The organism is Chlorogloeopsis fritschii PCC 6912, from assembly GCF_000317285.1.
GTDB lineage: Bacteria > Cyanobacteriota > Cyanobacteriia > Cyanobacteriales > Nostocaceae > Chlorogloeopsis > Chlorogloeopsis fritschii.
In genome coordinates this window covers 1-57671 of sequence record NZ_AJLN01000120.1, presented here as the reverse complement: position 1 = coordinate 57671, position 57671 = coordinate 1, and the positions used below count along the sequence as shown (strand labels likewise).

At 42.8% G+C, this 57671-nt stretch carries 57 protein-coding genes and 1 riboswitch (1 of these 58 running past the window's edge); of the genes, 26 read left to right on the top strand and 31 right to left on the bottom strand.

The window, feature by feature from the left end; translation table 11 throughout:
• On the top strand, positions 1-785 hold the 3' portion of the coding sequence (locus UYC_RS0128075; RefSeq protein ID WP_016878249.1) for an alpha-amylase family glycosyl hydrolase. 730 nt of this gene lie to the left of the window's left edge; the window shows 785 of its 1515 coding nt (coding positions 731-1515); its start codon lies off the left edge, out of view; it ends in the stop codon at positions 783-785.
• A gap of 59 nt (positions 786-844) precedes the next feature.
• Here UYC_RS0128075 and UYC_RS0128070 read toward each other — a convergent pair whose 3' ends face one another.
• The 3 genes from UYC_RS0128070 to UYC_RS0128060 all read right to left on the bottom strand — a co-directional run bounded on the left by UYC_RS0128070 (position 845) and on the right by UYC_RS0128060 (position 3920).
• Positions 845-1660 (bottom strand): ion transporter, encoded by an 816-nt coding sequence (locus tag UYC_RS0128070; RefSeq protein ID WP_016878250.1) that lies wholly within the window; start codon positions 1658-1660, stop codon positions 845-847.
• Between the two features lie 2 nt (positions 1661-1662).
• Positions 1663-2946 carry a TIGR00341 family protein gene (locus tag UYC_RS0128065; RefSeq protein ID WP_016878251.1) on the bottom strand — a complete coding sequence of 428 codons (1284 nt, stop codon included), beginning with the start codon at positions 2944-2946 and terminating at the stop codon, positions 1663-1665.
• A 164-nt stretch (positions 2947-3110) separates the two neighbouring features.
• Positions 3111-3920, bottom strand: coding sequence for a DUF3386 domain-containing protein (locus UYC_RS0128060; RefSeq protein ID WP_016878252.1), 810 nt, complete (start codon positions 3918-3920; stop codon positions 3111-3113).
• A gap of 265 nt (positions 3921-4185) precedes the next feature.
• Between UYC_RS0128060 and UYC_RS0128055 the strand changes: the two genes are divergently transcribed.
• Positions 4186-10239, top strand: a complete 6054-nt coding sequence (locus UYC_RS0128055) for a hybrid sensor histidine kinase/response regulator (protein ID WP_016878253.1) — start codon at positions 4186-4188, stop codon at positions 10237-10239.
• Between the two features lie 9 nt (positions 10240-10248).
• Entirely contained in the window at positions 10249-12222 is a 1974-nt protein-coding gene (locus tag UYC_RS0128050) for an ATP-binding response regulator (protein WP_016878254.1), read from the top strand.
• 50 nt (positions 12223-12272) lie between these two features.
• Here the strand turns inward: UYC_RS0128050 and UYC_RS0128045 are convergent, their stop codons facing one another.
• Positions 12273-12908, bottom strand: a complete 636-nt coding sequence (locus tag UYC_RS0128045) for a hypothetical protein (RefSeq protein WP_016878255.1) — start codon at positions 12906-12908, stop codon at positions 12273-12275.
• Positions 12909-12996: 88 nt separating this feature from the next.
• Between UYC_RS0128045 and UYC_RS38260 the strand changes: the two genes are divergently transcribed.
• The 4 genes from UYC_RS38260 (at position 12997) to UYC_RS0128030 (ending at position 17105) form a co-directional block, all read left to right on the top strand.
• Positions 12997-13185, top strand: a complete 189-nt coding sequence (locus UYC_RS38260; protein WP_127011397.1) for a hypothetical protein — start codon at positions 12997-12999, stop codon at positions 13183-13185.
• Entirely contained in the window at positions 13169-13894 is a 726-nt protein-coding gene (locus tag UYC_RS0128040; RefSeq protein WP_016878256.1) for a hypothetical protein, read from the top strand. Before UYC_RS38260 ends, UYC_RS0128040 begins: the two co-directional genes overlap by 17 nt.
• Positions 13895-14316: 422 nt before the next feature.
• Positions 14317-16491 carry an AAA family ATPase gene (locus tag UYC_RS0128035; protein ID WP_016878257.1) on the top strand — a complete coding sequence of 725 codons (2175 nt, stop codon included), beginning with the start codon at positions 14317-14319 and terminating at the stop codon, positions 16489-16491.
• Positions 16488-17105 carry a YkgJ family cysteine cluster protein gene (locus UYC_RS0128030; RefSeq protein ID WP_016878258.1) on the top strand — a complete coding sequence of 206 codons (618 nt, stop codon included), beginning with the start codon at positions 16488-16490 and terminating at the stop codon, positions 17103-17105. The genes UYC_RS0128035 and UYC_RS0128030 overlap by 4 nt, the downstream gene beginning before the upstream one ends.
• A 142-nt stretch (positions 17106-17247) precedes the next feature.
• Here UYC_RS0128030 and UYC_RS0128020 read toward each other — a convergent pair whose 3' ends face one another.
• Complete coding sequence (locus UYC_RS0128020) at positions 17248-17820, bottom strand: transposase (RefSeq protein WP_016878260.1); 573 nt, start codon at positions 17818-17820, stop codon at positions 17248-17250.
• Positions 17821-18093: 273 nt separating this feature from the next.
• Here UYC_RS0128020 and UYC_RS0128015 point away from each other — a divergent pair, with 273 nt between their 5' ends.
• The 6 genes from UYC_RS0128015 to bioF all read left to right on the top strand — a co-directional run bounded on the left by UYC_RS0128015 (position 18094) and on the right by bioF (position 24027).
• A complete protein-coding gene (locus UYC_RS0128015) occupies positions 18094-19749 on the top strand; it encodes a B12-binding domain-containing radical SAM protein (RefSeq protein ID WP_016878261.1) in 1656 nt (551 codons plus the stop codon).
• A gap of 7 nt (positions 19750-19756) precedes the next feature.
• Positions 19757-20377 carry a CDP-alcohol phosphatidyltransferase family protein gene (locus tag UYC_RS0128010; protein WP_016878262.1) on the top strand — a complete coding sequence of 207 codons (621 nt, stop codon included), beginning with the start codon at positions 19757-19759 and terminating at the stop codon, positions 20375-20377.
• Positions 20378-20511: 134 nt separating this feature from the next.
• Positions 20512-21174, top strand: coding sequence for a Coq4 family protein (locus UYC_RS0128005; RefSeq protein ID WP_016878263.1), 663 nt, complete (start codon positions 20512-20514; stop codon positions 21172-21174).
• 175 nt (positions 21175-21349) lie between these two features.
• Positions 21350-22096 carry a sucrose-phosphate phosphatase gene (locus UYC_RS0128000; RefSeq protein WP_026087710.1) on the top strand — a complete coding sequence of 249 codons (747 nt, stop codon included), beginning with the start codon at positions 21350-21352 and terminating at the stop codon, positions 22094-22096.
• Entirely contained in the window at positions 22093-22731 is a 639-nt protein-coding gene (ruvA, locus tag UYC_RS0127995) for a Holliday junction branch migration protein RuvA (RefSeq protein WP_016878265.1), read from the top strand. The genes UYC_RS0128000 and ruvA overlap by 4 nt, the downstream gene beginning before the upstream one ends.
• A gap of 120 nt (positions 22732-22851) precedes the next feature.
• Positions 22852-24027, top strand: coding sequence for an 8-amino-7-oxononanoate synthase (gene bioF / locus UYC_RS0127990; RefSeq protein WP_016878266.1), 1176 nt, complete (start codon positions 22852-22854; stop codon positions 24025-24027).
• 119 nt (positions 24028-24146) lie between these two features.
• On the opposite strand, the gene UYC_RS0127985 is transcribed toward bioF, so the two are convergent.
• Positions 24147-24626, bottom strand: coding sequence for a BON domain-containing protein (locus tag UYC_RS0127985; RefSeq protein ID WP_016879748.1), 480 nt, complete (start codon positions 24624-24626; stop codon positions 24147-24149).
• A gap of 144 nt (positions 24627-24770) precedes the next feature.
• Positions 24771-25454 carry a general stress protein gene (locus tag UYC_RS0127980; protein ID WP_026087711.1) on the bottom strand — a complete coding sequence of 228 codons (684 nt, stop codon included), beginning with the start codon at positions 25452-25454 and terminating at the stop codon, positions 24771-24773.
• 166 nt (positions 25455-25620) lie between these two features.
• On the opposite strand from UYC_RS0127980, the gene UYC_RS0127975 reads away from it, so the two are divergent.
• From UYC_RS0127975 to UYC_RS0127955, 5 genes are all read left to right on the top strand, one after another.
• Positions 25621-26409 carry an RNA methyltransferase gene (locus UYC_RS0127975; protein ID WP_016878275.1) on the top strand — a complete coding sequence of 263 codons (789 nt, stop codon included), beginning with the start codon at positions 25621-25623 and terminating at the stop codon, positions 26407-26409.
• Positions 26410-26792: 383 nt separating this feature from the next.
• Positions 26793-28337, top strand: a complete 1545-nt coding sequence (locus UYC_RS0127970) for a serine hydrolase (RefSeq protein ID WP_016878283.1) — start codon at positions 26793-26795, stop codon at positions 28335-28337.
• Between the two features lie 164 nt (positions 28338-28501).
• Positions 28502-28876, top strand: a complete 375-nt coding sequence (psb28, locus tag UYC_RS0127965; protein WP_016878289.1) for a photosystem II reaction center protein Psb28 — start codon at positions 28502-28504, stop codon at positions 28874-28876.
• Positions 28877-28995: 119 nt separating this feature from the next.
• Complete coding sequence (locus tag UYC_RS0127960) at positions 28996-30090, top strand: hypothetical protein (RefSeq protein ID WP_235083158.1); 1095 nt, start codon at positions 28996-28998, stop codon at positions 30088-30090.
• Between the two features lie 395 nt (positions 30091-30485).
• Entirely contained in the window at positions 30486-31073 is a 588-nt protein-coding gene (locus UYC_RS0127955; protein ID WP_235083159.1) for a hypothetical protein, read from the top strand.
• Positions 31074-31503: 430 nt separating this feature from the next.
• On the opposite strand, the gene dprA is transcribed toward UYC_RS0127955, so the two are convergent.
• Complete coding sequence (gene dprA, locus UYC_RS0127950) at positions 31504-32622, bottom strand: DNA-processing protein DprA (RefSeq protein WP_016878295.1); 1119 nt, start codon at positions 32620-32622, stop codon at positions 31504-31506.
• 155 nt (positions 32623-32777) lie between these two features.
• Here dprA and UYC_RS0127945 point away from each other — a divergent pair, with 155 nt between their 5' ends.
• Positions 32778-33380: an alpha/beta hydrolase gene (locus tag UYC_RS0127945; RefSeq protein WP_016878297.1), complete on the top strand. Its 603-nt coding sequence runs from the start codon at positions 32778-32780 to the stop codon at positions 33378-33380.
• Between the two features lie 9 nt (positions 33381-33389).
• On the opposite strand, the gene UYC_RS0127940 is transcribed toward UYC_RS0127945, so the two are convergent.
• The 3 genes from UYC_RS0127940 to UYC_RS0127930 all read right to left on the bottom strand — a co-directional run bounded on the left by UYC_RS0127940 (position 33390) and on the right by UYC_RS0127930 (position 35671).
• Complete coding sequence (locus UYC_RS0127940) at positions 33390-34082, bottom strand: YdcF family protein (RefSeq protein ID WP_016878298.1); 693 nt, start codon at positions 34080-34082, stop codon at positions 33390-33392.
• Positions 34082-34738, bottom strand: a complete 657-nt coding sequence (locus UYC_RS0127935) for a DUF2301 domain-containing membrane protein (RefSeq protein WP_016878299.1) — start codon at positions 34736-34738, stop codon at positions 34082-34084. Before UYC_RS0127935 ends, UYC_RS0127940 begins: the two co-directional genes overlap by 1 nt.
• 306 nt (positions 34739-35044) lie before the next feature.
• Positions 35045-35671, bottom strand: coding sequence for a Uma2 family endonuclease (locus tag UYC_RS0127930; protein ID WP_016878300.1), 627 nt, complete (start codon positions 35669-35671; stop codon positions 35045-35047).
• Between the two features lie 184 nt (positions 35672-35855).
• Here UYC_RS0127930 and UYC_RS38675 point away from each other — a divergent pair, with 184 nt between their 5' ends.
• On the top strand, positions 35856-35996 hold the full coding sequence (locus UYC_RS38675; protein WP_162139015.1) for a hypothetical protein: 141 nt from the start codon (positions 35856-35858) through the stop codon (positions 35994-35996).
• An 87-nt stretch (positions 35997-36083) separates the two neighbouring features.
• Here the strand turns inward: UYC_RS38675 and UYC_RS0127920 are convergent, their stop codons facing one another.
• From UYC_RS0127920 to UYC_RS0127905, 5 genes are all read right to left on the bottom strand, one after another.
• Positions 36084-36470, bottom strand: coding sequence for a YybH family protein (locus UYC_RS0127920; protein WP_016878302.1), 387 nt, complete (start codon positions 36468-36470; stop codon positions 36084-36086).
• A gap of 266 nt (positions 36471-36736) precedes the next feature.
• The gene (locus tag UYC_RS36885; RefSeq protein WP_071588487.1) at positions 36737-36994 is read right to left on the bottom strand and encodes a hypothetical protein; all 258 of its coding nucleotides are present in this window, start codon (positions 36992-36994) and stop codon (positions 36737-36739) included.
• A complete protein-coding gene (locus tag UYC_RS0127915) occupies positions 36957-37193 on the bottom strand; it encodes a hypothetical protein (protein ID WP_016878303.1) in 237 nt (78 codons plus the stop codon). Before UYC_RS0127915 ends, UYC_RS36885 begins: the two co-directional genes overlap by 38 nt.
• Positions 37194-37343: 150 nt before the next feature.
• Entirely contained in the window at positions 37344-37952 is a 609-nt protein-coding gene (locus UYC_RS0127910) for a DUF1326 domain-containing protein (protein ID WP_016878304.1), read from the bottom strand.
• 93 nt (positions 37953-38045) lie between these two features.
• Complete coding sequence (locus UYC_RS0127905; protein ID WP_016878306.1) at positions 38046-38828, bottom strand: DUF2182 domain-containing protein; 783 nt, start codon at positions 38826-38828, stop codon at positions 38046-38048.
• A 344-nt stretch (positions 38829-39172) separates the two neighbouring features.
• Between UYC_RS0127905 and UYC_RS0127900 the strand changes: the two genes are divergently transcribed.
• Together UYC_RS0127900 and UYC_RS38245 are read left to right on the top strand one after the other, a co-directional pair.
• Positions 39173-39496 carry a helix-turn-helix domain-containing protein gene (locus UYC_RS0127900; protein WP_016878308.1) on the top strand — a complete coding sequence of 108 codons (324 nt, stop codon included), beginning with the start codon at positions 39173-39175 and terminating at the stop codon, positions 39494-39496.
• A gap of 84 nt (positions 39497-39580) precedes the next feature.
• Positions 39581-39724, top strand: a complete 144-nt coding sequence (locus UYC_RS38245) for a hypothetical protein (RefSeq protein ID WP_157171285.1) — start codon at positions 39581-39583, stop codon at positions 39722-39724.
• A 6-nt stretch (positions 39725-39730) separates the two neighbouring features.
• Here UYC_RS38245 and UYC_RS0127895 read toward each other — a convergent pair whose 3' ends face one another.
• On the bottom strand, positions 39731-40144 hold the full coding sequence (locus tag UYC_RS0127895; RefSeq protein ID WP_016878310.1) for a type II toxin-antitoxin system VapC family toxin: 414 nt from the start codon (positions 40142-40144) through the stop codon (positions 39731-39733).
• On the bottom strand, positions 40141-40425 hold the full coding sequence (locus UYC_RS0127890; RefSeq protein WP_016878311.1) for a hypothetical protein: 285 nt from the start codon (positions 40423-40425) through the stop codon (positions 40141-40143). The genes UYC_RS0127895 and UYC_RS0127890 overlap by 4 nt, the downstream gene beginning before the upstream one ends.
• A gap of 82 nt (positions 40426-40507) precedes the next feature.
• Between UYC_RS0127890 and UYC_RS40445 the strand changes: the two genes are divergently transcribed.
• Positions 40508-40861 carry a hypothetical protein gene (locus tag UYC_RS40445; RefSeq protein ID WP_422678751.1) on the top strand — a complete coding sequence of 118 codons (354 nt, stop codon included), beginning with the start codon at positions 40508-40510 and terminating at the stop codon, positions 40859-40861.
• 165 nt (positions 40862-41026) lie between these two features.
• Here UYC_RS40445 and UYC_RS0127880 read toward each other — a convergent pair whose 3' ends face one another.
• Positions 41027-41824 (bottom strand): SAM hydrolase/SAM-dependent halogenase family protein, encoded by a 798-nt coding sequence (locus tag UYC_RS0127880; RefSeq protein WP_016878319.1) that lies wholly within the window; start codon positions 41822-41824, stop codon positions 41027-41029.
• A gap of 112 nt (positions 41825-41936) precedes the next feature.
• Here UYC_RS0127880 and pirA point away from each other — a divergent pair, with 112 nt between their 5' ends.
• On the top strand, positions 41937-42092 hold the full coding sequence (pirA, locus tag UYC_RS39120; RefSeq protein ID WP_016879747.1) for an arginine synthesis PII-interacting regulator PirA: 156 nt from the start codon (positions 41937-41939) through the stop codon (positions 42090-42092).
• Between the two features lie 134 nt (positions 42093-42226).
• Here the strand turns inward: pirA and UYC_RS0127870 are convergent, their stop codons facing one another.
• Entirely contained in the window at positions 42227-43522 is a 1296-nt protein-coding gene (locus tag UYC_RS0127870; protein WP_016878324.1) for a hypothetical protein, read from the bottom strand.
• A gap of 198 nt (positions 43523-43720) precedes the next feature.
• Here UYC_RS0127870 and UYC_RS0127865 point away from each other — a divergent pair, with 198 nt between their 5' ends.
• Entirely contained in the window at positions 43721-44164 is a 444-nt protein-coding gene (locus UYC_RS0127865; RefSeq protein ID WP_016878326.1) for a DUF3574 domain-containing protein, read from the top strand.
• 272 nt (positions 44165-44436) lie between these two features.
• Positions 44437-46464, top strand: a complete 2028-nt coding sequence (locus UYC_RS0127860) for a glycoside hydrolase family 10-like protein (protein WP_016878327.1) — start codon at positions 44437-44439, stop codon at positions 46462-46464.
• 48 nt (positions 46465-46512) lie between these two features.
• Here UYC_RS0127860 and sipA read toward each other — a convergent pair whose 3' ends face one another.
• From sipA to UYC_RS38240, 11 genes are all read right to left on the bottom strand, one after another.
• On the bottom strand, positions 46513-46740 hold the full coding sequence (gene sipA / locus UYC_RS0127855) for a regulatory protein SipA (protein WP_016878329.1): 228 nt from the start codon (positions 46738-46740) through the stop codon (positions 46513-46515).
• A 91-nt stretch (positions 46741-46831) separates the two neighbouring features.
• Entirely contained in the window at positions 46832-47863 is a 1032-nt protein-coding gene (locus tag UYC_RS0127850; RefSeq protein ID WP_016878331.1) for a sirohydrochlorin chelatase, read from the bottom strand.
• 38 nt (positions 47864-47901) lie between these two features.
• A riboswitch (cobalamin riboswitch) is annotated at positions 47902-48066 on the bottom strand.
• A 303-nt stretch (positions 48067-48369) separates the two neighbouring features.
• A complete protein-coding gene (locus UYC_RS0127845; RefSeq protein WP_016878333.1) occupies positions 48370-49431 on the bottom strand; it encodes a hypothetical protein in 1062 nt (353 codons plus the stop codon).
• Positions 49428-50192, bottom strand: a complete 765-nt coding sequence (locus tag UYC_RS0127840) for a hypothetical protein (RefSeq protein ID WP_016878335.1) — start codon at positions 50190-50192, stop codon at positions 49428-49430. The genes UYC_RS0127845 and UYC_RS0127840 overlap by 4 nt, the downstream gene beginning before the upstream one ends.
• A gap of 30 nt (positions 50193-50222) precedes the next feature.
• A complete protein-coding gene (locus tag UYC_RS0127835) occupies positions 50223-52451 on the bottom strand; it encodes a phage tail protein (protein ID WP_016878337.1) in 2229 nt (742 codons plus the stop codon).
• A gap of 3 nt (positions 52452-52454) precedes the next feature.
• Positions 52455-53543, bottom strand: coding sequence for a hypothetical protein (locus tag UYC_RS0127830; protein WP_016878339.1), 1089 nt, complete (start codon positions 53541-53543; stop codon positions 52455-52457).
• On the bottom strand, positions 53530-54462 hold the full coding sequence (locus tag UYC_RS0127825) for a hypothetical protein (protein ID WP_016878340.1): 933 nt from the start codon (positions 54460-54462) through the stop codon (positions 53530-53532). The genes UYC_RS0127830 and UYC_RS0127825 overlap by 14 nt, the downstream gene beginning before the upstream one ends.
• Positions 54463-54510: 48 nt before the next feature.
• Complete coding sequence (locus UYC_RS39115; RefSeq protein WP_016878342.1) at positions 54511-54795, bottom strand: hypothetical protein; 285 nt, start codon at positions 54793-54795, stop codon at positions 54511-54513.
• Entirely contained in the window at positions 54776-56500 is a 1725-nt protein-coding gene (locus UYC_RS0127815) for a baseplate J/gp47 family protein (RefSeq protein ID WP_026087712.1), read from the bottom strand. The genes UYC_RS39115 and UYC_RS0127815 overlap by 20 nt, the downstream gene beginning before the upstream one ends.
• A 29-nt stretch (positions 56501-56529) precedes the next feature.
• Entirely contained in the window at positions 56530-57348 is an 819-nt protein-coding gene (locus tag UYC_RS0127810) for a putative baseplate assembly protein (RefSeq protein WP_235083160.1), read from the bottom strand.
• Between the two features lie 37 nt (positions 57349-57385).
• On the bottom strand, positions 57386-57553 hold the full coding sequence (locus tag UYC_RS38240) for a hypothetical protein (protein WP_157171284.1): 168 nt from the start codon (positions 57551-57553) through the stop codon (positions 57386-57388).
• Positions 57554-57671: the final 118 nt, after the last annotated feature.

The window sequence follows — 57671 nt, the reverse complement described above, 5'->3', positions numbered from 1 at the left end:
CCATCCCCAAAGTACGGCAGTATCATCTCGGCTTCGTCTTCATGGCTGAAGTATATTGGGATTTGGAATGGACTCTGCAACAACAAGGTTTTGACTACACCTACGACAAACGCCTCTACGATCGCCTGCGCGAACAACACGCCCAACCCGTGCGCGAACATTTTTGGGCAGACTCAGACTATCAAAACAAGTCAGCTCGATTCTTGGAAAATCACGATGAACCTCGTGCTGCCAACACCTTTCCACCCGATGTGCATCGCGCTGCTGCCATCCTTACCTTTCTCAGCCCAGGTTTGCGCTTCCTGCACCAGGGACAACTAGACGGCTTCAAATGCAAGATTTCTGTACATCTCCAACGAGGACCTGACGAACTCATGGACGAAGAATTGCACACCTTCTACCGCAAACTGCTGGCCTGTCTGCGGCTGCCAATTTTACGAGTAGGCTCTTGGCGATTACTTCACTGCACCCCCGCCTGGGATGGTAACTGGACATGGAATAACTTTATCAGTTTTACTTGGGAAGATTCCGAAGGACAACGGTTGCTGGTAATTGTGAATTACGCACCCTATCAGAGCCAGTGTTATGTTACCCTGCTTGACGACGATTTAGCAGGCAAACTCTATCAACTCAAGGATTTGATGAATCCCATTGTTTATGAGCGCCCTGGCGACAGCCTAGTTTCTGGTCTCTATTTTGATCTGCTGCCATGGGGCTACCACGTGTTTGACGTGCAACCTGTGGGTTTGACTGCACACCCCCTAGAAAGTTTGGTAACAGCCTGATGAGTTAATCAGTTCAAAATGTACTTACTGCTCGTTCTCGGTTGGGTGAGTGCCCCGTGTTAATTTTTACCATCCCGCTCTAACAATTGCTGAATCTCTGTCCGTAAGGCGGCAATTTCATCATGAAGCGCTGTAATAGATTTTGCCCCTGCTACCTCCGCTTCGTCATCGTCTGCATCCCGACCAATAAAAAACGTGGCTAAAGTTGCTGTTACATAGCCAAAGACAGCAAAGGCATACAAGGACAGAAGAAAGCACAACACCCTACCTTCTGGTGTTTTCGGCCAGTATTCCGAACCCATGGTTGTCATCAGCATCGCCGTCCACCACAGAGCGGTGCCGTAATTATTCAAGCCAGAACCATCGGGCAGCTGATTTTCAAATGCATACATCCCCGCAGATCCAACTAGCGTCACAATGATCGTTAAAACTACCACATAGCCAAACCCGCGACGGTTAAAACTAGCACTTAGTGCCCGCATCCCTCTATTGGTACTTGTCATTACCCGCAGCAATCGCAATCCTTGCACTGCTCTGACTGTTTGTAGCGTCCGCAGCACCTTAACTATACGGAAAATACGTAAAGCAGGTAGAAACAAAGAAACAACAGTTATCCAATTACGTTTGAGATAAGAAAGCTTGCGGGGTGATAATGTTAGTTCCAACAAAAAATCAAGAATAAAAATTATCCAAATCGTGTTGCTAAACACTTCCAGTAAAGGATTTAGTCCCCAGATTAACTCCATCACAAATAGTGCCAGCCATACAAAGGCAAGCACTAACATTGGAATTTCCAGCCATTCTTCTAGTTGCTGGAGGATTTCATGACGCTCTTTTTCTAAAGCTTGTTTGTGAGATGGAATGAGGCTACTCATAGTTACTTGCTTGCGGGCGGCTCAAGTACGATCGCATCTACCAGAGGTATAACATCAAAGTTTTGTTGCTGGAGACGGTTTTGAATAGCCTGGGTAAGGCGAGAGCGAATTTCCTCAGCAGAGATACTCACACCCTGGCGACGTTGGACGTAAACTGTAGTCAGTAAAGTATTTTGCCCTGGGATTTGAGAACGGGTAAAGCGAGCATTTGTCTCAACCAAATTAACTAAAGGGTTTTGACTGACTACCTCTTGAATTTGGGCATCAGCTCGTTGAGCAAGGGTAGAGCGCTGTAAATCTGGAGGACTGTTAAATTGCCAAGTTAGCAAGAGTGCTAACCCTAACAAAGTCAATCCTAATGTGACAGGAAACAACCAGCCTTTGCCGCGTGTATAGCGTACTCCCCGTGCAGACAAGCCAAAAAACCGAAACAACAATCCAGCTGTCAAATTAATTCCTACCAGTTGCAGCAGCAGCAGGAATAAACCACTAATTACTAAATCCCATCGACCGATCGCACTACCCATACCGACAATACCCGCTGGAGGAGCCAAAGAAGCAGCCACAAGCATACCAGTAGCTGCACCAGATACCAAGCTACTGCGCTCAGATTGTACTAAATTCAGCGCCCCCGCTGCTCCGGCGGCTAGGGGTAATAACACTGCCACAGAGGAAATTTGACTGCGCTCAATCATTAAGCTAGTGGCAATCTTTTGCTGTAAAATTAAGCTGAGGATACCTGCGACTAAAATTGTCACTGTCAGTGCTGCAAAATAACGCACAATACTACGCCACAGTAGTTGGCGATCGCCTCTAGCTGTCGCAATTGCCAAATTCATTGCCGGGCCTGCAAATGGGGCAATTAGCATTGCTGCCGTTAGTAGGTAAATGGTATCAGTGTACAAACCAATCCAGACGACAAAACCCGCCATTGCTGCATATCCGAGAAAGCCCCGCCAAGAGCCAACACTCTGCAAACCACTTAGAAATATCTCAATTGGGCTGCGCTCTTCTACATTTGTGACTTGCTGCGGAGCTTCTGAGGCTGGAGGGTGCAGAGGCATAACGCCAGTAGGTAACAACGTGAAGTTTACTTGCGGTAGTTCTTCTAGTTTTGCCACCAGCTTTTCTACTTGGCGATTGGAAACGTAAGCCAGCACTACGTCAATTGGTTCATCGTTGTTTGTTGCCTCAAATTTAGCCAGATTTGCCCCGTTGAGAGACTTAGCAATATCAAGAACTTTTTTTCCTTCTCCTTGGGGAACTTGAATAATTAATTGCCGCATATTACCCTCCTGTCGGTAACCATCTCGTATTGCAGGAGAGTTGCGTCTCTAGCTAGAGGTAGATTTGACGATGCTATTGTTGCAATCTAAGCACCAAAAGAATTGAACTTATAGTGTTGGAAACAGAGCGGCGATCGCTACAATCAAACTTCTTTTGTTGAGTATTATGGTGTGTTACTTGTCGATTTTGGTAATAACTGAATATTATTGAATTCTATCAAAGTACTAGTCTGCTGACCTTTTTGAAAGTCGCGAATCACCTGACGCTTTAGTAGATAATAATCACCAATTTGCTGGTAGGTATCTTCAGATTCTTGTTCTCCCAACACTTCTTTAGTTTGAGGCTGTCGAAAGATAGTTCTGTAACGGGTTGCCAGATAGCCTTTCGGGGTAACTAAGGAATCCAATAAATTAACGGTAACGGATGTATCTCCTAAAGTACGATTAACTTGAGTAATCTGTTTTTTAGACACCTTGTAATGAGCGTCTGTTGACTCTCCTTTTTCAAAAATCTCTACAACGCCTGTATTATCTGTTTTACCCAGTTCATAAGTATGGTTTTTGTGTGCCACCTCAAAAGGAATCCGACGACGGTGAATTGCAACCATACGTAATTGCCCTTCAACTGCCTGACGTGCTTGTTCAGAATTAATACCAGTCACTTCCACACTTAAGTCTGGTTTAACACGAATGGAACCGTTGTGCTCTTCATTGCCTTGTTTGATTTTTACTCCAGCCGTATAACCGGGAAATTTCTCATCCCAGGTGTAGCGATTTAGATAGGCAGCCCGAAATATTTCGCGAGCTGAAACAGTTGGAGCTTGGGTTGAGGTGTTTTTATCGGCGAGGAGGCGAATACTTCTGGGTGGCAGATTTTGAGCGATCGCTTCTTGGGTTAGTTGGGTTAGCGCCAACAGAGTCAGAACTAAACTCAAAGCACACCACTGAGTAAGTTGTTTTTGTGATTGTTTCATCTCTCAAACTCCGAACAACTGCTAAAAGTAATTTCGCTTGATCGTACCTTGTCCTCATACGTCTAATTCGTATATCTAATTGCGATCGCGTTTCTCTTAATTTTAATTACATAGTTTTACATTCCGTTAAACATTTAGTTTACACCCAAAATATAAGTCAACAATTAGTGATATTCCCCAAGCACTACAGAGGCAGAGCTTGATAATTAACATAGGAACTAACTACTTGACTGTCTATTAACCTCACACCAATCAAAATATAAAAATGAGTATTATTATTGCCGATTACAACCTCATTGAAGTTATATATGAGGGTACGACTACCTGTGTTTATCGTGGTTTGAGGAAGTCAGATCAAACATCAGTAATCATTAAAACATTGAAAGCCGAGTATCCCACCATAGAACAGCTTGCTCAATTAAGACATGAATATAAAATACTTCAATCATTGGAGATAGAAGGAATTGTCAAACCCCTAGCTTTAGAAAGCTATCAAAATGGTCTGGCATTAATTTTGTCAGATTTTGACGCAGAGTCTTTGAAAACTTTTATCACTAATCAAAAATTAGAATTAAGGCAATTTTTGCAAATTGCTATTCAATTGTCTAAAACACTTGATCAACTACATAAAAATAATATTATTCATAAAGATATTAAGCCTCATAATATTTTAATCGCTCCGCAAACAGGTGAAGTCAAAATTATAGATTTTAGTATTTCATCGTGTCTATCCAGGGAAAATTTAACTGTCAGCAATCCAAATTTACTTGAAGGCACCCTTGCCTATATGTCACCAGAGCAAACTGGAAGGATGAACCGCTCGATTGACTATCGAACTGACTTTTATTCTCTAGGTGTCACCTTTTATGAAATGTTAACGGGGCAGTTACCTTTTCAAACTACTGATCCCTTAGAATTAACTCACTGCCATATTGCAAAAATACCTGTATCACCTCAAGAACTCAATCCAGAGATTCCTCAAGCAGTTTCTGCTATTGTAATGAAATTATTAGCTAAGACTGCTGAGGAAAGATATCAAAGTGCTTTAGGAATAAAAGCTGATTTAGAAGTATGTCTCAAAAAACTGCAAGCAACGGAGAAAATTGAAGATTTTATTGTTGGGCAGTTAGATTTATACAGTCAATTTCTGATCCCACAAAAACTTTATGGCCGCGAGCAAGAAGTTGCAACTTTAATGGATGCCTTTGAGCGAGTTAGCCTTGGTGCAACTGAAATAATGTTAGTGAGTGGTTATTCAGGAATTGGTAAATCCTCCTTAGTGAATGAAGTACATAAACCCATAGTACGCCAACGAGGATATTTTATTTCTGGTAAGTTTGACCAATTCAAGCGCAATATTCCTTATGCATCTTTAATTCAAGCTTTCCAAGAATTAATCCGGCAGTTATTAACAGAAAGTTATGAAAAAATAGCAATTTGGAAAGCAAAAATTTTAGAAGCTCTTGGTGCTAACGGTCAGATTATTATTGATGTTATTCCCGAAGTCAAATTGATTATTGGGCATCAGCCAGTTGTTCCTCAATTGGGACTAACCGAATCCCAAAACCGATTTAATCGGGTGTTTAAACAATTCATTCATGTATTTTGTCAAAAAGAACATCCATTGGTAATATTTTTAGATGACTTACAGTGGACAGACTCTGCTTCTTTAAAGTTCATCCCACTGCTACTAAATGACCCAATTAGCCAATATTTATTATTAATTGGAGCCTATAGAGATAATGAGGTTAATGCAACACATCCATTGAGAATAACTTTAGAAGAAATTCAAAAGACTGGTGTGGTTATTAACAATATTGTCCTCCAACCTTTGCAATTTTCTGATGTCAATAAATTAGTTAGTGATACTCTCCGTAATAATCATAAAAATTCACAACCACTAGCTGAGTTAGTGTTTACAAAAACTCAGGGCAATCCTTTCTTCTTAACTCAACTACTCAAATCTCTTTATCAAGACAACCTGTTAACATTTAATTTTAGTAAAGGGTGCTGGCAGTGGGATACTGAACTTCTTCAAGATATTGATATCACTGATAATGTCATTGAATTGATGGTAAATCAAATTCAAAAGCTAGCACCAACAACACAGAATGTTTTAAAATTAGCTGCTTGTATCGGGGATAAATTTACCTTAGATGTTCTGAGTATTGTTAATCAAAAATCTTTGTCAGAAACAGCAAAAAATTTGTGGGAATCTCTACAGACGGGGTTAGTTATGCCCTTAAGTCAGTCTTACAAAATTCCTCTGGTGATTACTAGTCAGCAAAGCGATATACTGTCAACCGAGCAAGAACAAATAACCATTGCCTACAAGTTTTTACATGACCGAGTACAGCAAGCAGCTTATTCTCTGATCGTAGATTCACAAAAAAAAGAAACTCATCTCAAAATTGGTAAATTACTACTACAAAATACCACGTTTGAAGAACGACAAGAAAAGATTTTTGCTTTAGTTAACCAATTGAATTATGGTGTTGACTTACTTTCTTCTGAGTCAGAAAAGTATGAACTGGCTGAACTGAATCTCATTGCAGCCAAGAAAGCGAATAAAGCAACAGCGTATGAGTCTGCCATGCGCTATATAAAGCTTGGTTTGAGGTTATTGGCAGTAAACAGTTGGCAGAATAGGTACGAGTTAACCTTGGCACTGTATGAGTCAGCAGTAGAAACCGCGTACCTGATCGGCGATTTTGAGCAGATGGAGAACTGGGCTACGGTTGTCTTGCAACAGGCAAAAACCCCAATTGACAAAATGAAAGTCTATGAGGTGAAAATTCAAGCCTGCATGGCGCAAGTCAGACAACTCGACGCGATCGCAATTGGATTGCAAGCGCTGGCACAGCTGGGGGTGAGGTTCCCAGAGTCGCCTAGTGCCTCAGATATCCAGCAAACACTAAACCAAACAGCTGCAAATTTGGCTGGGAAGAATATAGAAGGCTTAATTGATCTCCCATTAATGACACAGGAAGATAAATTGGCAGCCATACGGATGCTAACGAGTATGGGTTCTCCTACCTATCAAGCTGCACCTGTGCTGTTTCCGTTAGTTATATGCGAACAGGTAAATTTATCTGTCAAATATGGAAATTCTCCTTTCTCAGCTTATGGTTATGTTTGTTACGGCGTGATTTTAAACGGGATAGTTCAAGATATTGAATCGGCTTATAAATTTGGCAAGTTGGCTTTAAGTATAGTGGAACGGTTCAACGCCTTAGAATTGAAGACAAGTGTATGTTTTGTTGCAGGGGCATGTACAATTCACAGCAAAGTTCATGCTAAAGAAACTTTACCACTTTTACAGGATGGTTACTCTTATGGAATAGAAAACGGACATTTTGAATATGGTGGCTATGCCGCCATGCAAAAATGCCAATATTCTTATTACATAGGTCAGGAACTGACAAAACTTGAAAAAGAAATGGCAACAATTAGTAATGCCCTGGCTCAACTCAAGCAAGAAAACGCCTTGATTTGGAATCAGATATTTCAACAGTCAGTTCTAAACTTACTGCAACCTTCTGAAAATGGCTGCTGTTTACTCGGTGAAGTATACAACGAAGAGAAATCTTTACCGCTGCTAAAGGAAGCTAATGACAGAACTGGGCTTCACTACTTTTATTTAAATAAATTAATTCTTTGTTATCTATTTGGAGAGTACGATCGCGCATCAGAAAATGGAGTTCAAGCAGAACAGTATTTAGATGGGGTGAAAGCATTTTTTGCGGTACCAGTATTCCATTTCTACGATTCTCTAGCACAACTTGCAATCTATCCATCAGCGTCACTTTCACTTTCACAACAAGAATATCTCTTCAGTAGAGTCATTAGTAATCAGGAAAAAATGCAAATTTGGGCTTCCCATGCCCCAATGAATTTTCAGCATAAATATGACTTGGTAGAGGCAGAAAAAGCACGGATTTTAGGACAAGCTGATCGCGCGATCGCACTTTACGATCAAGCCATTGCTGGGGCTAGGGAGCAAGGATACATTCAGGAAGAAGCACTTGCAAATGAACTGGCAGCAAAGTTTTATTTTGAGCGTGGTAGAGAAAAAGTAGCTCAGACTTATTTAACTGATGCTTACTACGGATATATTCGCTGGGGAGCAACAGCAAAAGTTAGATATTTGGAAGCAAAATATCCTCAAATTTTCTCTCGCATCTGGGAGCGAAAAACTCAAGGCTCAGAGATGAATCTAACAATCGGCTCTACAACTACAGATATTCCTGTAGTTTTTGATTTAGCCGCAGTAATGAAAGCCTCACAAGCTCTTTCTGGTGAAATTGTTTTAGAAAAGTTGCTGACTAAATTAATGCAAATTGTGATGGAAAATGCTGGTGCTGAAATAGGATTTCTAATCTTAGAAAAGGCAGATATATTACTTATAGAAGCATCAGCAAGTGTCCGGCAAAATGAAATAAAAGTGCAAGAATCAATACCTGTAGATTCAAGTCAGCAGCTACCAATAGCTGTTCTCAATTACGTGCGCCGTACTCATGAGAATGTTGTATTGAATGATGCCACTCATGAAGGGGTATTTACAACAGATAGTTATATTCTTAACCACAAGCCAAAATCTATTTTATGCACGCCCATTGTTAATCAAGGTAAGTTGATTGGCATTCTTTATTTAGAAAATAAATTGACTGCTGGAGCTTTTACGCCAGAAAGATTGGAAGTTTTGCAACTTTTATCCTCGCAAGCAGCAATATCAATTGAAAATGCCCGTCTTTATAACGATTTGGAGGAATATAATCGGACGCTAGAAGCAAAAGTACAACAGCGCACCCTAGAGTTGCAAGATAAGAATTTACAACTACAACAAGAAATTCGCGATCGCCAACGAGCAGAAGAAGCTGCCGCAGCCGCTAATCGTGCTAAAAGCGAATTCCTGGCTAACATGAGTCATGAACTTCGTACCCCACTCAATGGTATTTTGGGCTATGCTCAAATCCTTCAAAAAGACAAAAATTTAACAGAACGGCAAAAGAACGGAGTAAATATTATTTATCAATGTGGTGAGCACTTACTCACACTTATTAACGATATTTTAGACATTTCTAAAATTGAAGCTCGGAAAATGGAACTTTATCCAAAAGAGTTCCATTTTTCGGAGTTTCTGGAGAGCATAATTGAAATTTGTCGCATCAATGCCGAAAAAAAAGGAGTTTCTTTAGTTTACAAAGCGCTATCTCCACTACCAAGAATAATTCGAGCCGATGAAAAACGATTGCGCCAAGTTTTGATTAATTTACTTAGCAATGCAGTCAAATTTACAGAAAAAGGTAGTATAACTTTCAAAGTGGATGTCATTTTTCAACAGTTGAGTGATTCTACACAAAGGACAAATATCCATAAAATTCGATTTCAAGTAGAAGATACAGGAATTGGCATTGCACCCGAACAATTAGAAGAGATTTTTTTGCCATTTCAGCAGGTGGGTGAGGATATTCGTAAGACTGAAGGCACAGGATTGGGATTGGCAATTAGCCGTCAATTAGTTCAAATAATGGGTGGCGAACTGAAGGTGGAAAGTACTTTGGGTAAAGGGAGCGTTTTTTGGCTGGATTTAGATTTACCAGAAATTGTACAAAATACTGATATAAAGAGCATTGATGAAAATAAGATTATTAGTTTTGTTGGTTCTAAACGTAAAGTTTTAGTAGTAGACGATAAATGGGCAAATCGCTCTATTTTGGTCAATATACTACAGCCTTTAGGGTTTGATGTTATAGAAGCAACAGACGGCTTAGATTGTCTAAAAAAAGTGCTTGAATTTAAGCCTGATGTGATTTTTATGGATTTGGTAATGGGTGGAATGGATGGATTTGAAGCCACTCGCCGTCTCAGAAAGTTACCAGAACTAAAAGAAGTGGTAGTGATTGCCGTCTCAGCAAGCGTTTTTGATTTTGATCAAACGCAGAGTCGAGAAGTCGGTTGTGATGATTTTCTCGCTAAACCGATTCGGGTAGGAGATTTGTTAGAAAAATTACGGGTTCACTTGGGGTTGGAATGGATTTATGAAGAACAAAACCAAGCCAGAATGATAAAAAATGAAAATAATAATCTAATTCATTCTGTTGATTTGACGCCTCAGACTCTGATTGTAGCTCCACCAGCCCAAGAGCTTCAGATTTTGCTAGATTTAGCAATGAGAGGTGACTTGAGGGGCATTGCCCAACAAGCTGCAAAATTAGAGGAATTGAATGAAAAATTGATTCCTTTTGCTACTCATTTGCGTCAACTTGCTAAAGCTTTTAAAGGGAAACAAATTTTAGAGTTTCTCAAAAAATTTTAATGAGGTTTTATGAATATTGATTTAAATAAAAAAGGCGTCATCTTAATTGTCGATGACATTCCTAGTAATTTAGAAATTCTATTTGATTTGTTAGCCGATGCTGGATTTACAGTCTTAATTGCTGAAGATGGTGAAAGTGCGATCGCTAGAGCAGAATACGCTCCACCCGACTTGATTTTATTAGACGTACTCATGCCGGAAATAGACGGTTTTGAAACGTGCCGTCGTTTGAAGGCTAATGAACGAACAAAAGATATTCCGATCATTTTTATGACTGCACTTGCCGAAACAGTCGATAAGGTGAAAGGCTTGAGTCTAGGTGCAGTAGATTACATTACCAAACCACTTCAACACGAGGAAGTTTTAGCCAGGATCGAACTTCATCTCAAACTGCGGAATCTGACAAAGACACTCCAGGAGCAAAATCTGCAAATCAAAGAACAAGCTGCTTTGCTTGATATCACCACAGATGCCATTGTCGTTCAAGACTTAGACAACCAAATTTATTTTTGGAACAAAGGGGCTGAAAGTCTGTATGGATGGAAGTCTCAAGAAGCAGTTGGCAAGAAGGTGAATCAGCTTGTGTATCGAGCGGAAACAACATCTCAACTCCAAAATATCTACAAAAGTCTAGCCGAAAATGGTTCGTGGCAAGGTGAATTGCAACAAGTCACAAAACAAGGGCAAGGGATTATTGTTGCCAGTCGTTGGACTTTGATGCGCGATCAAGATGGGAAACCAAAATCAATTTTAACGGTTAATACCGACATCACAGAGAAAAAACAACTCGAAAACCAATTTCTTCGCGCTCAACGACTGGAGAGTATTGGCACGCTTGCTGGTGGTATTGCCCATGACTTAAACAATATCCTGACTCCAATTCTGACAGCAGCGCAATTATTGCAGCTCAAACTCCCCAATACCGATGAACGAACTCAGCAGATGATGAGGACAATAGAAGCTAACGCTAAACGGGGAGCCGCTTTGGTTAAACAAGTGCTGCAATTTGCACGCGGAGTTGAAGGTAAGCGGATGATTGTGCAAGTTGGGCACCTGTTCTCAGAAATTAAGCAGATCGTCGAAGAGACATTTCCGAAATCGATTGAACTTTTTACAGATATTAAGCCAGAATTGTGGGCTGTAATTGGAGATGCTACGCACTTGCATCAGGTGTTGATGAATTTAGTAGTCAACGCTCGCGATGCCATGCCCAATGGTGGCACTCTCAGTATTTATGCTGAGAATATATATATAGATGAACACTATGCTCGCATGAATTTAGATGCAAGTGTCGGGCCTCATATTCAGATTACAATCGCAGATACGGGAGTGGGGATGCCTCCAGAAATAGTGGATAGAATATTCGAGCCATTTTTTACTACAAAAGAAGTTGGCAAAGGTACAGGGTTGGGACTTTCAACTGTTAGGGGTATTATTAAAAGCCACGGTGGATTTGTCAACGTACATAGCAAGGTTGGTAAAGGAACTGAATTTAAAATCTTCTTGCCAGCAGTTGAGGCAACAGCAACGCTCTTCAGAGAAGACTTAGAAATATTCAAAGGCAACGGAGAATTGATTTTAGTTGTAGATGACGAAGCTAGAATTCTAGAAACTACAAAAATTTCGTTAGAAACTTACAATTACAAGGTGCTGACAGCCAGTGATGGAATTGAGGCGATCGCTCTGTATGCCCAATACCTAGATGAAATTAGCGTGGTTTTGGTAGATATGATGATGCCCTCGATGGATGGTGCAACTACCATTCGCGCCTTACAAAAAATTAACGGGCTTGTCAAAATTATTGCTGTTAGCGGTTTAGCACCCAGCGATAAACTTGCAGGGTTTGCAGCCATTAAATCATTTATTGCCAAACCTTACACAACTAAAGAATTATTACAAAATTTACACAACATTCTTTGTCAGGAATCGAAAAGCTTAGAGAATGAAACAAAATGGGACAGATGGAATAGTGTAAGGATGTGAGGAAAATTCACCCCCACATCCTATGAAAAGTGAAAACTTAATGTATTTTTTTACAAAAAACCTTCTCTTTCAGCAAACTTACGCAAGCGTGGCAGACATTGACGCTGATAAAAACTGCTTAAAGTCGAAATGGACAAACCAAATTCTGCCGATAACTCCTTCCAACTTACCTCTGGTGGTAAACGTTTCAAAATTAACACTTGACAATTTACTTCTGGATGTCCTTGAATGTGGGTGCTACCCAGTTCTCCATCAATATCTTCTTCCACCCAAAGCTTTACAGTTTCTAAAATTGGAGGTAGATCTGGTGGAGCAGCCAAGTTTTCTTCCAGATGATAAATTTGAGTGCGATCGCCAAAAATGAATTGATTGACATTGAGAAATGCTTTTTTAGTCTTTTCCTCCTGCTGCTGACGGTAAAAGTCTTGCAATCTCCATCTGAGATAAGTATTTAGCCAGGTGATTACAGAACCACGTGTAGCGTCATATGCTCCACAAATATTTGAGCAAAAATACAACCAAGTTTGTTGCAGTGCATCTTGATAGTATGGAGTGTTTTCCTTCCAGAGTTTGTTTGCAGCCAAACGAATGATTTGGGTGAGCCGCTTCTGACGCTGTGGATTTCCGGCTGGATATTCACAAGCCTCTTTCACTAAGCGGCGTAATTGTTCCTCCAAGTGATGCATAACAGTTTTAGCAAACAAAGCAAGCTTTTCTCAGTATTGCGTAGAATTGCTCGCTAAGAAAGAACTCTGAATTGAGTTTTGGGGATCGGTGACTGGGGATAGAGCCAGAGGCTCCACTTATCGTTACCAGGTTGAACCCGGTAACGAGGGCACGAAGATTTCGACGCTCCAATCCACTCCTCTACTCTGTGCGATCGCATTTGCCAAAATGGAGATGAAAATTGTTGCTGCCCACCTACTATGTGGTTATCAGTGGCTCTATGAAACCTCAACTTAACATCAATTGGCCTGAAGGAGCCTTCCAACGCTTTGAGCAGGCTAAATATTTTTTTGATCACAAAATTAATTCTGTAACTGATTCAGCACAGCAAATAGGCGAGTCTTGGAAACAAACAGCAACACAAACAACCGATCGCGCAATTAATACAGTTACTACTAATTTGGAGCAAACTAAAAATTCGTTAGAGCAAGCATGGCAAACTGCCGAACAAATTCCCAACTCAACATCGTCAGCTATTCAAACTGCAATTTCTGCTTCTTTGGGTGATTGGCTCAGAGAACACCCTGCTATTCTCCGACTGTTAGAAATCTTGAGTTGGGCAACTAATCACCCAGTTGTTAGTTTAATTATTCTGCTGTTTGCTATATCGATAATTTGGAGTATTATTAGAGCAATTGTACGCTTGATTGAAACAGCTAGTTGGTCAATCTTGCAAGTTCCTTTCAAATTACTTTTGGTTGCAATTAAACTTAGCTTTTTATCATTTACTAAAATTGGCAGTTTTACTATTCAAAAAATAACAAGCGATCGCACAACTGATAAATTACCGATATTACCACCAGGCGATGCTCAATTGCTTCACATTAATAAACAGCAAAGATTGGTAGAAATTCAAGAGCGATTAGCTCAAATTCAACAAGAACAACATGAGCTTTTGCAAGAAGCAGCAGAACTTTTATCGCAAGACAGAATTGATGTTAGTTAATATAAGCCTTCAGATTAGAAGTCTGAGGCTAAACAGGCAAAGCCTGCGAAGGCAGGCTATATTGAGCAATTTTTGTAGAGTGGACACTGCTTAACTCTCCTCAAACCTTTATTTTAAAATGGTGGACAGTGCCCACCTTAGGGTTATTGAGAATTGCCAAAGCGACACATTTCAGAGTAAAAACTACATTGTGAGTGGGGAACTTATGGGAAACTAGAACATTTCTATACAGATGGCAGTAAAGACTTTCGCTCTAGCCACCTGTTAAGAAAGACATAACTTGGATAGAAGCAGTTCTGTGAGAAAATTGGATTGCAAGAAACCGAGAAGAAAGACTGGGAGTTAACCCCTGAAAGCTTAAATTTTATTCGGTTAAGGATAGAAACAGCTTATCTAATCCCCAACTATCATCCTGAGCACATATGGTGATTCGACTAGTGCCAGAAGCTAGCAATTTAAGTCTTGGCGATCTACTTTATGCTTTGAGGAGACTAGATCTTCTCATTGCGCAAGCAGTAGCTACAGCGCCAACTGTTTATGGAGTAGAGGCGGCAACTGATGCTTATCGAGGCCTTTATATTAGTCGAGAAGAGGTGGAGCGTCTTTTAGATCGCGAACCAGGAATTCCCACACTGCAAGTTGGGGAAAAAGCATTAAAGCAAGTTTCTCTCAAATCAATTAGCAATAGCAGTCGCTTGGGTTGGTTGAAAGATACTTTTAGCCTTTCAGAATTCGATATCGATTTAATTTTCATCGCCTTAGCGCCTGAAGTCGATCTGCGCTACGAGCGTCTCTATGCCTATCTTCAAGATGATGTTACCCGTAAACGTCCTAGTGTAGACCTAGCGCTGAATTTACTCTGTTCGTCAGCAGAAGCCAAGCTGTTGCATCGCGCTCATTTTGTCTCTAATGCACCGTTAATTCGTCACAGACTGATTCATTTGATTCCTGATACCAACCAAAGTCAACCACCGCTCCTCGCTCACTACCTCAAGCTAGATGAGCAGATTGTTCGTCTTTTACTAGAACAGGAAGGTTTAGATCTGCGTCTTTTGCCCTACTGCCAAATGGTTAAGCCTTCAGTATCCCTAGATGAGCTACCCTTAAATACCACAATCAAACAAGCACTGCGATCGCTAACTTTGCAAAGCTGGCAGACACAACAACCATTACGACTTTATTTTCAGGGGACTGACGATATCTATCAAAATCTGACTGCTCAAGCACTAGCCTCGGAAGTCGGAGCCAAGTTAGTCAGTGCAAATATGACTCAGCTCGTAGCGATTAAAGAAGATTTTGAGCAAATCGTGCTGCTTTTAGTGCGAGAAGCTTGTTTGCAAAGAGCGATTTTGTATCTGCAAGGAATGGATGCGTTATGCAGTGATGAAAAGATTTTTTCTTACCAGAATTTACTAGATGAGCTAAGTCATTATGCAGGAATTGTTGTCCTTGCAGGTACCCAGCCCTGGATATCCTCTGGGCAAGATCCGAACGGAGTTATTGCTGTTCCATTTACTATTCCTAACTTTTCTGAGCGACTGGCTTGTTGGCAGACTCATTTACATCAAGCCGATATCCTACTACCAGAAGTTGCTCTCAATACCTTAGCCGATCGCTTTCGTTTGATGCCAGGACAAATTGCCGCTGCCGTCGTTGATGCTAGCAATCGATCGCGTTGGCGAACAGCAATTTCAAACTCCGATGCTAGCAAGTCTTCGATGCTGCTTGGCGATTTATTCTCAGCAGCGCGATCGCAATCAGGACATGACTTAGCAGGATTAGCACACAAAATCGAGCCACTCTACACTTGGGATGATATCATTTTGTCCGACGATGCTCGGACTCAGCTACAGGAAATGTATCAATGGGTTGTCCATCGCCATCAAGTTTTGCAGGAATGGGGATTTGGACGCAAGCTTGCTTATGATCGTGGTGTGAGCGCTCTGTTTGCTGGCCCTTCGGGTACGGGTAAAACCATGTCTGCGGAGATCATTGCCAAGGCTCTGGGGCTGGATCTCTATAAGATTAATCTATCTAGCGTAGTCAGCAAGTATATCGGCGAAACGGAAAAAAACTTAGAACGGATTTTTACGGCGGCAGAGAATGCTAATGCAATTCTGTTTTTTGATGAGGCAGACGCGCTATTTGGAAAACGATCTGAAGTGCGCGACGCTCACGATCGCTATGCCAATATTGAAATTGCTTATCTTTTGCAGCGAATGGAGCAGTATGAAGGCATTACGATTCTGGCAACCAACCTGCGCCAAAATATCGATGATGCCTTTATGCGACGCTTGCAGTTTATCATTGAGTTTCCCTTTCCCGATGAGGAGCGACGGCGGCAAATTTGGGAAATTCTGATCCCAAAAGAAGCGCCACAAGACGAAGGAATTGATTACGAGTTTTTAGCAAGACAGTTTCGGTTCTCTGGCGGAAACATTAAGAATATTGTACTAAAAGCAGCATTTTTGGCTGCTGCCGAAGGCGGATGTATTACAATGAAGTATTTAGTACGAGCAACTTGGCGAGAATCTCAAAAAATAGGGCAAGCGATCGGCAAAAACGACTTTGGGAAGTATGCTGAAATGTTGCCATGAATAATGATGAGTGCGATCGCGCCGAGTTTCGTCAAGAAATTGCAGAAGGTCTTCGCTATACTCACTTTCGGGCTGATGCCAACACGGGTAAGCTGTTGGAGATTGCCTCGTTTCTCTACGCAGCGATCGACCTATTGAGCGAAAAAGGTTTATTAGATATTGCCGAGTTAGACGAACGCAAAAAGCAAGCGGCAGCTAACTTAAAGGAAAAGTTTAGCGATCGCGGTATGGGCGTAGTCTACCAAAAGCCAGAGGCAGACAAATATGCCTTTACAGATGGAGTGGCGATTGACTGCGAAAATCGCCTTCATCTGTGTCATGCGGCTTGTTGTAAGCTTCCCTTTGCCCTCTCTCGGCAAGATGTGGAAGAGGGTATTGTGTGTTGGGAGTTTTCTGCTCCTTATTTAATAGCTCACGGCAAAGATGGGTATTGCCAGCATTTAGATCGCGAGAAAAAATGCTGTTCGGTATATACTCATCGTCCCTTGCCTTGCCGGGGCTACGATTGCCGAAACGATCAAAGGATTTGGCTGGATTTTGAGAATGGGGTTATCAATCCCAAAATTAACGCTCCAGATTGGCCTCAGTGTCTGGAGGAAGAACAGAATGACTAGAACTGTTGCAAACAAACAATCTCAGAGTAAAGAGCGGGAACAGAATACTAAAGAGCGATCGCCCCAACAGGAGCAACAAACCAATCCTTACAGTGTTTAACAAGAATATGAAGCCCTTCCAGAAAGAACTGGTTGATAACCATCAGACGATCGTCATAGAAAGTAACCTACGACTGATGGCCCTGGCATTGAAACAGGACAAGACACCGGTAGTAGTGCATAGTAATGATAAAATCAGGTAGTGTCGTTCAATATAGAAGCTATGCACTGCCCTAAATGCAACTCGAACAACATAGTCAAAAATGGACACACTCAAATGGCGTTTACGCCCGTGAATCTGTTTACCTGCATCATAACCGACATCAATAGATATCATCGTTGCGGCTTCGACTGATTGGCTATCAACTGCTGCTTCGCAGGGGCTGGGTTCACGTCCTGCTGCTACCCGCACCCACTGGTAAAGTTTGTCATGTACCATAAGCCAAGTATCATCCTTCTGCCATCTGCGAAAATAGCCATAGACTGTTGACCATGCTGGAAAATCCCCCGGTAATCCTCTCCATGTACATCCCTGGCAAAGTACATACACAATCGCATTCATGATTGCATAAATCGATACACTGCGAGGACGACCACCTGGTTTGGCTTCTGGAAATAGATGTGCAATCAGTTCCCACTGCTCCCACGTCAAATTGCTAGGATATGCTTTAGTCATTTGCTCACAAGCTGCTGATTCTTCTACAAATTTCAGCTTAAGCCTTGTGAGTTTTCTTACAACAGCCCCCCACTTTTAAAACATCCTCTGAGTAAGCTGAAATTCCCCAACGGGGATTCTGTCTAAGAAGCGATCGCCTAATCTTAAAAATTGTGCAGAAAATCGCTAAAAACTTCCACCTTCTGAAACCTCACCTAAGCTAGTTGAAATTACGATTGAGTTCTGCTAATAGATAGTCTCATTAGCTGCTCAGTCTTCTGGGGTAATTTTGGGATGACTGTGAATCTGAAGTCTGTAGACAACCAAATTCCCGTAGCGATAGATTCAAAAACCGCTCCTACCGCCAATAAAACCCGCTACGTTCCCTCGCATCATCGACGCATACTTTGCATATTTCCCAAGTACAGCCCCTCTTTTGGCACTTTTCATCACGCTTATCCCTTGATGGGTAAAGTTCGGGCTTTTATGCCCCCACAAGGTATTTTGGTAGTAGCTTCCTACTTACCCCAAGAGTGGGAGGTTAGATTTATTGATGAAAATGTCCAAACAGCCAAAAAAACTGACTATGAGTGGGCTGATGCGGTGATTGTGAGCGGGATGCACATCCAACGCCCACAAATCAATGAGATTAATGCAATTGCTCATGCAGAAGGTAAAATAACTGTTTTAGGCGGCCCTTCTGTATCTGGTTGCCCAGAATATTATCCTGATTTTGATATTTTACATTTAGGCGAGCTAGGAGATGCAACTGATCGCCTGATTGAATACTTAGATCGTCACACCCAACGTCCCCTACAGCAAATTCGCTTTGAAACGAAAGAACGTTTACCCCTAAGCGAATTTCCCACCCCAGCTTACCACCTACTCAATCTCAATCAATACTTCCTAGCAAATATCCAGTTTTCTAGTGGTTGCCCCTATCGTTGTGAGTTTTGCGATATTCCCGAACTCTACGGGCGCAATCCCCGCATGAAAACCCCAGAACAGGTGATCGCCGAACTCGATACAATGCTCCAATGTGGTAATCCGGGATCGGTTTATTTTGTCGATGATAACTTTGTTGGCGATCGCCGTGCCCTGATGAAATTACTCCCGCACCTGATTGATTGGCAAAAACGCAACGGCTATCCCATCCAATTTGCCTGTGAAGCCACATTAAATTTGGCTCAAAGTCCCAAAATTCTAGAAATGATGCGCGAAGCCTATTTCTGTACCGTCTTCTGCGGCATTGAAACCCCAGAACCAGAAGCTCTCCATGCTATTTCTAAAACTCAGAATTTAAGTATGCCGATTCTAGAAGCAGTGAAAGTATTAAATAGCTATGGCATGGAGGTTGTATCGGGAATTATCATCGGTTTTGATACAGATACACCACAAACCGCCGAGCGAATTCTCGAATTTATTCGTCTATCTCAAATTCCAGTATTGACAATTAATCTTTTGTATGCATTACCTAAAACACCTTTGTGGCGTAGGTTAGAGCAAGAAGGGCGACTGGTGTTTGATAGCGATCGCGAATCGAATATTAAGTTTTTAATGCCTTACGAACAAGTAGTAGAAATGTGGCGTCGTTGTATAACCACTGCTTACGAACCGGAATTTTTATATCAGCGATTCGCCCACAATATGAAACACACTTACCCCAATCGAATTAAGCTTCCCAATAGCCCGGCTCGTACTTCTGGGGCGAATATCCGTAAAGGGTTAACTTATATGGTAAATATTCTACTGCGGGTAGGTTTGTTTGGTAATTATCGCTCTTACTTCTGGAGCATGGCAAAACCAGCACTAAAAGCAGGTGATATCGAAAGTGTAATTCATGTTGGGCTAGTGGGACACCATTTAATTAAGTTTGCTCAAGAGTGTGCCAAAAATAAAGAATCCGCTTCGTTTTATTCTCAAAAAATACGTAATGTCGCTCATACCTAATACATCTATGACAACAAAGCCCTGGGATGCCCGACTTGCTGGCTGGTTAGTTAGTCCCCTCAAAGACAGTTGGGTAACACCCAATCATCTCACTACAGTTAGACTGGTGACTGGGGTGTTGGCAACAGCAGCACTAGCAGTTGGTAGTTATGACTGGGCAAATATTGGAGCTGGGTTGTTTGTCTTGTCGAACTTTTTGGATCACACAGACGGTGAATTAGCTCGACTGAGTGGCAAGAGCAGTAAATGGGGACATCAGTACGACCTTGTCAGTGACGCCATCATCCATATACTCTTGTTTGTAGGTATTGGTTATGGTCTCATCAATAGCCAACTCGGTGTGTGGGCATTGGTGATGGGTATAGTCTCCGGTGTTTCTGTTGCTGCTATTTTCCACTTGCGAAACGTGATGGAACAGCAACATGGTAAAGACGCAACGCGACAACCAAATTTTGCTGGTTTCGATATCGAAGATATTTTATATTTATTTCCTGTTGTCACTTTGCTAGGCGGATTAGAGCAGTTGCTGATTGCGGCTACTATTGGTGCGCCAACCTTTGCAATATGGGTAATTTGGCAATTTCGCTCCATGCCCCATCCTGGAAAAGACGCAGAAAAGTCGCTATAGAATTTCCTTTTGACGGGTTTTCATGCTTTCGCCGTGTCGGTAAATGCGATAAATCATTCCATAAATTGTGCTCAATCAAAAATGTTATTAGCGTGTCAAACTAAAAGACAAAGTTTTAATAAAGGTTTTTTAGGATGCATTCTTGCAATCAACTAGAGCAAATTTGGCAGGATAACGCACTTGAGAGCATTATAAATATAGTCAAAGCACCTGATGGGGATTTTGAGAGTATTGGCAAACTCGCAAATGCCCTCAACGATCTGGATGGCTTGCAGAAAGTAATTGAATTTCTCTCTAACACCCCACAAGGGAAACAAGCATTTCAAAAGCGTCTCAGGCTGGGTGATGTCGATCTGCAAAAACTCTATCGTTTGCCAGCCAACACATTAGGATACGCCTATGCTAAACATATGCTTGAAAACAATTTGAAACCTTTACAGGCAGGGCAAGTAGAGAATGATTGCCAATTTTTAGGAGCGCATATTACCGAAACCCATGACATTTGGCATATCGTCACTGGGTGCGATACGAATATTTTGGGAGAAATCCAATTAGAAGCTTTCTATGTTGCCCAACTATACTTTACGCGTTTCTGGTTGGCATTATTAGCTAAAAATCTTGTCAAAGCTGTTATTTATGATATTGATGTTTCGACAAAATACATGGATGCGATCGCCAAAGGATGGCTGATGGGAAAACAGGCTAAACCTCTGTTTGGCATTGAATGGAATCTGTTGTGGGAAAAGCCACTGGAGAATGTCCGTACTTCGTTAAACATCATTCTTCCTGAAACTTAAAAGCTCGGTTTTACAAAGAAAGGCAAAGGAGCAAGGGCAGAAGGCAGTCGTGATCAAACTTGTCTCATCGCAACTGTCTTCTACTTCTGTGTTCGATTTATTCACTAAAAACAGATGAGATCAGCGCCATTACAGCATAAACTTTTGGATGGTAAAGCTGACAAAAGAGGTTGCTGTGACTAAATTTCTATTTGTAACCGATTTAGATAACACTCTCGTAGGCGATGACAAGGCTCTATTGGAATTAAACGATCGCTTGCAAAGGCACCGCCAAGAACACGGCACCAAAATTGTGTATGCGACTGGGCGATCGCCAATTCTGTATCGAGAACTGAAAGAAGAAAAAAATCTTTTAGAACCAGATGCCCTGATTTTGGCTGTAGGAACAGAAATATATATAAACGGCGACACTTTTGATCCAACTTGGGCAGAAAAACTTTCACAAGGATGGGACAGAGAATTGGTATTATCTACTACTGCTAATTTCCCGGAATTACAACCACAACCCGATTCAGAACAGCGCCCCTTCAAGGTGAGTTTTTTCTTGAACCAAGATGCATCTGTAACCGTTTTATCCCAGTTAGAATCAGAGTTACGGAAAAGAGGTCTAAATATAAAGTTAATTTATAGTAGTGGTATAGACCTTGACATTGTGCCTGACAGGAGCGATAAAGGTCAGGCAGTACAATTTCTCCGTCAAGAATGGAAATTTTTAGCCGAGCAAACTGTCGTCTGTGGTGATTCTGGCAATGATATTGCTTTATTCGCCGCAGGCAACGAACGAGGAATCATTGTTGGAAACGCTCGCCCAGAGCTACTCCAGTGGCACAATGAGAACCCTGGCGATCGCCGCTACCTGGCAAAGAACTTCTGTGCGGGCGGAATTATTGAAGGATTACGATATTTTGGACTCATAGAATGATTAGCTATCTTAAAGGTATCGTCGCAGGAATTCAGAAACATGGCGGTAATCGCTATATTCTCACTCTCGAAGTCAATGGCATAGGGTATGACTTGCAAATCCCGGCACGAATGGCACAGCAGTTACCAGAGTCGGGAGGCGAAGTACAAGTATTTACCCATTACCAAATTCGAGAGGAGATGCCATTTCTATATGGGTTTGCTTCGCCTGGAGAACGTGATGTGTTTCGCCACTTGTTGAGTGTTAGTGGTATCGGTGCAGCTTTGGCGATCGCTTTATTAGACACTCTAGAACTGCCAGAATTAGTGCAAACCATTATTACTGGCAATGTTCAATTATTAATTCAAGCTCCTGGCGTCGGCAAAAAAACTGCCGAACGTATCTGTTTGGAGTTGAAAAGCAAGTTAATTGAATGGCGCAAAACAGCAGGATTTTTCGTCGCTACAGGTGGCCCTGCACCGGGTATCCTTGAAGAAGTACAAATGACTCTGTTGGCATTGGGTTACACTCCCAGTGAAGTCAGCCATGCCTTACACGTAGTCAGCGAAGATATTGGATTGCCTAAAGACGCCTATGTAGAAGACTGGATTAAACAAGCGATCGCTCATCTTAGTAGTAGTGAATGTAGTCATTAGTTAATAGATAGTAGTTAGTGGTTAGTGGTTAGTTGTTCACTACTCCTGTGCTCCTGGTGCCCCCTGCTTTGTTGTCCCCTTGTCTTGTTGTCTCCCCCTCGCGCTCTCTCCTGCTAAAACATGGCTGTCGATCCTTACGCTTGGATAGAACAATCTCTAGCAACTATTCACCGTGCGGACTGGTATCGTTCTGTACAAACAATTAACGGCGATCCAGGTGCAACAGTGCTTTTAGAAGGACGAGAGGTAATTAATTTTGCCAGTAATGACTATTTGGGATTAGCTGGCGATTGGCGTTTAATAGCCGCAGCAACTGCTGCTATCCAAGAGTATGGAACTGGCAGTACTGGTTCTCGATTACTCAGTGGACACAGAAAATTACACTGTGAATTAGAGGAGGCGATCGCATCTCTCAAGCAAACAGAAGATGCGCTGGTTTTTAGTTCGGGTTATTTGGCAAATTTAGGGACAATAACTGCTTTAGTAGGCAAGCGAGATTTAATTTTAGCTGACCAGTATAATCATTCAAGTTTAAAAAATGGAGCAATTCTTAGTGGTGCAACCATAATTGAATTTCCTCATTGTGATGTTTGCGCTTTAAAAAGTGAGTTACAACGAGTGCGACAAAACTACCGACGCTGTCTGATTGTTACCGATAGCGTTTTCAGCATGGATGGGGATTTATGCCCTCTACCTGCACTGTTGGAGCTAGCTGAAGAGTTTAGCTGTATGCTGCTAGTTGATGAAGCTCATGCTACTGGAGTTTTAGGAAAAACTGGTGCTGGATGTGTAGAACATTTTGGCTGTACGGGCAGACAACTCATCCAAATTGGCACTATGAGTAAAGCTTTGGGTAGTTTAGGTGGATATGTAGCGGCAAACGCCACCCTCATTGACTTTTTGCGAAATCGCGCATCGACTTGGATTTATACCACCGCTCTTTCGCCTGCTGATGCGGCAGCAGCATTAGCAGCAATTCACGTAGTACAACAAGAACCGCAACGCCATACCCAACTCTGGCAAAATGTAGCCCAACTGAAAGAGTTGATGCAAAAATACTTACCAAACCAAAGATTACTACCTTCAGAATCACCCATTCTGTGCTTGCAATTACCGAGTGCAGCCGATGCACTCAAAGTAGGACAATATCTCAAATCCGCTGGTATATTTGCCCCTGCGATTCGTCCCCCCACCGTTCCCACAAGTCGGATACGCATCTCTGTAATGGCAACTCACGAAGCAGCCCATATCGAGAAATTAATCCAGTCTCTTCATAGCTGGTTTGAAAAACTTTAAACTCTGAATGCAACAAATCCTCGTTCCCAGGTTGAACCTGGGAGCGAGAACTAGAGCCTCTGGCTCTCTTGATCGTCTTATACCCTTCCCGCAGGCAAGGGTGCAAGACAATAATGTGATTATTGTGGTTGATTAGGTGTAGGTGTAGCTGGAGCAACCTTAACATTTTTAACATCTACGTTTTTGACACCTTTAATTTCTTGTGCCAAAGTAGGAACTCTATTCAGTTGCTCTTGAGTTGGAACCGTTCCAGCAATGGTTACAACACCTTCTTCAGCATCAACTGTTAACTGACTAGCTGGTAAATTTGCCTCTAATTTACCGCGAACTTCGCTTTCAAGATCTGCATCAGCTCTGTCTGCATCCCCACCAGTGATGTTGTTACGTTGCTCCCGTGCTCGAATGTCAGACTCGATTTGAGCTTTACGAGTGTCGCTAACAGCGTCTTGCTGAGTTTGTTGAGCCGTATCTTTGGTTGGTGCGTTAACGTTTTCATTAACGTTGCTGGGAGCTTCGGTACTAGTTCTAGAGTTAGTTTCGCAAGCTGCCACACCTACCACCAGTACACTGCTGATTAGTAACGGAATGAGTCTCTTCATTTCTTTTTGTTAGTTCAAAGTTTTAGTGATTAATTAACTTATGTGCAAGTTTGAGGAGCGAATATTGATAAAACAATCATTAGGTAATCATTTAGAGTTATGAGTTACCACCAACTACAACTGCTCAAAAACTCTATATTTTTACTAGATAGTTTCATCCCGACGATCAACGATGATTACCTTGGGATCGTTAGTCGTAACACTGCGAGTGGTATCTACTGTGGAAGTAGAAGGATTTACGTAGTCGCTGCGGCGAGTGGCATCGGTGGTATCGACGGTAGGAGCATTGTAAATACCAAACTCTTCAATACCCCGATTTCTGAGAATACTTTCGGCACGTTGGATTTCTAGTTCCGTACCTTCGACTATAACTAGATAATGGCCACGGGAGATGCGATCGTTATAAACCCTAGCTCGTTCTTCAGGAATTCCCAAGCCAATCAATGCTCCGACTAACCCGCCAGCCGCAGCACCAATACCAGCACCAGCAGCAGTTGTAGCTAAAGCTGTAGCTATTTCTCCTGCAAGTAAAATAGGGCCAACACCAGGAATTGCTAAAGTACCTAAACCAACGAGCAGACCTGTGAGACCTCCTAATATACCACCTGTCACTGCTCCAGCAGCAGCTCCTTCATCAGCCTTATTGCCAACATTTTCTTGGGCGTCAACACCACCAATACTACCTGTGCGATCTGCGTCTTTGGCAATTACAGCAACCTTATTCATGTTAAAGCCAGCATCTCTTAGTTCGGTGAGTGCATGTTCGGCGTCACGTCTGTTAGAAAATACCCCAACAGCACGCTGATGTTGGTTTTGTGCTACAACCATTTTGATTTCTCCATCTATTGTTTTTGCGCTTATATTACTGTTTTCCCTTGTTTTGAAGCGAGTTTCATCGCTCGCAAGGATAAACTGCCGATCTATCAATCGATGGGTTATTGTCTGTGAAAATGGGGCATAGAAGACAGAGGTAGTACAACTGGAGAAATGGTACATGGCAATAAGTGGGGTGAAAATTATCTTAGTAGAGCCAGCTGGGCCTTTAAATGTAGGATCTGTTGCACGAGTCATGAAAAATTTTGGATTCAATCAGCTGGTGTTAGTAAATCCTCAATGCGATCCTTTAGGAATAGAAGCAAGAAAAATGGCAGTACATGCCTGGGATATTTTAGAATCAACGGTATCAGTCGCAACATTGCCAGAGGCTTTGCAAGGATGCAGGCGAGCGATCGCTACGACTGGTATCGCCCATCACTGGGAAGCACCTTTAGAAAAACCCTCCACGGCACTACCTTGGTTATTGGAAGAAATAGGGCAACCGTCAGCACTGATTTTTGGTAGAGAAGACAGAGGATTAACTAATCAAGAATTAAACTATGCCCAGCGCTTTGTTCGCATTCCCACTAGTTCCAGCTATCCATCACTGAACTTGGCGACTGCTGTGGCTATTTGCTGCTATGAACTGGCAAAAGAGGACAAGGGGACAGAAGAGGAAGGGGGGAGAGAGGGAGAGGGGGAGAATGGTTCTTTGCGTCTGGTTGTCTCCACGTCTGATTCTGAACTCGCTCCTTTAGATGTTGTGGAGGCGTACTACCAGCAATTAGAATCTCTACTACTAAAGATTGGATACCTTTATTCCCATACAGCAGCTAGCCGTATGGAAAAATTTCGCCAACTATATAATCGTGCTCAATTACAAACTAGAGAAGTTTCTATGTTACGAGGTATTTTGCGACAGGTAGAATGGGCACTAGAGAACAAAAGCGATCGCGAAAATTCATAATTAATCGCCTACCATGTATGCAACTACCCTCCCAAACCGATTGAGTATGCCTTAAACTAAACACAAAATCTCAATTCAAAGCAGAAAAGGACACACAATAAAAATGCAGTCAGAACAAAGAATATTTTGACTTCTGGCTTGTTTTCCCTCTGTTCTTCCTTAATCATCAAGATTAAACTTTACCATGTTTATATGTGTCTGTATATACTTTATTAACAGCATATTCTAGGAGATAGTCTGGCGCGAAAATCTGCGGAAATAAAAGTTGAATTTATCCTTACAAAACCTTATGGAGATTAATAAAAAACTATTTGCGTCCACCTAGACAAAGCCCCAAAAACAATTGCTATATTGTGTAGTTTATATCACCACTATAAAATTGTATGCCAACCAAAACCACCATAACAGGTTTATCGCGGCGTCAAGCCCCTAAAGAAAAGCGCCAGCGTCCTCGCAAAGGGCAAAAATCGGGGCAGAATCAAGTAAAAGCATCTAGTCAGCAGCCTACTGCTCAAGGTAAAGCAATAATGATACGACCAGAAGCTAATCGTCCCCTCAATAATGCTAATGCAGCGGGGAAACGACCGGGGGTAATCATGCCAGCAACCATTAAACCCAGCCCAAGGGTACAGAAGCAAATACCTCCCTTAAAACCTAGTAATGTAAAAGTGAAAACTTTGGGGATGCGCAAGCAAGCACCACGCAAAAAAATCAGCTCATCCCGAAAAACACGGTTAAAGCCTATGGCAAAAACTATTTTATATGCTCTACGGTTATTAATTGTGGGAGTTGGTATCGGCGCGATCGTGGGAACAGTCCTATCAGTTTTAGATCCTGCTAGCCGCATTTCGACACAGGGAACATCAAATAATAACCCAAGGCAAATGCAAACACAACCAAATCCAACTCCTACAGCAGTTTCTGGCTTATCGTTATCACAAGAAATTACCCCCTTAAAAACTGCGGTACAAAGCTTAGTAGCTGACAATCCAAATCTGACGCCAGGGGTTTTTGTAGTAGATTTGGATAATGGTGGCTATGTAGATGTGAATGCCTCCTCAAGTTTTCCCGCCGCCAGCACGATTAAAATTCCGATTCTTGTTGCTTTTTTCCAAGATGTGGATAGTGGCAAAATTCGCCTAGATGAATCACTCACAATGCAAAAGGAAATGGTTGTGGGTGGTTCTGGAGATATGCGATTCAAACCAGTAGGAACTCAGTTCACAGCATTGGAAGTTGCAACGAAGATGATGACAATCAGCGACAATACAGCAACAAATATGCTAATAACCCGTATGGGTGGTATTGAAGCTTTAAATCAGCGTTTTCGTAGTTGGGGTTTGACAATCACAACCATTCGCAACCCACTTCCCGATTTGCAAGGTACTAACACCACTAGCCCCAAAGAATTAGGAAATTTGATGGCGATGGTAAATCAAGGCAATCTAGTAGGCATGATTTCGCGCGATCGCATCCTTGATATCATGCGTAAAACAGTCAGAAACCATCTTTTACCAACAGGTTTGGGACAAGGTGCAACAATTGCCCACAAAACCGGGGATATTGGTACTATGCTTGCAGATGCAGGCTTAGTCGATCTGCCCACGAACAAGCGCTACATAGTTGCAGTCATGGTGAAGCGCCCTAACAACGATCCGCGTGCTGAGAAATTAATTAGCTCCATTTCTCGTGCTGCTTACCAACAATTGACTCAAGTTGCTCCCATGCCTACAACAGGTTATCAGCCTCCTGTGATGGCACCTGGTGTGACACCAACAAGCACGCTGCCGCCAGCCTCTTATCAGCCTCCACTCATAAATCCGTCTCTAACAAATAATATGGGTAGCACTATGCCTCCTGTAAACAATAATTATCAGTCTCCACCAATGATGACCCCTCAGCAGTATTATTATCCTTATCAAAGATAATCTTCCTGCTTGTTTTGGATGGGTCATAGCTAATAGCTAAATGGACAAGTGAAATTAAACATAACTATATTACGAAAAGTAAACACCTCTAAAACCCTTACCAATGACTTATGACAAAGGACAAATGACGTTTTGAATTTTGAATTTGAAATCTTGAATTGCTGATGACATCTATTACACCCTCGATCCAATTTTTTGCTGGCATTGACGAAGAACTGAGCAATGTCAGCTTACGACGCGGTCGCACTTCTGGCAAGCGCAGCGTCTTAATGACGTTTAATCAATTAAAAGCTATCGAAGGATTTAACAGCTTCACGAAACAATCCTTAAATTCCATGCGCTTAACTGATGAAGAAGGTGAAATTAGCGTCACTCCTTCTTCTGTGCAATTTGTGTTTGGGGGTGCAGAAGGTGACGAATTACAGCGAGTCGAGTACAAATTTGAAATCGAACGGGATGACTATTGGGACAGATTTATGCGATTTATGCATCGTTACGCCGAGGCAAATGGTATGGCGTATGGAGAATCGCAACCATAAAATGCGCTTCAGATTTTGATTGGGGTGTTTAGTCTGATTTAATCTCTAGTTTTTGAGAGGATAGCTAAGTATTTCTAGAAAATCTAAAAAATCAAAGAAAAATAAAGCCTCCAAAGAACATGGCATTCGTATGCAAATTGACGCACCCATGCGACTTGGAAAGGGGATACCAGATATTGTGGCTGGCGATCGCACTCCCAGAAAATAAGCCTGGAAGTATTGCTACTGTAGAATTAGGTATTAGTTTCAAGAACAATACATCATCGCCTTTGCCTTTTAGAGATTTAGTTCCGGAACTTGTAGCACCGGATGGGCAAACACTTAAACCACAAGAGCCTGGAACTAAAGGAAATAAATGGGGATTAATTACACGAGGATTACCTGTAGGTATTACCTTACTTGGAAGAATTTCTTGGCGGAATAATTCACTTCAACTGGAAATTCCAACTTATTGGCATTATTTGGAAGCTTCACCAATTACACCTGAAAATTATTGGAATTTTGATAGTCTTCAGCCAGGAATATACAAACTGCGGTTTATTTGTGATATTCCCAGTAGGGAAGCTATATGCTCCAATCCAGAAACAAGACATCTAGCGGAATTAAAAGAAAACAACATAGCTAATCTAACAACTCCTTTTGTGAATCTCCGTTTAGTTCAACCTTTAGAACATAATAAAACAGCAGTTGAAGTAGATGGCATTCGCTTTGAAACTCTTGTACCAAAACAGGAGTTAAATATACCGAAAAAAGAACCCGGAGCCAAGGCTGGATTACAGTTAGCAGGAATTCGGATGACCAATAACAGATTAAATCCTGTGTGCTTTAGTTTCTATGTCACCGTAATTCCAGAAATTTTAGGGACAAATAGTCAAAGACTTTTTAGAGGGGGCTTTAGTGATTGGTTTAGACAAGCTGAAAAGTCAGATTTTGTCTTAGCCATGCCTGGAGAGGATGTAACATTTTTCCCTGGTACTGCAATTTGGTGGCAACAAAATGACAAGATTCTATTAGTAATTGATGCTCAAGATGGAGGAGCCTATACTTTTGAATTTTTCGATTCTGGTACTTATAAAATTCAGCTTAACTATGTGAATATACAAGCGTCAATCAAAGCATATGACCAAGAAGATATGAACTGGAAGCAAATCGAAGATGTTTGGACAGGTATGGTAATTACACCATTTGTGGACTTCAAATTAACGCGATCGTAAGTTTTAGTTGTATTACAACATTAGTGAACTTTGACGACTCAGAAACTGGAGAAAAAAAGCAAATAGAAAGCATTTTGACGGGAATAGTAACTACACCCTTTGTAGAATTTCACCTATAATCACGTTCCCTACTCGGTCAAGAACAGATGGGTGATGGCTTGCTTTGGTGGCTACTAATCGCTATCTTCACCCTCAGCAAGAGCCTACTACTAAGACTTCACTTAAAACTAGGGCGATCGCAAAGATGATCTAAAAAATTTTCCAGAATTACAACGTTAGCCTCACGCTAACACTTTAACGCCAAGTAGCACCCAGTCAGTAGGCAAAAAAACAAAGCGTCGCTTGTCATGTTTACCTGGCTGCTATATCTCAATGTAAATAAAGAGGGTAGTCACATGACATCTTTTGAATCACATGACAGCAACGTGGTTGAAGTAGATGGTGTTCGTTTTGAAACTATAGTATCTCAAACATTATTAACTATTCCTGAACCAAAACGCGCTGCTTCTACTTCTGTAGAGCTTGGTGTTCGCATTACGAATAACACGGAAACTATGCTTTATTTTTCATCGAATTTTTACTCCATGTTTCCAGAAATGATCGCACCCGATGGTCAATTAATGATAACAGGTATCGGCTGTGAGCGATTTAACTCACCAATGGAATCTGAGTTCGTGCTGTTAATACCAGGAAGATCAGTAACACTTTATCGAGATGCTTCTCTTTTTTGGATGCGGAACCGGAAAAAAAAGCGTGATCGAGAGTTAATTTTATATATTCCTTTTCCAGCCGAGGATATTTATTGTTTTTCCCCACTGTATCCAGGTACATATCAATTTCGGTTCAAGTATCGTAAATCTCGTGAAGGTGTCGAGGATCTTTCTCAGTGGATTGAACCAATCGCCTTACAAAGAATAATAGAAAATATTTGGACTGGAGAGGTGCTAACTCCGCTTGTAGATATTCAACTAGTCCAGTCATGAAATTGAGCAAGTCATAAAATTAGTTTTGACTTTACTCGCTAATTTTATGACAACGGCTGATATTTATTTGAAACTTGATCTCTAGGAAATAATAAAAAATGCGTAAAAAACCATATTTTCTAATTTGTGTAGCAACAAACTTACTAATGGCACATTAAGTCGCCTTGCCGGGGGATTGAGGCGGTGATAATTACTTACCATGTGTTTACTTTTACCTGGTTTGAGTGCGCTCAGTATACGCATTTGGCTTGGTGGTCGTTGAGTTTGTTTAGTATATCTTGTGAATGTGAAAATATTACATCTTAAAAGTGCTGCCATCATCTGCTGAGAGTGAAAAGAAATCTTACCCCAAGGCAATGATAGACTTTCTTGCTGGGAACCGAAAAAAGCGATCGCATTCGTGCAATCTGAAGATGTTAAAAAAATACTATCAACTACGCCTATACCTCATTCCCGGCATTTGCGAAACTAAACCCATCAATTCCAACTGCAACAAAGCACTAGCAACCTCGCCTGTCGCCATACCAGTTTGTTGGATAATCGTATCGAAGGGCAAATAATCTGAGGAAATTACATCCATTACCTTTTGCAGTTCTGGTGACAAATCAGGCAAGGTTAATTGCTGTGGTTCTGGGGATACTTGAACAAAATCCATCTGTGGAATTGCTCCCAACATTTTTAATAGTTCGTCTAACTCTTTGAGGATGGGGGCGGCACCTTGGCTGAGTAGCTTTAAACAACCTTGAGATGGGTAATCATCCAGCCTGCCTGGTAACACATAAATATCTCTACCAAATTCGTTTGCATAGTTAGCTGTAATCAAAGCACCAGATTTCAAAGGTGCTTCCATTACCAACACGGCACGACACAACCCGGCAATGATCCGGTTGCGGCGGGGAAAGTGGGCGCGATCGGGCGGGGTTTTGCTTGGATACTCGCTCAAAACTAACCCAGTGTTTAAAATCTGCTTGTACAGTTGTTGATTTTGGGCTGGATAGATAACATCTACACCCGTACCTAAAACTGCAACCGTGCGCCCTCCGGCTTTAATGACGGTAGCGTGAGTTTCAGTGTCAATTCCTTCTGCTAAACCAGAAACTACTGTAAACCCATTTTTAGCTAAAGCTGTACTAATTTGGCGAGTCCAACGAATACCATATTCTGAAGGTTGCCGCGTTCCGACAATTGCCACCATTGGTATTTGTCCGAGATTCTCTTGTAGTTCCACTGCTCCACGGTAGTACAAAACAGGTGGAGGACTGGAAATTTCTAGCAGTAAGCGAGGATATTCTGGATCTGCTGGTGTCCAAAAATAGGGATTTTGCTCTTGGTGCTGGGCAAGTAATTGTTCGGGATGAAGATGCGATCGCTGTTTTACTACCTTTGCCAATGTCTGAAACCCAAAACCCTCCACGGCTTCTAATTGCTTTGGACTGGCTTCCCAAGCTGTTTTGAGTGTACCAAAATGCTGTTGTAATCGTTGCACCAATATCGGGCCAATTCCAGATATGTGCGACCAAGCTAGCCAATATGCACGTTCAACTGCCAATTCTCCATCCTCATCTGCTCTGGGTTGATTATTCCCAGATTATGTGTGTCTGTTCACGATAAGATAAAAATAAAATCCCAAAATCCTGCATTCTTTAGAGCAAAGACAAAGATTGATGGTATGTTTGATGCATAACAGCCAGCATAAAGCTACCGATGTCATTGCCACGATTTTCTACCATCAAATGTTTCAGTCACTTTCTGTTATCCATTTCTAGTTGTTCATTATTTTTAGCTTTCAATAGTATTCTTAATTCATCTCCTAGTTTGGCAGCAGAAGAAATTGTCATTAGATATGGATTATTTGAGGAATCTCTCTCTGTTGCAGATTTACGCAAATATGCCGAAACGCAACAAGTTTCTGACGATTTAAAATCTATTTTGGGTTACTTAAGCTCACAACAGCAACAGAAATTACAAAAGGTGCTACAGATGAAAATACCTTTGGGTGTTGTGGCTTTAGATAAGCTAGTCAACTCAGAAACTGGCAAAATAGCTCTAAATTTTGTTGCCCCAGCGATCGCTCGTCGTGACAACGCAGGTATACAAGCACTGCGATCTGCAATTATCTTAGGAGCTGCATCATCAAAAGGTCTAGGAGTGATCTCATTTCTAGAAGCTTATCCCAGTCAAAGACTTGTCGTTAATTTACCAACAGCTTTAGACATAGTAAACAAAGCTGATTTCTTTTCTAGTTTCTCTGGTTTTCTACTCACAGATGACTTCGGCACGACATTACTATCGCCGTTGGAGTTCTAAAATTTAATCTCAAGCTTTCCAACTAAAAATAAAAGCATAAACATAAGCCACAACTTCATTAATAACTGAGCGCACACCTGTACTATACATCCACCATTTGTTTGGGTCGTAATTTTGTGGTGAGCTAGCAATCACTCCTACTTGTATTTTAGGTGCAAGGGCTTGTTGAAATATCAGCCAACTTCTACGAGCATGGGTTGCATAGGTGAACAGATTAACCGCTTCTATCTTGAAATTGGCATTTTCTAGCCACTGCTGTAATGCGATCGCAGATGCGTAGGTGCGATCTTTGGTAACTTCTTGGGAGGGAACAACGACTATCTTTTCTGGTTCTAAACCCAATTTTTTTAAAGTTGCCGCAGCCATTTCCGCATAAGTTTTGTATTCAGCCAGATAAAATCCCTTTTCTAACGGGATTCCTGTGGTGATGAGTTGACGATAGGAATTCTTTTTAAATTCAGCTAAAGCTTGTACAAGTGCATAATCTGGTATCCAACCTTCCACAACCAGGATATCTGCTTTTACAGGAGAAGTCACGGCAAGAAATGGGTGTATGTTAATAAAGCTAAAACTAATTAAACTAGCAACTAAAGTTATGAAAATTCCCCATCCTGGAACCGTCAGCACCCACATTTGTTGGCGTTTAAATAAACGGAAGACGGGGAAATTTTTCTTCTGCTTTGGTTGAATTTTTCTATGCATTACACCTTTGCAGAACGTTGGGATTTGAGATATTCAAACACAGATTTATCTCCGATATCCGGAGGAATTGCTTGCACTACTTTACGTACAGCAAAAATTACAAAGAAAATTGCCCAAATTCCTAATAAAACTCGTTCCCAATGCATAGATAAAATACCCAGTAAATGTCCTAGTAGTAGTAAGGGCACAATGGGAGTAAGTACTTTCGTTTCCAGACGATTAAAGCAAAATCCTTCTTTAAAATAAATTCCTGTCAAAGCAGCGAAGGTAAAACCAACTCCCAATAGAGTCAAGGGTTGAGTGTAAACGGTAACAGCCAAAGGTTCACTGCTCGATAGTGCCACTACTATCGAGGAAATACTACCAATCGCCCAAAATACTTGCAAGATGCGGTGCAGTTCTACCATGTAAATATGGATGGTCAATAAACTCACACCGAGCGCAAGGCTGAAACAAGCATACAGAGGAGTCAGCCAGTTGTAAATACTGGGGCTAGGGTTGAATAATACTAAAGCAGTGCCGATCGCAAAACAAATAGCAGCCACCATTAAGCCACTGCGGTAGATAATCACACCAGTGCGATCGCCCTTGTTAATTGTAAACTCACCAAACTGACCTTGATATACTTCGGGTGCAGATAATGTTTGTGTAGTCATATACAAAATCACATGAATTACTTAGACTTTACTGGGCAATGTCTAATTAGATAGATAATTGTAACCAACACTTTTTATGATAAACAGCACAGGCGATCGCAAGTTAATAATTACCTAATTATATTTTCCAGCACCTCCACAGCTTTTTTAATGTTGTTATGGTAATTCAAAACTGTAGAGTAACGTAACGATCGCCCCGATCATTCAACGCAAACAGAAAACTGGTGTCGAGTGTCGCGTGCGATCGCCCGTCCGCTTGTTAACATATATCAATCTCACATCGGCTGTAGTCGCATCATGACGATTTTACCTACCAGCCCTCAACACCTGTTCAGCCGTCAGTTTTAAATCTGGGAAGGTTGGAGAGACGATAGTCTCATTGCTCCGAAATTGCTGAATCTCGTACTCCCCATCCACTAGCTTACAGATAGAGAGGGTAGGTTGTTTGGGCTTCCCAATGTGTCGAGTACCACCTAACCCTGCATAGTCTGCAATCCAATATTCGGGAATACCTAAAACTGCGTAGTCTTCGACTTTACGGGCATAATCATTTTGCCAGTTGCCACTAACAACTTCTGCTACAAACTTAATCGAACTGCCTAAAGTCAGGATCGATTGCTCAGACCAAAGCGGTTCTTTGATAAGTTCATCTTGATCGACAACTGCAACATCAGGTCGAAATGCTGTCATACCAATGTTAGAAGGGCGCAATAGTCCCCGCTGAAGGACAAACCAAGGTAAGCTTGTTCTGTCGATCTGGACACAGATCTTTGCGGTAATGAAGGCTGCAACCTCTTCATGCAGGCCTGTTGGTTCCAAGTCGAACACCTCTCCATCGATCAGTTCGTAGCGGTTATCGCCACCATAAAGAACGAGAAACTCGTCAAAGCTAAGTGGCTTCTGTTGTATTGGTTGGTTGATCGCAATGGTCATAGGTCAACTTAGCCCAATCAATGCCTTTAGTCTACCAATATGAATGGAATAAATACGATGTCGGGCAAGGTACTGATTACTTCAATTCACTTTTGTCGCTCTACATTCGTTCCATCCATCGTTAACAACTGGGGAAAGGGACTGACCCTATTTTACTTTCTCGTTAAGTTCAGATCGTAAGCCAGTGCGATCGCTTAACTCTAAACACCTACAAGCAGTGCGATCGCTTAACTCTAAACACCTACAAGCAACCTTTCATCTATTTCCCACCGAGAATTTTCAGTCTCAGTTCCGGTTGGGTGGCGGCAAACAACCTTTGCCATAACACCAATAATTGCATCAGTTCGCTTCAAGCAAGCGGCTGGTAACACTTCATATTTCCTTCAACAAAGAACCCCGACGCCAACGGTTATTACTTGAGGTTCCATATCTGCCTTTTGATCAACCATTCCCCCGATTCCTCTCTATGGAGGAGCAAAGCCTTCGTGGCTTGGAATGAATTTGTCGCTCCATCAGCGTGGGCAACAGTGGTTATATCAACGTGTGCGATTCCGTATATCCATTGATCGTCAATTCGTAGAGCATCAATCGGTCTAGATTGGATACTCCATTTGGCAACATCATAATCTTTCTGTTCGCTCTTTGAAATCTCATCCGGGCCGTACTCAGGCTCCGATCCTGGTGGAATCCGAATCGCGTCTGTTGCGAATAGCTTGCGATAGGCTAGTGAATCGTTAGCGCTAACGGCAGCCTGATACTTCTCACACATTGCTTTGAGAACCTCATTCGCATCAATCATCGTTTGTGTCTCCTTGGTTAATTTACTCTCTCCTGTTGCACAGCAGGTGAGTAGTGTTGGTATAACCGAAACCGACTTTTTGCATCGGCTCTCATGAGAGCATCTTCATGCTGCCTAATATCATCGAACTCGCTAGCGCAAGACTAATTTTGAGCCGAAATTAAGTAAGATCGCTATACGTCCTTGTGTAGTGAGTCGTTAGGACAAGCTCTGCGAAAGCCACTTCACCTAAATTACTTAACTGCTGTTAGCACAGTACGTTTACACTACCTAATTTGCAGCAGTTTTCGCAACAGAAAATTACAAATCTTTGGTTTAAGATTCCAACCATAAACCTCGACACCCAAAGCTCGGTAATCTAAACCTACCCGAACTGACCAGTACTTTTTACCAAGCTTGTTGAAGTGTAACGACGGATGAGACGGATCAGCTTTTAGAAGCTCATAACATTGGTTTGCCGTTTCCTGCACACTTTCAGGCAGTGCGTCATAACACTTCCAAAATCTTTGCGTTGTGTAATGCATCAAACTTCTCGACAGCGCCCGCTTTGAAATCAGCGATCGCCTCTTCAGCCAAAGCTTCTAGCTTACCATCTGTAATGTCTTGCTCTAGTTGCTCATCCCAACGCTGATAATTCAGGTCAAAAAACCACTGCCTGAGCTGCTTAAACTCATCCGAGGGGAGGGTAAGAATAGCTGCTTCAATTTGCTCAAGGGTTGACATATCAGTTTCTAAATCTTTGACCTTGATCGGATTATAGCTTTGCCGTAAAAATCGATTATCTGTTTATCTCAGTTTAACTGTGAACACCGACAGACAACCTTATACTCCGTTCCGATTCAGCGTAATGTGATGCGACTCTCGAAAAAACCATTAGATGTTGTATGCAACTTCAGAAAGGAAGGCATTTGAGTTTTCGTGTCGGAATTTTAAACCGTCAGCATTCACCTCGCAGAGTTTTGTATTGACTAACTCAGCATCCTGCCAAATAAATCCACTTGGCAAAACCATGTGTACATCTGCTACTGAGTTATCCATTGCGGAGCGAACAGGCTCAATTTCCGCATGAGCCAGATCGCCAAATTTCAAGTTTGCTTCTTTGTTGCTCCTCTCCAGTTGCATGGAGCCAAATACCACTTTCGGCGGTTCGGAATAGGTACTGGAAAAAATCTCAAACGGGCCTCCTGGGCCGGCATTTCCTGTTGCTATCTCAGTCAGCGCAGTTCGCTGTGCTTCGTTCGCTTGTTCGTCAATATAAATAACGGCTCTACCATTTCCCTCATGAATGGGATTCGGCCAGTAAACAAATTGAGCCAGTTTCAGTCCATCTAAACGTATGTCGTTGTAGGCACCTTCTTTTATTGCCCAGGCACCAATGGCCTGACAGGTACCGTCAGTCGGGATGGCGTTGATATTACAAGGACATCCATAAGCACAGTTACAGGTTTCAAAGTAATCAGCTTTCCACCACCAGTTTGCCATTTTTAGTCTCCTTTTTCTGAGTCGTAATTTTTCTCTAATCTATCTACTGGAAGAGGTTTCACAAAAAAGGGATTTTCAGCAAGAAGGACTTCACTATGCCGTTGCCATAATAGTAATTCCCAATAAGGTAAGTAATAAGGCTCCGATTCGATTTATGAGCTTCCCGAATCGCGTCACTTTTTCTAGTAGCACAAAAATTGCGATCGCAGCGATACCAAGCAGATTCATGACTCCCACCACAAACAGAAGAACCATTAATGCCCAACAACAACCGAGGCAGTAGATTCCATGCTCTAGACCCATGATCAAAGCTCCCCACGTTCCACTTCGCCAATTATTTGATAGAAAATCAACAGGCGAACGACAATGCTGGAGACAGGCAGATTTGTAAGGGGTTAACTGATAAATCCCAGCAGCAATTAAAATCAATCCACCAAGCAACGGACTTGTACTGACCATCATTGGCGAGAGGAGAGCAGCCTGTTCCAACCCCCACTGAAGTAATGTTGCCACAGCACTAAAGCCAGTCCAAATCGTTAAATAACCACCCAAAAAAGCACCTGTGGGAACGAATACTCGCTCGTTTTTCGCTCGTTTTTGGAAAACGCGGGCATAAAGCAAGATAGTAGGTGATACACTAGGCACCATCATGCCAATCATCATCACAGTCCACATCAAAAACATCAAGGCAGCATCAACAGTAGTCCAAGGCTTTAAATGGGCCATATCCGATATGGGCGCTGCCATCATTTCGTTCATGCCAACAGCCAAAATAATCAGGTAGCACCAGGCAATCGCTGTCACACCGATGAGACTTGCAATTATTGCTAGTCGTTGATGCTTCAGAAACTGTTCTACTAATTTGCTAGAAGTCATACAACCAACCTATCAATTGTCTAAGCAAGCTTCTCTAAGATTCAACAATCTTTACATCAATAATATCTGGACTTGCAATGGAGTCGCGATCGCTTAACTGTGAACACCTACAGGTAACCTTTCATCCACTTCCCCACCGAGGCTTTTCAGTCTAACGACTAAGCTCACGCCTTCGCAGATAACCTATGCAACTCAACCAACTAAATCACGGCGTTTTGGTGCAGTGACTTGTTAGCTGGCTAGCAACACAGAGTTTAATCTACTCATAATTAATTGAAGCAAGGTTGAAACGAGCCAAAGAACATTACTCAGAGAATTACAACGAGCAGTAGGGAAAGTGAAATATGACTCAAGAAATTAGAGCACAAGCTAGTAGTGGCAATGTGTTTGCAGATTTGGATTTAGAGAACTCTGACGAATTGCTTGTCAAAGCAGAACTTGCCCGCAAGATCGGCAGCATTATTACCAAGCAGCAGATGACTCAAGCTGAGGCAGCAGAATTGTTAGGAATTGACCAACCTAAAATCTCAGCATTAATCAATGGGAAATTATCAGGCTTTTCGACTGCGCGACTGTTTCGCTTCTTAAATGCTTTGGGGCGAGACGTGGAAATTGTGGTGAAACCCAAGTCTCATTCACAGGCTCAAACGCGGGTTGTTGCTTCGTGATTTTAGGCACTCGCAGATCACCTTATTATTATCTTCCGTTACTTCACCAACAACCTAAAGCACGCTCATCGGGTTAACTTGCGATTGCTTAACTCTGAACACCTACAAGCAACCTTTCATCCACTTCACACCGAGGATTTTCAGTCTAACGATCAAGGTTACCGGATGCAAACAGCCTTTGCATATCAGCCAACCATATTGGAGTTTTCCGGTGCAGCGACTTGTTAGCTCGATTCAAGGCAATAGCTCAAAGTAACCGCAGTGCCTTGGACGAATAAGCGAAAAATCTCGACGATCAAGTGTATAGATGCGAGTAATAGCAAGCCTTTCAGCTATGGTAACAATCGCCGAATCTGTAAAGTCAAGTTGACTATCGGCATATTGCTCCAAAACCTCATGTACTCGCACCAAATCTTCTAATAAGACAGGCTCAATTTGAACTGCGCTGGTTGTAAGGCTATATACAAAATGACGCATTGCCTTGTGCCCTAATCTGGATGCAATCAGGTAAGAAATTTCAGGCAAGACAACCGCAGGCAGGATCAGTGCCTCACTCACGTTTTTAGCAACAGCTAACACACGTTCATGATTACGATCGCCCCGATCGTTCAACGCAAACAGAAAACTGGTATCGAGTATCGCTGTCATGTAGGATGACTCGGCTTGAGATTCCAACCATAAACAGGATCAATTTCATTGCGAAGAATCTCCTCATCTCGCTCTGAAATATCGTGTTCACCAGAGTTACCCAAACCTGCGACTGCCAGTAGAAAACCGGAAGCATTTTTGTTTTCAGGCTCTTTTAAGTGAATTGACTTGTAGCGAAGATAGTCAACAAAACTGGCAAGCTCAAGCAAAACCTCGTCAGGCAAGGTACTGATTACTTCAATTAACTTTTGTCGCTCTACATTAGTATTAGTTCCGTCCATCGTTAACAACTGGGGAAAAGGACTGACCCTATTTTACTTTCTCGTTAACTTTAGATAATGACGTTAGTGCGATCGCTTAACTGTGAACACCTATAAGCAACCTTTCATCCACTTCACACCGAGAATTTTCAGTCTAACGGTGAAGTTGTGCGGCGGCAGACAACCTCTATTCGTCCGCACCAACGCTGTGTTAGCCCTCGTCACCAAGCATTTTGATGATATGTTTGGCAAGCTGTTCCTTAATTTCTCGATGCCTTGGAACAGGTTGAGATACTTTTGTTTTCGGATTCTGATACCAGTCATGCTTACCACCATGACGAATGAATACACATCCCATCTCTTCGAGGTGTTTGATCAAATCTCATCGTTTCACGATACCTCAAGTTCAGCTACTTTTCGGACATTGGGGATTGTTCCACTCGTCAGTTCTTTATAGTTTCTCCAACTATGCCAATCATCTTATCAAACTGGGCTTGATTCTATTCAAGTTTAATCGCCTAACCAAAGAATAACTCTACTGCTATGTCCTCAAAAAAATATAGAGGGCTAACACACAAAACAACTTGTCTGTCCGTCTTATGGCAAGCTATCAAATAAGCTCTCAATAGCAAACTTGTACAGTATCTCCCAAATTCATCTGCAACTGAACCCGTGCATTACCACAATTAATGGCTATTTCTACCCAGTCGTGACTGCCAACAAGCGCGATCGCCTCTCCAATTTCAACGTCTCCATAAGTACTACATCCGTTAATTATCTTTTCACCCACTTGTACGCTCCAGGTTTTGCCTTGCACGTAACTTGCAGGAATGTTAGTCACTAAGTTACCGAAAGTATCTATATATTGAATCGAACCTGTGATATTATTCTTTTCTAAAGAAATTTTGCCTATCTCCAGCCTAGCCAATGTTTCTGGGTTAATTTCTCGCCCTAACTCTTTGAGAGGAACACCGCTAGCAAGATAAGCTCCAACGGGTGCAAAGATGTCTCTACCGTGGAAAGTACTGCTAGGTTGAGGAGTGCGCCAGTAATCGGGGTTTGTGAGTTCTACTGCTGCAATGGCAGGATTTTGACTTAACACTCCACTCAATAATCCATTATCCGGCCCCACTAAGAATCCTGTCGCAAACTGGAGAGCGATCGCTCTTCTTTTTCCTCCCACACCCGGATCTACCACCGCCACGTGTACTGTTCCCGCAGGAAAATAAGAGCAAGCATCCATCAAACAAAATCTGCCTGCTGCGATGTCTTGCGGTGGAATTTGGTGTGTTAAATCTACCACTGTGATTTTGGGGTTGATTTGGGCGATTACTCCTTTCATGACGCCGACATATACGTCGCGATCGCCAAAATCACTCAACAATGTTAGAAGTGGTTGATTTCTTAAAGTTTCTGACATAAATTAACACTTTCTATATAATTTAAAATAATTTTCTGTAGCAAAAGTAACTAAAAATTTGATATGTTAAGATTACAAGACATAAGTAAAATGATGAAAGAGGATGATACTTATGATGACAAACAGACTTGAAGCCGTAAAAAAAGCACGGGAAGCTCATAGAGAGAGTATTCGCAGAAGTTTGCAACATCGCTTGGAAGTAGCTAGAGCTAGAGGCGATGAAAATTTAGTTCGTCAGTTAGAGGAAGAAATGAAATATTTTAGCTAAATAAAAAGATTATTGTTCATAGTTTGTCATAGTTTTGTTGTATTTTAGCCCGCCTAAGCAGCGGGCTTTTTTTTTGATTAGGGATGCGTAAAATACAGCAATTTGATATTTAGTGCATCACTTGTTGAGCCTGTTTATTTTTTGACTAAAATATATGCTGTGGCGTATTCAGGCAATTGACTGATATGTCGCTTAAAAGCATTTTGATTCTGGAAGATACCAGCTAAAAAATCGAGTTGATAAAGATTGGGTAAAAATGCTCCGCCTGTATCTGCGATGATTCCCATTTTCAGTCGTTTACTTCCACCTTGAGGATACTCAAGCACAATTATTTTACCCAGACCAATGTTTAGAACATCTCCAGCAAAAGTTACTCCTGGTTTAATAGAAATTTTTGCATCTATTTTATAACCATAACCTTTGATAGCATCAACCTTTCTAAAATACCAATAACGCTTTTGTGCTCTAGGCGATACTCCTTTTATATAAGGTATTCCATTGTTTCTGTCTACATTAAAAAATGCTTTAGAACCATCATTGAAATTAATAAGTATGGTTCCTTGCATTAATGCTTCTTCTAATCCTTCTCTGGTGAGATAGGCGAGGGGTTCCACTTTTCCAAATTCTTTCCCACCTGGTTCATAAATACCCGATAATACATCTTGTTTTGTATATTTGGTATAGAATTTATTACTGCTTCCATTATCTTTTAAACTATAAATAGGGGTATTGAATTTAGCAGTTTTTTTACGAGAGCCTGGATGGGTAAATACAGCATATTTGGTAATTCGTAAACGTTCTTGATTGCGGTTTTGCGGATTGTAAGCAGACCACTTGATCACCCGAAAATTTTTGTTAATAAAATTCGGATCTTGTAAACGAGTCACTCTATTGTTGGCAATATCTTCCTGCAAGACGGCAATCATAAAATCTAAGGTTTTGAGAACATCTTGTACACTTACTCCAGAACTAGCTAACAATCCTGTACGTAAAATATCTGCGTCTTGGGAAGAGTAGGTTTGGAAATATTTTTTGGTATTAATCAGAACAAATAATAAATCCTTTTGATTGAAGTTAACCTTGGTGTTTGGTAATTTGGCTGAAGAGAGAATTTGATTTCCTCGAACGCTAAATTTATATCTTTTTAACTCATCTATGACTTTATAGGGTGCAGAACTTGATTTTTGCTTAGATAAAGTAGAGTTTTGTTTTTCTGTAGAATCTGGAGGTGCAAGCTCTGCGATCGCTGTATTTTGAAAATGCTGTTGGGGTAAGTCAGAAATTTCCTGCTGCACAAGGGATAAATTCTGGTGTTGGGATAGCTTGTTACTGGTAGATTGAGTGTATAAATAACCACTGCCCAAACCAATCAGTGATAAAGCGGCAAAACCTACTGCGAATCGAAATTTTAAGCTAGATAGAATACTCATAAGTTGGCAACAATTTTTCTACTGATACAAATTAAATTTGCTCGATATCTGAACAACATTAATCACTTTCAATCCTAAAACTCTTTCAGGAGGCTTGTAGGAATAAGTATAGTGCGGGTACATTGCCCGTGTAGGCTGTCTAGTCTGCAATTTTAGATTCAGAAATTATCAACCCCATATTGTAAAACGCTTAAACAGATGATAACTTGGCAAAAAAGTTTCAATAATCTTATCCTTACAAGCCTACTTGTAGTCACCCCTATCCATTTAAATACTTATATTCGCGCCCAGTCTCTCCAATCTTCTCAGAACTCAAGCATCAAGATTCTCACTAAAGAAGAGTTGTTCTTTGGCTTAAGTAAACCAGGTGGAGGAACAGTTTCTGAGGAACAATGGCAGCAATTTTTGAACCGTGTCATCACACCCCGTTTCCAAGAAGGATTAACCGTGATGGATGGCTACGGACAGTATTTGAATAGTTCTGGCAGCCTTAACAGGGAAAAGACTAAGCTAGTGATTCTGATTTACGAAAATAATCACAAGAGAAATCAGATGGTTGAAGAGGCGATCGCAAGTTATAAGCGCGCATTCCATCAGGAATCTGTCTTGCGCGTAACTAGTTCCGTCAAGGTGTCTTTTTAAGGAACAATTTTCATTCTTACAATTACTATGTAAATTTACTTAGATTAACATTCAATAATAACTATAAGCAGTCATTGTCTACAACGTAAAAATAAGGGTTTGAAGAAAGTTAAGCAGTAACCACCCTACAAAAATAGTAAGGTGGGCACTGTAAAGAACGTAAAAGGTTTTGAGAAAAGTTAGGCAGTGCCCACCCTACAGAAGATGTGTATTTATTGACAAGCTCAAGTTAAATTAACAAAGAACAATATACAAACTAGCAAGGAGCGACAATGGTATCTAATTCTACTTCTTTCTCTGATATTCAGAACCATTGGGCACGCTTATTTATTACCGCTTTAGCCGAGCGTCGTATTTTAAATGGTTATCCCGATCGCACGTTTCGTCCCAATAACTCGGTTACTCGCGCTGAGTTTGCAGCCATCATTGCCAAAGTATTTACCCAACCTTCAAAGCGGGCATATGTTCCTTTTACCGATGTCCCAGCTAATCACTGGGCGGCAAATGCCATTAAAGGAGCTTACGAAACAGGATTTCTGTCTGGTTACCCCGATCACAGTTTTCGTCCCAATTATAGAATTGCTAGAGGCGATGTTTTAGTTGCTTTGGTTAATGGTTTAGACCTTGCTGCCAATATTAAACCCGATCTGCTAACAGAACTTCCCCAAATTTACAAAGATGCGGCAAATATTGCTGGATACGCAAAAAACCAGGCTGCTATTGCTACCAAAGCTGGAATCGTAGTTAGTTATCCGGATATAAAATTACTTAACCCAAATATAGCGGCAACTCGTGCTGATGTAGCAGCGATCGTTTATCAAGCCTTGGTGTATCTGGGAAAAGCCGAAAAAATTGCTTCTAACTATATAGTTGCGCAACCCACAACAAGCACGCCAACTCCGATACTACCTAATACTGTTAAGGTAAATCATCGCCGCGAATTTCGGGGGGCATGGGTAGCTTGTGTATGGAATAGTGATTGGCCGAAAAAAGCGGGACTTTCAGCTTTACAACAACAAGCTGAGTTGGTAAATATTATTGAAAAATTGCAGGCACTAAATTTCAATGCCCTAATTTTACAGGTACGACCAGAGGGCGATGCATTGTATGCTTCTCAATTAGAACCGTGGAGTGCTTGGTTAACGGGAACTCAAGGTCAAGCACCAATTCCATTTTACGATCCCCTAGAATTTGCGATCGCTGAATGTCGCAAACGCAATATCGAACTTCATGCTTGGTTCAACCCCTACCGTGCCAAAACTTCCATCAAGCAAGGCAGTAATGTCCATCCCCACATAGCAGTTACAAATCCAGAATATGTTTATCAGTGGGGCAATCAACTGTGGATGGAACCAGGAGCGAAAATTGTTCAAGATAGAGTTTACAACGTAATTCTAGATGTGGTGAGGCGTTATGATGTCGATGGCATTCACCTAGATGACTATTTTTATCCCTATCCCATCCAAGGGCAGTCTTTCCCCGATCATAAAACTTATGCCGCCTATCAAGCGGCTGGTGGTAAACTTAGCTTGGGCGACTGGCGGCGAGAAAATGTGAATCAAATGGTACTGCGCCTAGCAGAGGGAATTAAATCAACAAAGCCCGATGTAAAATTTGGCATTAGTCCCTTTGGTATTTACCGTCCCGGACAACCCCCTGGTATTGTTGGTTTAGATGCCTACAACGTACTGTATGCCGATGCTAAAAAATGGCTGGAACAAGGCTGGATAGATTATATCGCCCCGCAGCTTTACTGGCGTACCGACCAAACACAACAGAGTTATCCCACCCTGTTAAAGTGGTGGACAGAAATTAATCCGAAACAGCGACACATTTACGCTGGTAACAATATTTCCCAGTTAGACGGCAAGGCTTGGAAAGATGAGGAAATAGAAAAGCAAATCAAGATTAGCCGCAACCTAGTGGGAGATTTATCTTTAGGGAACATCTTCTTTAGCACCAATTCTCTAATCGAAAATCGCCAAGGCATCTCCGAGACGTTCCAAAATTCCCTGTATGCCAAACCTGCCTTAGTTCCTACTATGTCTTGGCAGAATGCAACACCACCAACACCGCCCACGGCACTGCAAGTTAACAACCGCAAAATTTCCTGGCAGCCAGGTGACGAGCAAAAGATTCGTTCTTGGACACTTTACAGGCAGAGTGGCGATAGTTGGATTCTTCAGCGAGTTTTACCTGCTGGTACTACCTTTGCCACTGTTGAGCCCGGAACTTATGCTGTGTGTGCAGTAGATCGGTTAGCAAATGAAAGTGTAGGGGTGGTGATATCGGTAATTTAAAAGGCAGAGGGCAGAAGGAAAGGCTTGGAAAAGGCTAATGATTAAGTTTTACGAACTAGCATCTACGCTTTCAATGTATTGGCTTTCCATTAGAAAAGCTCCTTTTGTAAAGCGCACGCCCCAGTAACCTCCAGGGCGGCGATCTAGAACTACGCCTTCTTCGCCAATTTGAATCACATCCGGAGGGCGCAGCATGGGCATCGGTTCAGCAGTTTTGACATAGGGCGGTAATGCCACAACACGAACTTTACTGCCAACGGTAAATTCTTTGGACATAACTAGGGGCTAGGGGACAGGGGATAGGGGACAGGGAACAGTTAACAAACAACTAATTGAATGATAACTGTTCACTGATAACTGATAACTGCTAAGGGGCTTGCCAGATTTTTTGATGGTACTGCTCTATGTCTGCGTAGGGATCTATGGGAGGATGGGAGTGGTCGTGAGTGTGATGATGGTGGTGATGGTGGTGATGATGATCGTGAGAATGCTCATTTCCATGATGATTTGCTAAAGCTGCTAGCCGGAATTTGCACATTTCACAATTCATCTGTACTTGTCCTAATTGAGTTTCAATTTCTCGCTCTCGCAGTACGGAAAATAACTGTGGATGCAAGCCCATTTCTGGCAGACAAGTCATCACAATTTCTGGGTGTTGCTCCTGTTGTTGGGCTGTAATGTTAAAGATTTTTTTCACTAAAGCGCCAGTGAACAGGAAGTATGGTAAGACAATGATACGTTTTGGCTGGTACAAGCGGGCACGACGAAAGCCTTCTTCGAGCCTGGGGTGGGTAATGCCAATAAAGCAAGTTTCAACAGTGGAGTAGCCACTGCCTTCCCAAAGAATGCGGGCAAGTTTGTAAACATCACCATTGGCATCAGGATCGCTAGAACCACGCCCGACAAATAAAAGTACTGTATCAGCACGAGAAATTTGATGGGGGTTATTTTCTGGCTTGTCGAGTTCAGCTAAACGCGATCGCCATAACTCGATAATGGCAGGGGTAATTCCAAAGTGCCTGCCATAGTGAAATTTTAATTGGGGATACTTGCTTTTGGCGCGATCGAGTTCATTAGTAATATCAAATTTATTGTGTCGTGCAGCGAATAGCAGTACTGGTAACACGGAAAATTCAGTGTAGCCTTTTTCTACACACTGGTCGATTCCTTCCTGAATAGTAGGGCCAGTTAATTCCAAAAAGCAAGGCAAAACCGGACGTGATGCATCTAAAGATTGATAGATAGCAGCAAAATCTAATAAAGCTTGCCTCCCTTCTGCATCCCTAGTACCATGACCAATCATCAATAAAGGACGTTTTATCGGCAGAGCAGGCAATTGCAGGCGATCGCTGGTTGGGTATTCCAATTGGGTAAGACTGGTTGTGTTAAAAATAGGCATTCTGAATTTAAGCTCCTTTCCCGTGCAACGCAGGAAATAGAGTGAGCAAGTAACAGATCGGCGTTCTGGCTTACAATTTGTCATTTGTCATTAACAAAGAACAAATGACAAAATTGCTTACAGCTGCGGCACAGCCTCGGACTTGCACCGATGTTTCCCTCTTCTGTTACGGTTCACGGTTGCTTTGTTATCTTAACTGAATCTCGTCCAGTTCCAAAATGCAGGGGGAGGGGGTGAAATTTTTTACGATTCAGTCTATCTTGGAAGACAAGATGAAGCGGCTAATGTTATTACCCACGCGACAGAGTTTGACAAGCAAGTGGCACTAGAAGCACTTTGTCAGGGACAAACTGTGATTCCTTTTTGGTGCGATCGCATACATCAACAATTAAGGGATAATCTCAAAAGCTTTGGTAGCTAAAGATAATAATTACAGTATCAGCGCGGGAATGCAATAGGCGATCGCCACTGGTGAATTGATTGAAGTGCCGTTTATCTTTCAATTCTCAGCTATTGTTACTAGCAGTGATTTTAACAACTTTGGATTCAACCATCACGTTGCAATCTACGTCAATTATTGTCATGTTGTAGTAGTTTTCGGGTTGAGCTTGGGCATCGACACTGACTTTAACTTGAAAGCTCCTTTCTTCTCCATTCAATTCATTCAATTTGCCTAGATTAGTTACTTTGATTCCTTTGCCAAAGCTTATTATTTTAGGAGTTCGCAGATTGTTCCCTTCTACCGTTAAGATCACCTCTGAATCTCCTTGCCGTAGGGTATCAGGGGTAACTTTTTTAATCTCTGGACTTGGTAAACTCAACCAATCTTGGGTGTGAGTCCGAAGAATACGACGGTATTTATAGTTATCAATTTTAGTAATGTCACCATTGTTAGGATCAAAATCAACTTCTGCTAAAACTACCCACGGTTCAGACGGACAAGGCGGACATTTCGGAATTTCCATTTGTTTCGGCTGATCGGATGAATTGTCTGATAAGTCGGGGCGATGCGATTCGGGAAGTTCTGTTAAAACGCCAATTTCATAGCCATCGCACCAGCGAGAATATTCGCATTGCATATCGTCGCAACCGCACCCCATCGGTTGTAACCGCACGGGGCGCGCCATTATTTCTTTATATTTAACAGCAATGTAGACAGGCCCTTGACATCGATTGATAACGATTTCCTTGACATCGCTGCACCAGGGATCGAGAGGAGGAGGTGAAGGTTCCTGGCACATTCCCATAACTCCAGTAGTGCAGATGTCTATTGTGCAATCGCGATCAATAACAATTTCATCCCCGTAAGGCCCTAATATGTATCCAGGACTAACATTCACTAGCCAAGGTTTCATTTCTTCTTTGGAGTTGCAAACCGGGCAAACAATAGCACCGCAGATTGTACCCCAGCCATGCAACAAACGATTGTGGCGACGTAGTTTATCGCGAAAGTAAGTCTGCTCTAAAATCATATCGTCGGCGGTAATCATTTGCCGAGGAAAATAGCGAGGACGCTCGATCGCGCTACACTCACAAAGTTCATTACCCAATCCGTGATGATGTTTCATTTGATTTCTCCGTAATTATCTTCGTGAATTAGAGATAAAAGCAGTTTGAACAGTAAATCGTTCGTAAAAACAATGGGGCGAATCGTAATATCAATGTTGTCTTCTTGCGGATGACAAGGATCTTCATCAACGGGTGCAACTCGGATATTGGCAAGGGGGATACAGGGATTTTCGGGTAACTGACGGCAACCATGACTCGTCACGTATTTGGCAAGTTGGGGATAGTCAATGCGATCTCCCGAAATAAAATCGGGGATACAGACATCTTTCAGAGGAGGCGGTACAGCACCCGCTTTGAACTCTAACTTGTATCTTTCTCGAATCGTGCCCGGTTCGCAAGCAGGTACGCCGCAATTGTCACCTGTTAAAATCGGGGCGGGATCGCTTTCGCATTCGTGATAGCAAAGTAAGAGATGAACGAACTTCTCCTCTGGTGGTTTCTCTGGGCTGGCTTGGGTAGTGTCGGTTGGAGGTTTAGGAATAAATTGTGAAGGAATCGGAATGGGTTCTGTGTCTGTTGATACGATGATTTCTCGTCCCCACTTGTCGATCGCCAAACCAGGTGTGACTATAATTCCTTTTTTATTGGGTGCTGCTTTGACATCCAAGCCACAAACTACGCCGTAGCCAGAAATTAAACGGTTCAGAAGCCAGCGTTTGGCATTGAGATAGCAGGTTTCTAATTGAAAATGGTAAACATCGAGCAGCTTGCCGTAGAAATAGCGATTGCGAATTGGTGTTTTTAAGTCGGTTGAGTGCATAGTTTTTCCTCAAAGTGCGAATTAAGATAACTAACGATCGCCCAGACGGGTTGTTTGTCCAATGCGACTGCGATCGCCAATTTGCCCAGTCGGATCTCCTGCTAAAATCATCTTTGTATTGCCTGTGGATTCACCAATTCGAGTTGGTGGAGGTGATCCGGCAACGATCGTGTCAATGCCTACCCTGGCTTGCCAACCAACTCTCATCTGGGGTTCGACAAGACAAATTTGATAAGTGGTATGGATGGGCTTTTCTCGTTCTATAATCTCGCGGATTTGAGCAAGCGTCTTCGTATTGTGAATTTGCCCTCGGTATATTTGCACGCTGAACTGATGGGCGAGTTGTTCGTAGAGGGGAGAGCCGTATGCCTCGCCATCAATGAGATGAGAGCGATCGACAGTCGCAGTAGTTCCCACTACAGCCCCCTGAGCTTCAGCAGGTGCTAAACGGGTTGTAAATCCTAATAGAGAAGTTTGTTGTTCTGATTGGCAGGCAGAAGTATTGGCAGGTAGTGCCCACCATGTCGCTTGCAGAATTGGCTCCTCAATTCGAGCATCTACATTGGCATAGAAGCGTAAAGCTGTCTGCAATCCTCGTGCGGTTCCCCTTTGAGCGTGCCAGATCGGAGCCTGAGCGATCGCTTGTCTTTGTTTTGGTTCGGGAGCGTTTTCATCAAGTTGTAGCGCCAACCAACTTGCCAGCCACGGTAGCCATTGGGTAGGAATCGCTTGGGCATCAAAATATTGACTGAGACTGGCAATTGCCGCTTCCACGTCTGTAAAGCCACTTTCAAATAGTGATAGCAACTGTTCTAGCGTTTGCCGATAGGCTGGATTTTCGCGGTAAATAGCCGGAAGGTATTGGCTGTAGGAATCGTAGTCAAATTGGACTCGGATCTGTTCTAAACGGGGACTCGCCTTGCCTTCACCCGTAAAATGCACGCCAACCCAAAGATACTGTTTAGCTTCTCCTAAAATTAAACCCTCTAAACTATCTAGCGGCATTGCCTTCCAGATAGTTGCATCGAACGGATAAATCGGATCGGTAGGATTGGGAGCGGGAGGTGGAATATCGCGATCGCTCGTATAGAAAAAGAATTGCAGATGCGTACCCGTTTGCAATGCTTCTACCTTTGCCTTGAATTGATGCCATTGAACGGCATTTTCTCTGGGATGAAAAGAACCTCCCCAAACAATGCCACTGTTGACGTAAGCGCGATCTAAGTAAAGAACCACAGGAAACGCATTGCCACCGGGATGAAGCCACAGAAACTGATTTCCTGCTAAACCACTAGCAAAACTCATCCCCGTGGGGGTATTTTCTACAGTTAAGGCGGCTACCGAGCCGTGGTAACCTTGAGCTTCGCCTACAAACTCTCCAGCGATCGTAAATTTGAAAACTCGCTGTCGCTGGTTATCGCCGACAAAAATAGCTTCTTGAGTAACGGCGAGTCCCATTGGCGATGGTAACTGCTGCGATAAAGATAATTGCTGGCGAAAATCTCCCTCTGCGTTAACGACAAAAATCGCTTGCTGGCTAGCATCTAGGATGTAAACTTGCGTTTCGTCTCCCTGTTGAACCACTGCAATATCGCTCGGTTGCTGCAAAGTTGTTTCAGCCCGAAGCGTATCCCAAAATGACTCGATCACATTACCTGACAAATCGAACTTTTGTACTCGCTGGTTGCCATAATCCACCACATAAATATTTCCCGCCACATCACAAGCTAATGTCCAGGGAGTGTTAAAATGTCCTGGTTCTGCTGACGGCTGGGGTTCGCTAGCCATGTCTGATTGTCCCCAAATTCCCAGCAGTTGGAACGATTGGGGATGGAAAATTTGCAAGCGATGATTGCCGCTATCAGCAACAAAAATTGCTTGTCGGAGCAGGTGGAATAGTACCCCTCTCGGTTGGCGAAACTGAGTCGCTTGGCTTCCTTCACTGCCAAGGCAAGGAATGGGAGTTCGAGAGCGATGCCAAAGGCACGCTGCGCGAACGCAAGGGTCGATGCGCCAGAGAAGATGATGAGTAGGATCGGTAAAATAAAGCGTCCCATCTCCCCCAATTGCCACACCAGCAGGAGCGTCAGGAATCGGTTGTTCTGCCAAACTTGGGGACGGCTCAACGACTGAAGGGAGAGAAGCTAATCGTAAGATTCCGTTTGCTTCCAGTTCTAGCCCCTGCCACTGAAAATCTCGCCAACAGTTATCTCGGTTGAGGTAGAAGAAATTGACTCTGCCCATTTTGTCCCTAGTCATAGGTTATTCCTCCACACCCATCCAAACGATATGCCAGTCCTCTAATAGTTCGGCAAGCGCATCCTTCACTCGTTGTTGTTCGGAAAAGGCAAGACTAGATGCCGTGTCTGTGACAGTGCGACTGCGTAATAAGCTTGAATTAGATCCATCTCTTGCGAACGCAAGATTTTGTACTAACAGCAAGACTTCCAGCGCAAACTTTTTCGGTGTCGCCCGATTATTATCGATATTAATCAATCCATCTACAACATAGGGTGCGCCATCGGTGCGAGAGAATTTCTGATCGATAAACCAAAGACGCAAACCGTCAATTCGTGCGGAGTAGGAAGGCGTTGTCAAAAATCCTGCTTTGCTAGTATCAACCTCGGCAACAAGCTTGAATGGTGGAATGAATACTGCTGAAGCCTGTTGTGTTGATCTAGATGGCGATTCTTCTGATGGGACAATTAATTCTACGTCCCACATCGTCGGTTGTTCTTCGCCACAAGCAATGTAGGGTTGCTTGGGTGGACGGGCACTGCGTCTTTGGGCGATGCAAACTTGACGATTTAACTGACAATTAAAAACTTCAATGCGAGCAACAATAATTTTTCGACCATCTTTAATATCAGTGGCTAATTTAGTTTCTTTGGGCTGAAGATTTCCCTGTGAATCCTTTTTGAGGCGAATCCAGCAAAAAATAGGTTTCTCTTGCCTTCTTACCACACCCCGATCCAAACAGATACCTTCACGGGTTTCTGCTGCTTCTAAATCCTCATCTTCGGGATAGGAAACAGTTAAATCGAAAAAAACAGAACCGCCGCCCTCGTCAGTCGCTACGGGAGGAATAGGCAGGATTTCTACTTGCGTTAAAACAATCTCTCGCCCATCAACATCAATGGCGTATCCGGGGCCGATCGCGACTTGGCGATCGCCTTTTTCCCCAGAAACCGCAAAACCATTGCCAATGCCGGGTTGGTGCAAGCTACGATTGTGCAACCAGCGCATCTCCCGATTAAACACTTCGATTGCTTGGAGATCGGGAGCAAACAAACGCTGACCGTGAAAAAATTCCAGGCGTTCGGGGTAGCGCGTTTCATCAAGCAGACTCATAATTCTCCTCCGTGCGATCGCAATTCTTCTGGAAGGGTTGAATTCCCAACCAAGAGACATACAGTTTTTGCTGTTGGGCAAAGGTCAGAAACTCTGTATCCAAAGCCTGATTGGTTTCAATAGAGGGTACCCAGGTTTGGATTGACGGTAGCCAGAGGTTAAAGGTCAATTGCTCGACGGATACCTTGCTGATATGCCCGAACGAGGCAAATAGGAATTGTTCTTTGGGAGAACTCCAGAAAGAACCTTGCAACCAGGCAAAATAGCAAGGAATTTCGGTAAAACCCGCACTAGAAGTATCAATTTCGACTTGAAATCCTACTACAATTTGTTGGCTGCCATCGCTCACTCTCCAAGAAGTCCAAGACGTTGCTCCTGGAACTGTCGTACCGCTACCAATGCGGGGTCGCGCGATCGCTCTGGCACGTGGAGGAATGAAGTCAGGGTGGTCAGAGGGTGCTGTTGTTCGATTAATCAAACGAGCAAGAATAACCCCATCCCGAACTTTGACGCTATTAGACGGTTTCCAGAGCAGACGAGGACGTTGTGTTAACTTAAACTTTGTGGGCAGGCAGGCTGGCGATAATTCGTTTTGCTGGTTAGATGAGTTAATTTCTTGGTACTGTGCGAGTAAAAAGCTATCTTCCAAATCTGCTGGAATAGTTAGCACCTGTGGCTGCGATAGCATTAGTTCGCGCCCGAAGCAGTCATAGGCGATCCCTGGTTCTACCGTAACGGTATTACCATTGCGAGTCACTTGCAAACCTTCAGCAATTCCGTAGGCATTATGCACAGCGCGGTTGTGCCACCAACGCAGTTGAGCAGCGATCGCACTTTGGTCACGAAAATCTACACTGCGAAGTAATTGTCCTTGCCAGTAAGTGAATCGTTGAAGATCGTTCGGGAGAGGGGTAGGCATGGGAGAATTAAAAATTAAAAATATTTTTTCTGAACTCCTAAACGCCTTTCAAACAACAGTAATATCGTGTTGTCCGGCTGCTACGAGTCCTAGTGAACCGAGACAGATGTTGCCGCATTGGGGTTTGCCGTCGGCGAGAAGTTCGAGAGATAAAACGCGATCGCTTCCTGGGGTTTCGTCAATGACTTGTAAGACTTCCGAACGATAAACATCTCGTCCGAAAACCCAGCCTTTGCCATCGCTTCCCCCAAAAAGGGGATGGAAAAATTGATTGAGCGATTGAATAATTTGCTGTTGAACTTGGCTGATATTTTTACCAGGATAGGACTGCACTTTCGCTCGCACGCTCACTTCTACATAAACGGGTGCGGCGACAATAACGCGAGTGCCGACTATCCGCCTGCGGTTGAGATAAGCTGCGTCGCAATCCAGGACTGGGCATCGGGCGATCACTGGGCAGATAGGGAAGGACGATGACGGTAATAACTCCGGTGGCTCGAATGCAGGGAAAGCTAGGATCGAGATTTGCTCGTGCTGCTACTCTTGCCAGTCGTACACCAGGGGTTTCTAGGGCTAAAGTTTCATAATCGGCTAGGGTTACGGCTCTTTGGGGCTTAGTGAGAAGTTTGAGGGCGCGGGCTGTAATTTGCGTCAGGGTTTCGGCAGCGGTTCCCCCCATGGCAGGGAGAGGATTGGTAATGGTTTCGATGCGATCGCCTAGTTCGCCGAGATCGGCAGGGGCGATTTCTCGCACGGTGTCTTTGGCTAAGTTGCCTCCTTCTGCTAAGGTTGCGTTATAGCTGGCAAAAATTCGCGCATTTTTAGGCGGAACTCGTCCTTTCTCGCCATCACCAAAGGCGATCGCTCCTGTAGTGGCATTGAGTAAAAAGTGGCGATCGCTTCGTCTAGAAGCATCAAAATCGGGACGCAGCCACCATTCGACTCTCTGCCCTAGTTCTTCGGTAAACAGATGCAAACTGTCAGGCAAAATCGGGGCGTGGGGAAGGGTGTATTGCTGTAGCGGTTCTCCTGTGCCTATCCCGATTTCACTTTCGATCGCTACTGCCTGTTCGACCTTTACACCATTTAAAATGAGGCGATCTAGCATGGGAGTTGCGTCATAGGCTCCTGTCAAAAATCGACAGCGCAGGTAGTAATAAGGTTGACAAATTACTCCTGTCGTGATTTCCCTCATCGGTGCTGGTAACTTTAACACAACGCGATCGCTTAACGTAAAGCTGCGAGTCCAATCTTCAATCTCTCCGACTGCGGCATCTAAAGGTTGCCAAAATCCTGTCTCGCTGAAGAATTCCCATACTGTCTGCACGGAATGATGGTGCAAGGGATATTCAGGTATAGGTTTGCTGTCAGTTTGTGGGGGGCATTCGAGCAAAGTGTTTGCCGGATGGCACTCAGCCTCTTGTTGTTGAAGTTCCCGTAGCAATCGCTGTCGTTCTTTCTCATCCGTACTCGGATCGCTCAAGGCAAAAAACAGACTCACAGGTAGATTTGGAGGCAGGGCGCGATCGAAACCCAAATACAAGATATTGCCTGGTTTGGGATTATCGTCAAATAGCGGCAGAGATTCACCTCGCTCAAGTCGAGCAGATAAATCGCAAAATCCTTGAGAAGTTTGGATTCCAAGCGCCCGCAACTGACTTTTGACAAGCATTAAGGGAGCCACAGTCCGGAAGCGAACGATTTGCCCTAAAGCATTTCTACCCTGAAATTGGCTGCCGATGGGGATTTCTTGAGCATCGGATTTGGGAGTCAAACTCAGAACTGTCCGAGTGGGTTGCGGTGGATTGGGTCGAATTCCAGCTAAAGCCAGAAATTTCAGCTTATAAGCATCTGAAATGCGATTGATCTGATAGAGATCCATCTCCGCAATCCAGGCGAAAAGTTCGATCAGGGTAATGCCGGGATCGTGGGCGTTGTGGTCAGTCCATTGAGGCGCATAAACCGGAATTAAGGCTCGACCTTCTTCTACTAGGTCAACCCAACGGCGATCATCTAAATTAGGCAGAGGGAGAGACACGATCGCAACCTCAAAAAAAGAGCTAAAAATTAGTTGAGTTCTAGACGAATGCGGATTTCGCCAGCAACAACAGTGCGGTTAGCAGCGATTGAAATTTGTTCGGCTTGCAGTACGCCTTCTAAAAGCAGCGACAATTCTTTGGCATAATCGACACCTTCGACGCGCTCGATTACAGCAGCAACGTCAGAAAGAAAAACATCTCTTCCTGGTTGCCAACCGCGCCCCTCTGGACTGCCGCGCAAGGGATGCAAGAACCGATTCAGGGCACTACGAACGCGAGCTTCTACTGCACCCGCTTCGGCGGCATCGATAGGAACAATCGTCACTTCGATATCGACGGGCAGATAGTCAGGAGCGATGACTTGAATGTGTTGGGCAGCAACGAGATCGGCTGCGGCTCTCACTTCGATGTATTTCCGCACTTGTTCGCGCAAGCCAAAGGAGGGGATAGGACGGGGTGCTTCGCTATGAGGAATAATGACTAGCGTTACCCATCCAGGTCGATAGCGATCGCTAGCATCGGTTGTCGGAATCGCTCGTGCCACTGCCACTGAAGGCGAAGCTTCCTTTGCCATTGTTTCGTAGTCTTGGATAGCGATCGCCACTCCCTGATGACGTAAGGTTTGTGGCCCTCGTAAGCTCAGGTTTTCTAGAGTTTCAGCATCGGCTCCTCCTTCGCTCGGTTTGGGATTGAAAACGGCTTCTACACCAGGAATCGCGCTTAAGACTTGGGTGATGGTACGACTATCGAGATTCCCGACTAAACCGCCCCCGGTACGATATTGCTTGGCACGAATAGCTGCTCCCAACGGGGGAATCTTACCGAAATTGCCATCACCAAAGGTAATCCGACCCCTAGCTCGCTCTAGGGTGTAGTGACGATTGTTAGCACCCGAATCGTAGAGAATTGGTATTAACCGTTAGTTGGCTGGACAGCGTATAGTTTTTATCGGGTGTCTCAAAGCTAACGACAGCCCTGTTAAGTTCGGGAAGTTCGCTAGATGGGGCTTGCTTGAGAAGATTTTCTAGGGTTTTGTCTAAGCTATCGAACATGACAGTTTGCCTGCTGCTGCGTCAGGATTGCAAAACAGACGTTAATATATGCACCCATAGAGCGATCGCTAATTTAAAACAATCGCATTCAGTAGCAAATACCCACGCAAAATCTTAA

What these genes read in the sequence shown, in the direction of transcription:
- UYC_RS0128070 (WP_016878250.1), bottom strand. Translation starts at nt 1,660, where the DNA reads ATGAGTAGCCTCATTCCATCTCACAAACAAGCTTTAGAAAAAGAGCGT.
- UYC_RS0128065 (WP_016878251.1), bottom strand. Translation starts at nt 2,946, where the DNA reads ATGCGGCAATTAATTATTCAAGTTCCCCAAGGAGAAGGAAAAAAAGTT.
- UYC_RS0128060 (WP_016878252.1), bottom strand. Translation starts at nt 3,920, where the DNA reads ATGAAACAATCACAAAAACAACTTACTCAGTGGTGTGCTTTGAGTTTA.
- UYC_RS0128055 (WP_016878253.1), top strand. Translation starts at nt 4,186, where the DNA reads ATGAGTATTATTATTGCCGATTACAACCTCATTGAAGTTATATATGAG.
- UYC_RS0128050 (WP_016878254.1), top strand. Translation starts at nt 10,249, where the DNA reads ATGAATATTGATTTAAATAAAAAAGGCGTCATCTTAATTGTCGATGAC.
- UYC_RS0128045 (WP_016878255.1), bottom strand. Translation starts at nt 12,908, where the DNA reads ATGCATCACTTGGAGGAACAATTACGCCGCTTAGTGAAAGAGGCTTGT.
- UYC_RS0128040 (WP_016878256.1), top strand. Translation starts at nt 13,169, where the DNA reads ATGAAACCTCAACTTAACATCAATTGGCCTGAAGGAGCCTTCCAACGC.
- UYC_RS0128035 (WP_016878257.1), top strand. Translation starts at nt 14,317, where the DNA reads ATGGTGATTCGACTAGTGCCAGAAGCTAGCAATTTAAGTCTTGGCGAT.
- UYC_RS0128030 (WP_016878258.1), top strand. Translation starts at nt 16,488, where the DNA reads ATGAATAATGATGAGTGCGATCGCGCCGAGTTTCGTCAAGAAATTGCA.
- UYC_RS0128020 (WP_016878260.1), bottom strand. Translation starts at nt 17,820, where the DNA reads ATGACTAAAGCATATCCTAGCAATTTGACGTGGGAGCAGTGGGAACTG.
- UYC_RS0128015 (WP_016878261.1), top strand. Translation starts at nt 18,094, where the DNA reads ATGACTGTGAATCTGAAGTCTGTAGACAACCAAATTCCCGTAGCGATA.
- UYC_RS0128010 (WP_016878262.1), top strand. Translation starts at nt 19,757, where the DNA reads ATGACAACAAAGCCCTGGGATGCCCGACTTGCTGGCTGGTTAGTTAGT.
- UYC_RS0128005 (WP_016878263.1), top strand. Translation starts at nt 20,512, where the DNA reads ATGCATTCTTGCAATCAACTAGAGCAAATTTGGCAGGATAACGCACTT.
- ruvA (WP_016878265.1), top strand. Translation starts at nt 22,093, where the DNA reads ATGATTAGCTATCTTAAAGGTATCGTCGCAGGAATTCAGAAACATGGC.
- bioF (WP_016878266.1), top strand. Translation starts at nt 22,852, where the DNA reads ATGGCTGTCGATCCTTACGCTTGGATAGAACAATCTCTAGCAACTATT.
- UYC_RS0127985 (WP_016879748.1), bottom strand. Translation starts at nt 24,626, where the DNA reads ATGAAGAGACTCATTCCGTTACTAATCAGCAGTGTACTGGTGGTAGGT.
- UYC_RS0127980 (WP_026087711.1), bottom strand. Translation starts at nt 25,454, where the DNA reads ATGGTTGTAGCACAAAACCAACATCAGCGTGCTGTTGGGGTATTTTCT.
- UYC_RS0127975 (WP_016878275.1), top strand. Translation starts at nt 25,621, where the DNA reads ATGGCAATAAGTGGGGTGAAAATTATCTTAGTAGAGCCAGCTGGGCCT.
- UYC_RS0127970 (WP_016878283.1), top strand. Translation starts at nt 26,793, where the DNA reads ATGCCAACCAAAACCACCATAACAGGTTTATCGCGGCGTCAAGCCCCT.
- psb28 (WP_016878289.1), top strand. Translation starts at nt 28,502, where the DNA reads ATGACATCTATTACACCCTCGATCCAATTTTTTGCTGGCATTGACGAA.
- UYC_RS0127960 (WP_235083158.1), top strand. Translation starts at nt 28,996, where the DNA reads ATGGCATTCGTATGCAAATTGACGCACCCATGCGACTTGGAAAGGGGA.
- UYC_RS0127955 (WP_235083159.1), top strand. Translation starts at nt 30,486, where the DNA reads ATGACATCTTTTGAATCACATGACAGCAACGTGGTTGAAGTAGATGGT.
- UYC_RS0127945 (WP_016878297.1), top strand. Translation starts at nt 32,778, where the DNA reads ATGTCATTGCCACGATTTTCTACCATCAAATGTTTCAGTCACTTTCTG.
- UYC_RS0127940 (WP_016878298.1), bottom strand. Translation starts at nt 34,082, where the DNA reads ATGCATAGAAAAATTCAACCAAAGCAGAAGAAAAATTTCCCCGTCTTC.
- UYC_RS0127935 (WP_016878299.1), bottom strand. Translation starts at nt 34,738, where the DNA reads ATGACTACACAAACATTATCTGCACCCGAAGTATATCAAGGTCAGTTT.
- UYC_RS0127930 (WP_016878300.1), bottom strand. Translation starts at nt 35,671, where the DNA reads ATGACCATTGCGATCAACCAACCAATACAACAGAAGCCACTTAGCTTT.
- UYC_RS0127920 (WP_016878302.1), bottom strand. Translation starts at nt 36,470, where the DNA reads ATGATTGATGCGAATGAGGTTCTCAAAGCAATGTGTGAGAAGTATCAG.
- UYC_RS36885 (WP_071588487.1), bottom strand. Translation starts at nt 36,994, where the DNA reads ATGCATTACACAACGCAAAGATTTTGGAAGTGTTATGACGCACTGCCT.
- UYC_RS0127915 (WP_016878303.1), bottom strand. Translation starts at nt 37,193, where the DNA reads ATGTCAACCCTTGAGCAAATTGAAGCAGCTATTCTTACCCTCCCCTCG.
- UYC_RS0127910 (WP_016878304.1), bottom strand. Translation starts at nt 37,952, where the DNA reads ATGGCAAACTGGTGGTGGAAAGCTGATTACTTTGAAACCTGTAACTGT.
- UYC_RS0127905 (WP_016878306.1), bottom strand. Translation starts at nt 38,828, where the DNA reads ATGACTTCTAGCAAATTAGTAGAACAGTTTCTGAAGCATCAACGACTA.
- UYC_RS0127900 (WP_016878308.1), top strand. Translation starts at nt 39,173, where the DNA reads ATGACTCAAGAAATTAGAGCACAAGCTAGTAGTGGCAATGTGTTTGCA.
- UYC_RS0127895 (WP_016878310.1), bottom strand. Translation starts at nt 40,144, where the DNA reads ATGACAGCGATACTCGATACCAGTTTTCTGTTTGCGTTGAACGATCGG.
- UYC_RS0127890 (WP_016878311.1), bottom strand. Translation starts at nt 40,425, where the DNA reads ATGGACGGAACTAATACTAATGTAGAGCGACAAAAGTTAATTGAAGTA.
- UYC_RS0127880 (WP_016878319.1), bottom strand. Translation starts at nt 41,824, where the DNA reads ATGTCAGAAACTTTAAGAAATCAACCACTTCTAACATTGTTGAGTGAT.
- pirA (WP_016879747.1), top strand. Translation starts at nt 41,937, where the DNA reads ATGATGACAAACAGACTTGAAGCCGTAAAAAAAGCACGGGAAGCTCAT.
- UYC_RS0127870 (WP_016878324.1), bottom strand. Translation starts at nt 43,522, where the DNA reads ATGAGTATTCTATCTAGCTTAAAATTTCGATTCGCAGTAGGTTTTGCC.
- UYC_RS0127865 (WP_016878326.1), top strand. Translation starts at nt 43,721, where the DNA reads ATGATAACTTGGCAAAAAAGTTTCAATAATCTTATCCTTACAAGCCTA.
- UYC_RS0127860 (WP_016878327.1), top strand. Translation starts at nt 44,437, where the DNA reads ATGGTATCTAATTCTACTTCTTTCTCTGATATTCAGAACCATTGGGCA.
- sipA (WP_016878329.1), bottom strand. Translation starts at nt 46,740, where the DNA reads ATGTCCAAAGAATTTACCGTTGGCAGTAAAGTTCGTGTTGTGGCATTA.
- UYC_RS0127850 (WP_016878331.1), bottom strand. Translation starts at nt 47,863, where the DNA reads ATGCCTATTTTTAACACAACCAGTCTTACCCAATTGGAATACCCAACC.
- UYC_RS0127845 (WP_016878333.1), bottom strand. Translation starts at nt 49,431, where the DNA reads ATGAAACATCATCACGGATTGGGTAATGAACTTTGTGAGTGTAGCGCG.
- UYC_RS0127840 (WP_016878335.1), bottom strand. Translation starts at nt 50,192, where the DNA reads ATGCACTCAACCGACTTAAAAACACCAATTCGCAATCGCTATTTCTAC.
- UYC_RS0127835 (WP_016878337.1), bottom strand. Translation starts at nt 52,451, where the DNA reads ATGACTAGGGACAAAATGGGCAGAGTCAATTTCTTCTACCTCAACCGA.
- UYC_RS0127830 (WP_016878339.1), bottom strand. Translation starts at nt 53,543, where the DNA reads ATGAGTCTGCTTGATGAAACGCGCTACCCCGAACGCCTGGAATTTTTT.
- UYC_RS0127825 (WP_016878340.1), bottom strand. Translation starts at nt 54,462, where the DNA reads ATGCCTACCCCTCTCCCGAACGATCTTCAACGATTCACTTACTGGCAA.
- UYC_RS38240 (WP_157171284.1), bottom strand. Translation starts at nt 57,553, where the DNA reads ATGTTCGATAGCTTAGACAAAACCCTAGAAAATCTTCTCAAGCAAGCC.